We start from the raw sequence: 57,671 nt of genomic DNA, 5'->3' as shown, positions 1-57,671 counted from the left end.
GCCACCGCCTCCATGTCCCCGAGCAGTCGCGCGGCCAGCGCCAGGGCCTCGTCGCGTGTGGTGCGCAACCGGTCCGAGGGATCGAGCACGAGGCGGTGCCTCAGGCCCCGACGAGCGTCGGCACCTCTTCGCCGGCGCGGGGCGGTGCCGGGGGAGTGCCGTCGCCGAAGGGGCGGCCACCGAGCTGCTCGCGCCCGTGGTCGGTGAGCCATCCCGAGGCGTCCGGACCGACCGGGACGATGCCCGTCGGGTTGATGTCGGAATGCACGACGTAGTAGTGCGCCTTGATCTGGTCGAAGTCGATCGTGTCGCCGAACCCAGGGGTCTGGAACAGGTCGCGGGCGTAGGCCCAGAGCACCGGCATCTCGCTGAGCTTGTTCCGGTTGCACTTGAAGTGCCCGTGGTAGACGGCGTCGAACCGGGCGAGCGTGGTGAACAGCCGGATGTCGGCCTCGGTGATGGTGTCGCCCACGAGGTAGCGCTGACCGGCCAGTCGCTCGGACAACCAGTCGAGCCGCTCGAAGAGGGTGCGGTAGGCCCGCTCGTAGCTCTTCTGCGACCCGGCGAAACCGGCGCGGTAGACCCCGTTGTTGACGTCGTGGAAGACCACGGCGTTCACCTCGTCGATCTCGCCGCGGAGGGACTCGGGGTAGAGGTCGGGGGCACCCTCACGGTGGTGGGCGGTCCACTCGGTCGCGAAGTCGAGGGTGATCTGGGGGAAGTCGTTCGTGACGACCTTGCCGCTCGGCACGTCGACGATCGCCGGCACGGTGATGCCGCGCGGGTAGTCGGGCGTGCGGGCGAAGAACGCCTCTTGGAGGCGTTCGATGCCGAGGACGGGGTCGCGACCGTCGGGGTCGAGGTCGAAGGTCCAGCTGCGGGCGTCGTGCGTGGGGCCGGGCAGGCCGAGCGAGATCGCGTCCTCCAGTCCGAGCAGGCGTCGCGAGATGACGCTGCGGTTCGCCCAGGGGCAGGCCCGGGCGGCGACCAGGCGGTAGCGACCGGCCTCGACCGGCCACCCGTCGACGGCATCGCGCGTGATGCGGTCCTCGATGTAGTTGGTGTCGCGGGTGTACTCCTGACCCGGTTCGACGTAGCTGCCCTTGACCTGCTGATCGCTCATGTCGCCACCCTACGCACGGGGTGTCGGCAATTCCTGGCTGCTGCGACGTGCGCGGACGAGCGGCGGCCCTGGCCGCCGTGGTGACGACACGGGTCAGGAGTTGCCGACGGCCAAGGACGAGGAGGCGCGGGCCGCGTTCCAGTCGCGCCACATCGCCTTGAGGTCCCACGCGTTCTCGGCCTCGAGCGAGATGCCGCGCTCGCCGGTGCGACGCGTGCGTCCCTGGATCACCATCAGCTGCGTGCCGAACAGCAGCGAGCCGGCGCGGGCCTGGGCCTCCTCGAAGAACGTGGAGTCGGAGCAGCCGCTGCCGTCGTCGAGGCTGATGAAGACCACGCGTTTGCCGCTGCGCATCGGCGGGGTCTGGGTCGCGATGCGGATGCCCGCCACGAGCACGGTCGTGCCGTTCCAGTGGTCGCGCAGGTCGGCGGCGCGCACCACGCCCAGGTCGTCGAGCATGGGCCGGTAGCTCTCGATCACGTGTTCGCTGACCTCCATCGAGAGGATGTCGAGCTCGTCGGCGACCCGCTGCCGGGCGTCGACGTCGGGCGTGCCGGTCGGCACCGTGTCGGAGTCGTCGATCGAGAAGTCGAGCTGGTTCTCGACGTCGGTGGCCTTCGGGCGCGACGACCGGCCGGTGAGCGCCCGCACCCGCGCCAGGACGTCGCCGCGGGTGCGGCCGGGCCCGGCGACCGAGTCGAGCGCCCCGACCTGCGCCAGGCGCTCGAAGAGCGATCGGGACGGCGTCGCCCGCTGCCAGAAGTCGGTGATCGAGTCGTAGGGACGGTTCACGACCACCCGGGCCAACTCGGCGTCGCTGATGCCGTGCACGTCGGCCAGCGACAGCCGCAGACCGAGGTCGCCCACCCGGGTCGGCGCGATCGGGGTCGCCGGCGGCCGGAGGCGCTCGACCCGGTAGACGTCGGTCGAGGCGTTGACGTCGAGCGGCAGCACGGGGACGCCCATGCGTCGCGCCTCGGTCAGCAGCAACCGCTTCGGGTACATGCCCGGGTCGTGGGTGAGGACGCCCGCCAGGAACTCGGCCGGGTAGTGGGTCTTCAACCACGCGCTCTGGTAGGTCGGCAGGGCGAACGCGGCCCCGTGGGCCTTGCAGAAGCCGAACGACCCGAACCCCTTGAGCGCGGCCCAGATCCGGTCGACCGCGGCGTCGTCGAAGCGTCGCCTCCCGGTCGCGGGGTCGAGGTTGCCGCGGGTGCGCTCGCGGAAGGTGGCCTCGAGCGCGTCGTCGTCGCCCTTGCCCATGTGCCGTCGGATCTCGTCGGCCTCGGCGAGCGACACCTGCATGGTCGCCTCGAGGATGCGCAGCACGTGCTCGTGGTAGATGACCACCCCGTAGCTGTCGTCGAGGAACGACGCGAAGCTCGGGTGCAGGTAGTCGGGCTGTTGGAATCCGTGCTTGGTGTCGAGGAACGGCGCGATCATGTTGCCCTTCATCGGGCCGGGCCGGAACAGCGAGATGTCGGCGATGAGGTCTTCGTAGCGGTCGGGCTGCATCTTGCCGATCAGCTCGCGCTGCCCGGGGCTCTCGATCTGGAACATGCCGAGCGTGTGGGTGGTGCGGATCGCCTCGAAGGTGGGCTCGTCGTCGTGCGGGATCTCGTCGAGCTCGATCCGACCCTGGCGGTTCACGTAGGGCACGTCGACGGGCAGGGCGCCGGCGAGGGCGGCACGGGGGCCGTTGACGCGTTCGATCTCGTCGAGGGCGTAGGCGAGCGAGCTCTGCATGCGGACGCCGAGGACGTCCAGCTTGAGCAGGCCGGCGTCGTTCATGTCGTACTTGTCGAACTGGCTCATCGGCAGGCCGATGCCGCTGGGCTGGACGGGGGTCGTGCTGAGCAGGTCGGAGTCGCCGAGGATGACCCCGCACGGGTGCATCGAGATGTGCCGGGGCAGACGGTCTAGCCGTTCGCTGAGATCGACGAGCAGGTCGATCTGGTCGTTGCTCCGGGCGAGTTCGGCGATCTCGCGCAGCTCGGGTTTCTCGGCCATCGCCGTGCGCAGGTCTCGGGCGTTCGACCGCCAGACGTTCTTGGCCACGAGGTCGATCTGCTCGTCGTCGAGGCCCAGCGCGAGACCGGCGTCGCGCACCGCCCCGCGTCCGCGGTAGGTGGACTGCATCGACATGAGCGTGACCCGGTTGCTGCCGTACCGGTCGAAGATCGCCCGGTAGACCTCGTGCCGCCGCGCCGCCTCGACGTCGATGTCGATGTCGGGCAGGGTCTCGCGCTTGTTGCCGAGGAACCGTTCGAACAGCAGGTCGTGCTCGATCGGGTCGACGTTCGAGATGCGCAGCAGGTAGGTGACGAGGCTGCCCGCCCCCGATCCCCGCGCCGCGTTGCGCACCCGCAGGTCGCGCATCAGTGCCGAGACGTCGGCCACGGTGAGGAAGTACCCGGCGAAGCCGAACCCGGTGATGATGCCGAGTTCGTAGCGCATGCGGTCCTCGACCTTGTCGCGCAGGGCACGGTCGGCGTCGCCGAAGCGTTCGGTGACGCCGGCCTGGGCCTGCCGGAACAGCGCCTGGTCGGGGTCGCCGTCGACGCCGATCGCGCTGAGCTCCGGCACCTTCGGGCGGCCCCAGCCGAGGTCGGCGACGGGGTCGAGTCGGCACCGGTCGGCCAGGCGTTCGGTGGCGGCGAGCATCTCGTCTCCGACGCTGCGGGGCAACGACGAGGCGTCGCTCACCAGACGGGCCAGTCGGCGCATGTCGGCGGGGCGCTTGAGGTAGGCCTGGGCGTTCGGTTGGGGCCGGAACGAGCCGAGGGCGGCCAGGTGCCCCGCCGAGTCGAGCACGTCGGCCGTGACGGCCTCGTCGGGATCGAGGTACCGCACGGCGTTCGTGAGCACGGCCGGCACCCCGACGTGGTCGGCCAACTCGAGCATGCGGGCGGCGTGCCGGATGCTGCGGCTCTCGCCCGGCTCGGTCAGGTGGCAGACCACCTCGACCACCACGCCGCCCGGCAGCGTCGCCGCCCAGTCGGCGAGCGACGCCGCGGCCTCGCTGTGACGCCCCGCCTGGACCAGTCGGCCCACGTCGGAGTCGGGCCCCAGCAGCACGGTCGCCGCCGGCTCGGTCTCGCCCTGGACGAAGCCCCTCACCCGGGACCGGGCGATGGTCGCCACGCTGTTGGCGCTGCCGCTGGCGCGGCGGGTGGCCCGACCGTGGGACGCGCTGATCAGCCGGCACAGCGCCGCCCACCCCGCCTTCGCCGGCCCGCCGCCCCGCGCCCCGTGCGCCAGCACCACGATGCGGTCGACCCCGCCGACGGCCCCGCCTCCGACGGCACCACCGTCCACGAACCCCTCGCGGTCGTCCCGGCAGCCCAGCTCGACCCCGACGATCGGGTCGACGCCCGCCGTCCGGCAGGCCCCGACGTGCCGGATCGCCCCGTACAGCCCGTCCCGGTCGGTGATCGCCGCCGCGTCGGCACCCGCCGCGACGGCGGCGTCGACGAGCGCCTTCGGGTGCGCCGTGCCGTGGTGGGCGCTGAACGCCGACGCGACGCGCAGGTGGGTGAAGCTCATGGTCGGTACCTCGGGCTGCTGAACCCCCGGCCGGGTCGTTCGAACAGGTGTTCGACCAGTGTACGTCGCTCCGATCGGCCGTCGCACCCCGTGGCCCGTCCCTCGGGTCCCACGGCCTGTCATCATCGGGGCATGTCCGATCGACGCCCCACCCCGACCGATCGACGCCCCGCCTCGCCCGATCGACGCCCCACCCCGACCGATCGACGGTCCGCCCTGCGTCGCGACGCCCGCACCGCGACCCACTGGACCCGCGTCCTGCTGGCCCAACCGCGCCTCCTGCTCGCCGTGAAGACGGCGCTCGCCGCGGCCCTCGCCTACTGGATCGCGCCGCAGGTGCCCGGCGTCGCCGCCGACTACCCGTACTACGCGCCGCTCGGCGCCGTGATCGCGATGTACCCGACCATCAAGAGTTCGCTGCGACAAGGGTTCCAGGTGCTGGTCGGCGTGGTCGTCGGCATCGCCCTCGCCACGGCGGTCTTCTCGCTGCAGGACGGTCGGCCCGGCGTGTTGGCGGTGGCGCTCGTCGTCGGGGTCGGCGTGCTCGTGGCGGGCATCCGCTGGCTCGGCGCCGGTCGCGACTGGGTGCTCACGGCCGGGTTGTTCGTGCTGCTGCTCGGCGGCGCGAACGCCGAGGCCTACTCGCTGGGCTACATCGTGCAGATCGGCGTCGGCGTCGTCGTCGGCGTCGTGGTCAACCTGGTGCTCGTGCCGCCGCTCTACGCCTCGCGTGCCGAGGAGCGCCTCCTCCGGGTGAAGGACTCGCTGGCCGACCGGGCCGACGAGGTCGCCGGCGTGTTCGAGACCCCCTGGCCCCTCGAGGACGACGAATGGGAGCGTCGCGTGGGCGTCCTGCCGAGCACCCTCCGCCGCGTCCGCGAGACCGTCGCGTACGCGGACGAGTCCCGTCGCATGAACCCGCGGTGGTTGCTCCGCCGCCGCGACCTCGGCCAGGAGTACGCGGATCTCGCCACGTACGAGCGCGTCTCGTTCCACCTGCAGGACGTCGCCGAGGTCTCGGGCATCCTCGGTCGCCGGATCGGCCGGCAGATCGGCATGCCCGACGACCTCGCGCCCGACGTCGCCCACGCCGTGCACGGCGTCGCCACCGTCATCCGACGCCACGGGGCCGACGACGTCGACGCGTTCACCGACGCCCGGCGACGCGTCGCCGACCTCTGGGACGCCGTCGACCGCCACCGGGACCGCCCGACCACGGACACGAGCGGCGGCGTCTCGATCGCCGTCTCGCTCGGACGCATCATCGCCGCGCTCGACCCCGACGACACCACCGCGCCCCGCCCCGAGGACGACGCCGCCGAGGAGGGGCGCACGGCCGGCGACGACGACACCGGCGGCCGGGTGGGCGGCACCGACAGCACGGGGCCGGTCGACGACGACAGCGCACCCCGCGACACCGCCCCGCACGACACCGTGCAGGACGGCGAGGCCGACGCCGGTCGGTGACCCCGATACGGCGCTCGCCCTCCGGGAGCAGTACGGTTGACCGGGCACCGGCGCCGAGACGCGACCCGTGCCCTCCGCGGCCGGGGCGGTCGACGGGAATGTCCGTCCCCCCTGTGCGTTGACACCCGTGGCCCCGAGAACCCCCGCCGCCTGATCGACCAGCGACGACACGATCGTCGCCCTCCCACGAAAGCTGCACTGTGACAGACACCACCACCCTCATCATCCTCGGAGCCAGCGGAGACCTCACCGAGCGTCTGCTGCTCCCCGGCCTCGCGAGCCTGCTCAAGAGCGACCGCGGCGTCGACGTCCAGCTCATCGGCACCGGCCGCAGCGAGCGCAGCCCCGAAGAGTGGGACGACGTCGTGAAGACCGCCTTCAACGGCGACGCCGGCAGCGACCTCGCCAAGAAGACGCTGGCGTCGAGCCGGTACATCCAGGGCGACCCGACCACGGTCGAGCACCTGAAGGCCCTGTTCGAGGCCAGCGAGGGCACGCCGGTCATGTACTTCGCCCTGCCGCCCGCCATCAGCACCAAGGTGATCCAGGCGCTCGCCGAGATCGACCTGCCCGACGGCCTGCGCCTCGCCCTCGAGAAGCCGTTCGGCTCGGACGAAGAGAGCGCCCGCGAGCTCAACGCCGAACTCCTCAAGATCGTCCCCGAGGAGCGCATCCACCGCACCGACCACTTCCTCGGTCGCGCGACGGTCCTCAACATGATCGGCCTGCGCTTCGCCAACCGCCTCTTCGAGCCGGTCTGGAACAGCGAGAACATCGAGAAGGTCGAGATCTTCTACGACGAGGTCCTCGGCCTCGAGGGTCGCGCCCAGTACTACGACAAGGCCGGCGCGCTGATCGACATGATCCAGAGCCACCTGCTGCAGGTGCTCGCCGTCATCGCGATGGACGCCCCGTCGAGCATCGACTCGGTCGAGCTGCGCAGCGAGATCGCCCGCGTCCTGCGCGCCACCTGGGTCAAGGACGCCGACCCGGTCGCCTCGAGCCGTCGCGCCCAGTACGCGGCCGGCACGATCGACGGCAAGGACGTCCCCGCCTACGCCGACGAGGACGGCGTCGACAACGAGCGCCAGACCGAGACCCTCGCCGAGGTCGAGTTCGAGGTCAAGACCCGTCGCTGGGCCGGCGTCCCGTTCATCCTGCGGTCGGGCAAGGGCATGACCAAGATCCGCAAAGAGGTGCTCATCACCTTCAAGCCGGTCCCCGCGCTTCCCGAGGGCCTCAACGGCTCGTCGACGCCCGACACGCTCCGCATCGAGATCAGCCCCGAGACGATGGAGCTCGGCGTCACCACGAACGGCTCGGGCAACCCCTTCGACCTCGAGAAGTCGACGATGTCGGTCACCCTGGGCAAGCCCGAGCTCACGCCCTACGGCGAGGTGCTCAGCGGCATCTTCCACGACGACCCGACGCTCTCGATCCGCGGCGACGTGGCCGAGCGCTGCTGGGCGATCGTCGCTCCCGTGATCGAGGCCTGGAAGGCCGACCAGGTGCCGCTCGACACCTACGCCGCCGGGTCGACCGGTCCGTCGGACTGGCCCGCCTGATCCTGGTCGCGCACTCCTGACCGGCAGACCTCGACGGCCGCCCCGCTCTCCCGAGCAGGGCGGCCGTCGTCGCGTCCGGCAGCCGAGGAGGCGCGGGTCGGGTCACCCGCGGTCGTGCGCCTTCCCGATCGCGTCGGCCGCGCGCACCAGCGCCAGGTGCGACAGTGCCTGCGGGGTGTTGCCGACGTGGCGCCCCGTCGCGACCTCGATCTCCTCCGAGAGCATCCCGACGTCGTTGCAGTAGCCGACCAGCCGGTCCATCAGGGCGACGGCGTCGTCGACGCGCCCCGAGGCGGCGTACTGCTCGGCCAGCCAGAACGAGCAGGTCAAGAACGGGTTCTCCGCCCCGTCCAGGCCGTCGATGCCGCTCTCGGTGCGGTAACGCATGAGCAGGCCGTCCTGCAGCAGATCGTGCTCGATGGCGGCGACGGTGCCGAGCATCCGGGGGTCGTCGGCGGCGACGAAGCCGACCTGCGGCAGCTGCAGCAGGGACGCGTCGACCTCGGTCGTGCCGTAGTGCTGGGTGAAGGAGGCGCGGTCGGCGTTCCAGCCGCGGGTCTCGATCTCGGTGCGCACCTCGTCACGCAGCCGGCGCCACCGGTCGACGGGGCCGTGGAGGCCGAACTGCTCGATGCCCTTGATGGCCCGGTCCAGAGCGGCCCAGATCATCACCCTCGAGTGGGTGAAGTGCTGCAACTCGCCGCGGATCTCCCAGATGCCGTTGTCGGGCCGGGTCCAGTTGTCCTCGACGTACTGCATGAGGGCACGCTGCAGGGGCCACGAGTACTCGCTCTCCTCGACGCCGAGCAGGCGGGCTTCGTGCAGGGCCACCATCACCTCGCCGAAGATGTCGCCCTGGTACTGCTCGTACGCGGCGTTCCCGATGCGCACCGGTGAGGCCCCGTCGTAGCCGGGCAGATGCCCGAGTTCGCTCTCGTGCAGGTACCGCTCGCCGGCCAGGCCGTACATGATCTGCACGTCGGCGGGGTCCCCGGCGATGGCACGCAGCAGCCAGCCGCGCCACCGGTCGGCCTCCTCGGCGTATCCGTGCAGGATGAGCGCCTGCAGCGTCATCGACGCGTCACGCAGCCACACGTAGCGGTAGTCCCAGTTGCGCGAGCCGCCGAACCGTTCGGGCAGGCTCGTGGTCGCCGCGGCGACGATGCCTCCGGTGTCCTCGTTGGTGAGGGCTCGGAGGATCAGGAGCGACCGGTGCACCTCGGGGGCGTAGGCCTCGGGGGCCGAGCAGCGTGAGGCCCATGCCTGCCACCAGGCGACGGTCTCGTCGATGCCGGCCGGCACGTCGAGGGGCGCCGGCGGTTCGCGATGGGACGGGTACCAGGTGAGGCTGAGGTCGACCGTCTCGCCGGGGGAGACGTCGAACGTCGCCTCGTGCGTGTGGTCGGTGGCCGTCAGCCGCGGGCCGCGGACCACGACGGCGTCGGGCCCGGCCGTGGCGACGAGGGCCGTCTCGTCGCCCTCGGGGATCTGCCGCACCCAGGGGAGGGCCGTCCCGTAGCCGAACCGGATCGCGAGGTCCACGTGCATCGAGACGGTGCCCGAGACCCCGGTCACCCGGCGGACGACGTCGGCCCGCCGGTCGCCGTAGGGCATGAGGTCGGTGACCTCGACCACGCCGGTGGGCGTCGTCCAGCGGGTGACGAGCACGAAGGTGTCGTCGACGTATCGCCGGGTCGAGGTGGCGGCGGCGTCGGAGGGGGCCACGAGCCAGCGTCCGGCGTCGTGGTCGCCGAGCAGGGCACCGAAGGTCGACGCGGAGTCGAAGCGGGGGAGGCAGAGCCAGTCGATGCTGCCGTCGGAGCCGACGAGGCCTCCGGTGTGCAGGTCGCCGATCAGTGCGTAGTTCTCGATGGGCAGGGGCATGTGCTCATCAAACCAGCGCGCCCCGGGGCCGGGATCAGCGTTGCAGCGTCGGATCGGGCCAGAGCGTCTCGACCTTGGGCTTCTGCCGCCGGGTGCGAGCCCAGACGACGAACCCCGCGAGCGTGAAGGCGCCGTAGAAGACGTACATGAACGCCGACGCGTAGTAGCCGGCGCTGAACAACAGGGGAGTGCCGACGAGGTCGACCGCGACCCAGATCAACCAGAACTCGACCCAGCCCTTGGCCATGCCGTAGGTGGCGAGGAGCGACCCGGTGAAGATCCAGGCGTCGGCCCACACGGGTTCGTACGACCCCAGCAGGTGGAACAGGGGGGTCAACGCGGCGGTGCCGCCGACGAGGACGACGACGATCAGCACCCGGTTCTTCCACCCCGCCCAGCGGGGCTCGACGGCCGCGCCGCCGGCGTCGTCGGCGTGCTTCCAGCGGTACCAGCCGTAGATCGACACCACGATGAACATCACCTGGCGTGCGGCCTGCCCGAGCAGGTTCACCGGGTTGGGGGTGTCGAACACCGCGCCGAGGAAGACGGTGAACAGCAGCGCGTTGCCCACGATGCCGATCGGCCAGGCCCAGACCTTGCGCCTCATGCCGCCGAGGGCGCTGAGCAGGCCGAAGACGTTGCCCACCACCTCGCGCCAGAGGATCGTCTGGTCGCCGATGTGCACCTGCGCGTCGAACAACCACAGCAACGGATTCATCGGGAGGCTCTCTTCGGTCGGGGAGGCGGGTGGTGCGGGACCACGGCGTCCCCGGGGCGCAGGGCGCCTGGTGCGTCAACGAGTGTGGCACGGGGGGAATTCCCGACGTCGCACGGCTCACCGGCCACCGTCGTCCGACGGACGCCCGGGGTCAGGCGAACAGCTGCTGCTCGACCCGGTCGTCGAACACCCCGAGCAGCAACCACGAGTCGCCTCGGCCGTCGAGCGCCAGGTCGAAGGTGCCGTCGACCCGGTGGGCACCGTCCGTGAGCGGCACGGCGTCGACCCGCCAGACCGTCATCTCGAGCAGGTGCGCGCTCGCCCCGCGTGGTGCCCGGGTCGCCGATCGCCACCAGTCGGTCCGAGTGACCCAGAGTTCGGGCGAACTGACGACGCCGTACACGACCCCCCGCCACTCGAAGCGCAGGGGCGCCCCGTCGGCGGTCGTCTCGACCGGGACCTTCTCGTCCACCCTCATCTGCCGACCTCTCGTTCGAATGTGTGTTCGAACGGAGTCTACGAACCCCCACCGACATCGGCCACCCCCGGTGCGGGGCCGAGGCCCGGGTGCCGAGGCGCCTGCGTCCTCACCAGCCGGGCAGCGCCTCCTCGACGTGGACGACCGCCTCGCGGGGCAGGCCGGCCTCGTCGGCGAACGACCGCCACCGCCCCACCGCGTCACGCACCTCGTCGACGATGCCCGACGCGTCCCGCACCAGGAAACGGTCCGCCAGGCGCATCACGTCGGCCCGCGAGACGTCACGGAAGACGCCGTCCACCCCCATGAGGTGCTGGTACGTCCACCGCCCGGTCGGGTTGTGCGCGAACGTCACGTCGTACGCGGGCGACAGCCCCCACGACGCCTCGGGCCCCGCCAACAGGAACGACGAGTTCTTCGTGTGGTCGTCGTTGTTGGCCGCCAGCACGTTGAAGACCATCCGGCGGAACGCCTGCGCCATCGCCTCGTCGCCCGACCCCATCCGACGGACGGCGTCGAACAGCTGCCCGTAGTCGTGGGCCTGTCGCTGCCGGAAGTCGAGATGGGCCGCCCCACACAGCGTGAGGACGTGGGCCTTGCCCTCGGCCCGGCGGTCGAACCGACGCGTCATGAAGTGCGACCGCCCGTTCTCGTCGAGCAACCGGCACTCGGCCATGTCGATCCCCGCCGCCCCCGCCATCAGCGAATACGCGTACTCGACCCGGCCGGCGAGACCTCCCGACCCCAGCTCGGAGTCCGGGCCCACCCCGTCCAGCTTGATCAACCAGTGCTCGAACCCGTCCGGCGCCGCCACCTGGCCCGACCGGATCTCGCCCGTGCCACGGTTCCACGCGACCACCGCCTTCGCCCGCGCCCCACCCGCCGACGTCCCCACCTGGATCAACGACCTGATCGCCGACTCCGCCTCGCGGTCGTCGCCGAAGCTGGCGTCCAGCACGCTGCGTGCCCCCTCGACGAGCGCACTCAGTTCGACCGCGCTCGTCGTCCGCTGACGTGGTCCCCGCGCCGGCCGGAACTCCAACGCCCCCATGGCCCGGTCCGCCATGTACGCCAACCGGTCGAGCGGGCTCACCTGCTGCCGTGACACCCCCTGGCGCACCAACCAGGCGTCGATCACCGCATTGCCGAAGTCGTCCGGCATCGCGTCCGCCAGCACGGCGGGCAGGCGATGGAACGTCGCCTCGGGCAACTGCGGGAAGACGTGCCGCCGCGTACGCACCGGCATCGTCAGTGGCGCCAACTCGATGCCGCGCGCCACCCAGTCCGGGTAGTACTCGAAGACGTACGCCCCGATCGCCGGGTCGAGCGCCACGGCCCCCACCCGGAGACCCCATGCCGTCACCTCGACCGCACGGACCGGGACCCAGCTCACGAGTCGCCGCCCGGCGATCGTCCGCCCCGCGGGCGATACACCCGACGTCGCGGCTCGTCGCCCGCCGACCGCAGCACGTCGAGCGGGCTGACGGCGCTCGCCGGGGCGATGCCCCCGAGGACGTCGTCGGCACCGAGGGCCCGCAGGACGCGGACGAGCGTGCGCAACGTGCTGCCGCGGCCGGCCTCGAGGGACTGCACCGTGCTGGGGGACAGGTCGGCCCGTCGGGCGAGTTCGAGCTGGTCGAGTCCCCTGTCGAGCCTCAGGCGACGGACCTGCTCGCCGACCTGGCGTTCACGCTCGTCCGTCGACACGAGCGGGGGCACCGGCACTCGTGCGGCCTGGTCGTCGTCGAACACGATGCTCCAATCTCGGGATGATCCACGATAGCAGCCATGTCGACCTACAAAACAGGATTATCCCACTATCACAGGATCACCACGAGCTACCAGGGTCAGTCGATCACGCCGTTGTCGAGGAGTTGTTCCCACAGGCCGGCGCCGTCGGGTGCCGACACCCAGACGACGTCGCTGCCCTCGGCGTGTTCCGACCGCGACCGTCCACCGGCCAGCACGGCCTCGCTCGGCGACAGCTGACGGATCGCCACGGCGGCCACGTTCTCGGGGTGGTCGTGCAGGAACGTGCCGTACAGCTCTTCGTCGTGCTGCCCGTCGTCGCCGACGAGCAGCCACTTGAGCTCGGGGAACTCGTCGGCGAGGCGGCGCAGTGACTCCTGTTTGTGCAGGCGACCGCTGCGGAAGATCCGGTCGTGGGTGGGGCCCCAGTCGGTCAACAGGAGTGCGCCGCTCGGGTACAGGTTGCGGGACAGGAAGCGGGACAGCGTCGGCGCCACGTTCCAGGCGCCCGTCGAGAGGTAGATGACGGGGCACCCGGGGTTCGCCGCGTTCAGGCGCTCGTAGAGCACGGCCATGCCGGGCACCGGGCGCCGGGCGTGCTCGTTGAGCACGAAGGTGTTCCAGGCCGCGAGCAGCGGCCGGGGCAGCGAGGTGACCATCACGGTGTCGTCGATGTCCGAGACGATGCCGAACCGCGCCTCCGGATCGATGACGAAGATCGGCGCCTCGACCGGCACGGACCCCTCGGTACTGAGGGTCGCGACGTGCCAGCCGGGTTCGAGGTCGACGGCGATGCGGGCGTCGAGCACGCCACCGCGGTCGGCCTGGACGCGTTGGACGCGACCGCCGAGCGAGACCTCGACCAGGGCCTTCTCGACGGGCACGCTGGTGAAGCTGCGCCACCCCCGGACGTTGAGGCGGTCCACGCCCGACAGCGTGCCCGTCCGGGTGAGCAGGACGCGGGACAGCACCCGCGCCCATCCGGGAGCGCCGTAGCCGGTGTACGGCACGACGGTGGGCAGGAGGCCGCGGCGTCGGGCTCGCTTCTCGCGGAAGCGGTGGACCGAGTTCTCGATGCGGGCCGCTCGGTGGAGGAAGGGCTCGACGGCGGCGGGCGGTGCCTTGCGGGTGTCGGGCATCCGGTCAGTCTCGCACGATGGGTCGTCGGACGGACGGACGGACCGCCGGCGGACCGGATCAGCCGACGGGGGCCAGCAGACCGGGGTGGTCGACCGACGACGAGCCGACCTCGGGGCCGACCTCGTGGTGCAGCAGGCGCGCGGCGATCTCGTCGCTGAGGCCGGCGATGCCCTGCACCAGGTCGTCGTCGCCCTCGGTCTCGGGGTCGAGCCAGTCGTCCATGACGTCGGTGCCGACGAGCACCGGCATGCGGTCGTGCACCTCGGACACCGGACCCGAGGAGGCGCGGGTCAACACGGTCGTCGACAACAGCCACCGAGACGGGGCGCCCACCTCGGCCGACGGGTCTCGCCACCACTCGTAGAGCGCGCCGAACAGCACCACCTCGTCGTCGGGCAGCCGCACGAGGACGGGGCGCTTCGAGCCGTCGGGCAGGGTCTGCCACTCGTACCACCCGGTGGCCGGGACCAGGCCGCGGCGCGAGACCACGGCGTCGCGGAACGACGGCTTCTCGGCGACCGACTCGGACCGCGCGTTGAACAGCGGGGGACCGGAGTCGGGCCCTGCCGAGCCACCGGGCACGAGACCCCACCGCGCCGCGGCGAGCCGTCGGACCGGCGGGCCGCCGGCGTCCTCGCCCCGAGGAGCCGCGTCGACGAGCAGACTCACCGGCCGGGTCGGAGCGATATTCCAGGAAGGCTCTGGGAGAGTGTCTCCTGATACATCGACGTCGAACAGGGCCACCAGGTCGCTCGAGGCGCGTGCCATCACGAATCGTCCGCACATGCGATCCATTCTGGTGGCAGCCGCCGACATCCGGTGACCGCCACCACGGTCCCCCTTCCGACGTCATCGCACCGTGCCCGACCCCGTCGAGGCATCGCCACGAAACGGAGAAACGTTGCTCGTCACCGACGTCAATGACGCACTGCCCGGGGGTTCACCGCTGCTGAGGAACGAGCCGGTCCAGGCTCGCAGTTCCGCGCGGCTCACCGGGCTGCTCGACGCGGCCGCGGCCATCATCGACGAGATCGGCTACGAGCGTCTGACGACGGCCATGGTCGCCGAGCGGGCGGGCGCCTCGATCGGCACGGTCTACCGCTACTTCCCCGACCGCATCGCCGTCGTCGACGCGCTCGCCCTGCGTTCCGTCCAGCGTCTGACCGTCCGGGTCGACGAGGCCGTGTCCGACGACGCCGTCACCGACTGGCGTCGTGCCGTCGACCTGTTCGTCGACGCCAAGGCCGAGATGTACCGCAGCGAGCCCGGTTTCCGGGCCATCCGCTTCGGCGACGCACCCGACGTGCGCACGCCCGAGACGCGCCAGTACACGAGCCCCCTGGCCGAGCAGCTGCTCGCCGTGCTCGTCGACCACTGCTCGGTGCCGCGCACCGACGAGCTCGAGCTGGGCCTCCAGGTGGCGGTCGAGATCGCCAACGCCCTGTTGGCGCGCGCCTTCATCGACGACGCCGAGGGCGACGGCCGCTTCGTCGACCAGTGCCGCACGGTCCTGACGGGCTACCTCGAGCCCCTCGTCGGCGCGCACTGACCTCGTCGGCCGTGTGACGGCCGGCGTCGGGGGCCCCGGCGGGGTCGGTGACGCTTCGTCGGGATCTGTGGTTGGGTGAACGCCCTGGCAAGTGTCGATTCGTGCTGCCCACGAGGAATGAGCCACCCATGATCGAGTTCCGTTCCGTGACGAAGCAGTACCCCGACGGCACCCTGGCGGTGGACGACTTCAGCCTGGTGATCCCGTCCCGGAAGACCACGGTCTTCGTCGGGTCGAGCGGCTGCGGCAAGACGACGATCCTGCGGATGATCAACCGCATGGTCGACCCGACCTCCGGTGTCATCGAGATCGACGGCAAGTCGATCGGCGACCTCGAGCCCGTCGGGCTCCGCCGCAGCATCGGCTACGTCATGCAGAACTCCGGCCTCCTTCCGCATCGCAAGGTCGTCGACAACATCGCGACCGTCCCCGTCCTCAAGGGCACGTCGAAGAAGGTCGCCCGCGACCGCGCCCTCGAGCTCATGGACACCGTCGGTCTCGACCGTGACCTGGCCCAGCGTTACCCGAGCCAGCTGTCCGGAGGGCAGCAACAGCGCGTCGGCGTGGCCCGTGGCCTCGCCGTCGACCCGAACATCCTGCTCATGGACGAGCCCTTCGGTGCCGTCGATCCGCTCGTCCGGTCCGACCTGCAGCAAGAGCTCATCCGGTTGCAGCGCGAACTCGACAAGACCGTCGTCTTCGTCACGCACGACATCGACGAGGCCTTCTACCTCGGCGACCAGGTCGTGATCCTCGAGAAGGGCGGCCAGATCGCCCAGCAGGGCAGCCCCGCCGAGATCCTCTCGGCACCCGCCACCGACTTCGTCGCCGAGTTCATCGGAGCCAACCGGGGCAAGCGTGCCCTCCACGTCGAGCAGACGCCGACCGGGCAGGTGGTGGTGGACGGCGACGGGCGCACCGCCGGGGTGCTGACCGAGTCGGTCCGAGGTGGGCAGGCGTCGTGAACTGGATCTGGTCCAACAGCGACTACATCCTCGACAAGACGATCGTGCACCTCGGCCTGAGCGTGCCGCCGGTCATCCTGGCGTTCGTCATCTCGCTGCCCATCGGCTGGTTCGCGAACCGCTACCGGGTGTCGAGGGGAATCCTCACGGTCGCCGGTCTGTTCTACGCGATTCCGTCCTTGCCCCTCCTCATCGCCCTGCCGGTGGTCTTCGGCACCTCGCTGCGGAGTCCCGTCAACATCGTCATCGGCCTCACCCTCTACGGCATCGCCCTCATGGTCCGATCGGTGGCCGACGCCCTCGCCGCCGTCGAGGCCGACGTCACGCAGTCGGCGACGGCCGTGGGCTACTCGTCCTGGCAACGGTTCTGGAGGGTCGAGTTCCCCCTGGCGGGTCCGGTCATGCTCGCCGGTCTGCGGGTCGTCGTGGTGAGCACGGTCAGCCTCGCCACGGTCGGAGGGGTGCTCGGCGTCAACGGTCTGGGACTCCTCTTCATCGACGGCTTCCAGCGCGACATCACCGCCGAGATCGTGGCGGGGATCGTGCTCACCATCGTCATGGCCCTCGTGCTGGACTTCCTGCTCGTGCTCCTCGGGCGGGTCCTCATGCCCTGGAGCCGCAAGGACGCCAAGATCAAGCCCGTCGCTCCCCTCCAGGACCGCCAGAAGGTCGTGCTGCCGTGAACTTCTTCGTCGAGGCGTTCGCCTGGCTCGCGGACCCGATCCACTGGACGGGTGCCGACGGCATCCCCACGAGGCTGGGCCAGCACCTCTGGTACAGCGCCCTCTCGGTGGTGATCGCCTCGGTGATCGCCGTTCCCGTCGGGTACCTCATCGGACACACCGGCCGTGGTCGCTCGATCGCCGTCTCGATCTCGGGCGGCGCGCGTGCCCTGCCCTCCTTCGGCGTCATCACCCTGATCGCCCTGTCCGTCGGCATCGGCCTCACCGCGCCGATCATCTCGTTCGTCATCCTGGCGATCCCGTCGGTGCTCGCCGGTGCCTACTCGGGGTTCGAGGCCGTCGACCGCAAGACCGTCGACGCCGCACGGGCCGTCGGCATGACCGAGTGGCAGATCATGACGAAGGTCGAGATGCCCCTCGGCCTGCCCCTGTTGATCGGCGGCATCCGGTCCGCCGTCCTCCAGGTCGTCGCGACGGCGACCCTCGCCACCTTCGTCGGCGCGGGCGGTCTCGGCAGCTACATCATCACGGGCCTCCGGGCGAACGACTACCCGAAGATGCTGGCGGGCTCCATCCTCGTCATCGCCCTCGCGGTCGTCCTCGAGATCCTCTTCTCGATCGTCCAGCGTCTCGTCGTCCCCGCCGGGGTCACGGCCGGGCGCCCCACCGACATCCGCTCCAGGGCCGTCCGGCCCGGGGCGGTCACGGCAACACCCCTCACGAAAGGCACACAGTGATCACAGCGAACAAGAAAGGCCGGCTCACCGTTCTCGGCGCAGTCGCGATCGGGGCCATGGTGGCCCTGGCAGGGTGCGCGTCGAGCGACCCGCTGAGCTCCGGCGACTCGTCGGCGTCGAGCGACGGCGACACGCTCGTCATCGGCTCGCAGCAGTACTACTCGAACGAGATCATCGCCGAGTTGTACGCCCAGGCCCTCGAGGCCAAGGGCTACACGGTCGACCGTCAGTACCAGATCGGTCAGCGCGAGGTCTACCTGCCCGAGCTCGAGTCCGGCAAGATCGACGTCTTCCCCGAGTACACCGGCAACCTGTTGCAGTACTACGACAAGGACGAGACCGCCAAGTCGCCCGAAGAGGTCGAGACGGCCCTCGCCGCCGCGTTGCCCTCCGGTCTGACCGCGTTGAAGGCCGCCGCGGCGTCCGACCAGGACAGCTACAACGTGACGAAGGAGTTCTCCGAGGAGAACGACATCACGAGCCTGGCCGACCTCAAGGACTACTCCGGCACGCTGACGTTGGGTGCTCCGCCCGAGAACGCCGAACGTCCCTACGGCCCTCCCGGGTTGAAGAGCATCTACGGTGTCGACGTCACCTCGACGCCGATCGACGACGGCGGTGGCCCGTTGACGGTCAAGGCCCTGACCGACGGCAGCGTCCAGCTGGCCGACATCTACACGGCCAGCCCGTTGATCGCCGAGAACGACCTCGTCACCCTGGAAGACCCCGAGAACATGATCCTGCCGCAGAACGTGGTGCCGATCGTGTCCGACAAGGTCGACTCCGACGCCCAGGACGTCATCGACAGCGTCGACGAGGTCCTGAGCGCCTCCGACCTGCAGAAGCTCAACTCGAAGAGCCAGACCGACAAGGAGTCCTCGGCCACCATCGCCAAGGACTACCTGACCGAGAAGGGCCTGCTCGACATCTAGGCCCCCTCGTCGAGAGCCCCGTTCCGTTCGCGGAACGGGGCTCTCCGTCGTCCGGGCCCCGCCCGGAGGGCGACCCCGAGGAGGCGCGGGTCAGGACGTCCCGTCGCCCGCGTCCCCGTCGGGGCGTGTCATGTGGCGCTCCTCGCGGCGGTGCAGGACCTTCTTCACGACGACGACCAGCAGGACGAACGCGACGATGATGCCGACGAAGACGTACCCGGCCTGGTGCAGTCGGTCCGCCAGCTCGCGGTAGCTGCCCGCGGCCGCCGCGCCGACGGAGACGTAGGCGAGGGCCCAGAGGAGGCAGGCGGGGGCCGTCCAGGTGAGGAACGTCCGGTAGCGCATGGGGCTCGTGCCCACCGTCAACGGGATGAGCGAGTGCAGAACCGGCAGGAACCTCGAGACGAAGACGGCGATGCCGCCCCGTCGCGCGAGGTAGTTCTCGGCCCGGACCCAGTTCGCCTCGCCGAGGCGTCGTCCGAGCGCGCTCGCGCGGATCCTCGGTCCGAAGAACCGGCCGAGGGCGAACCCGATGCTCTCGCCCACCAGGGCGCCGAGGACGAGGGCGACCACGAGCGCACCGAACTCGAAGGGTGACGCCACCGCCGTGGCCGACACGATCGCCACCGTGTCGCCCGGCACGATCAGGCCGAGCAGCACCGACGTCTCGAGCACCATGGCGACGCCGGCCAGCACCGTCCTCAGCACGGGATCGACGGACTGCACCAGGTCGAGCAGGGTCGTCAGCACGTCGTTCACCCGCCCGAGCCTATTCACAGCGAGTGCACGGCGCCCGGGTGCCCTAAACGACAGGTGTCGGTCATCTCCGGATCTAGGCTCGACACGTCCCGACGGTGCGACGCACGACCACCACCACCATCCGAGGGAGAAGGCACATCCCGATGAACGAGCTGCTCGACCCGCTGCTGTTGTCCCGCTGGCAGTTCGGGCTCACCACGATCTACCACTTCCTGTTCGTGCCCCTCACGATCGGCATGGCCTTCACGGTGGCGGTCTTCCAGACGGCCTGGGTGCGCACCGGCCGCGTCCACTACCTGCAGCTGACCCAGTTCTTCGGCAAGATCTTCCTGATCAACTTCGCCATGGGCGTCGTGACCGGCATCGTCCAGGAGTTCCAGTTCGGCATGAACTGGTCCGACTACTCGCGGTTCGTCGGCGACGTGTTCGGCGCCCCGCTCGCGCTCGAGGGCCTGCTCGCGTTCTTCCTCGAAGCGACCTTCATCGGCATCTGGATCTTCGGCTGGGACAAGGTGCCGCCGAAGCTCCACCTGCTGAGCATCTGGGGTGCGACCATCGGCAGCATCCTCTCGGCGTACTTCATCATCGCCGCGAACGCCTTCATGCAGAACCCGGTCGGCTACGACATCAACGAGGAGAAGGGGCGGGCCGAGCTCACGAGCATCGGGGAGGTGCTGACCAACAAGGTCGCCCTCGCCGCGTTCCCGCACACGATCTTCGCCTGCTTCATGGTCTCGGCCGCGGTCATCGTCGCCGTCGCCGCCTGGCACCTCTCGCGCAACCAGCACCTCGAGACGATGCGACCGGCCCTGCGGTTCGGTCTCTGGACGATGGTGGCCGCCGGCGCGCTCACCTTCATCACGGGCGACCAGCTGGGTCTCGCCATGGTCGAGACCCAGCCGATGAAGATGGCGGCCGCGGAGGCCCTGTACAAGACCAGCACGGGCGCCGACGCCTCGTTCTCGATCTTCACCCTGGGCACGCCCGACGGGGTGCACGAGCTCTTCAGCATCCGGGTGCCGTACCTGCTGTCGTTCCTGTCGACGCACACCTTCGACGGCACGGTGGAGGGCATCAACGACCTCCAGGCGCAGTACGTGCAGCTCTACGGTCCGGGGGACTACACCCCGATCATCTGGGTCACCTACTGGTCCTTCCGCTGGATGATGGGCCTCGGCATGGTCAGCGTCCTCGTCTCGCTCGTCGGCCTCTGGATCACCCGCAAGGGGCGACTGCCGCAGAACAGGTGGGTCTGGCGGGCCGCGGTCTTCAGCTACCCGATGCCCCTCCTCGCCATGATCGTCGGCTGGGTCTTCACCGAGATGGGTCGACAGCCCTGGCTCGTCTTCGGGCTGCTGAAGACCGAGGACGGCGTCTCGCCGGGCGTCACCGGCCTGACGGTGCTCATCTCGCTCGTCGCCTTCACGCTGATCTACGGCACGCTCGCGGTCGTCGAGTTCAAGCTCATCGTCAGGGCCGCCCAGAAGGGGCCGGCCGACGCCCCCGAGCCCGACCCCGTGTCGGGCGAGATCCGCCACGAGGCGACGGTCTACTGATGCCCACCACCCCCACCGAACCGATGCGAGAAAGGCTCTGACCATGGACCTCCCCACCCTCTGGTTCGTGATCCTCGGGTTCTTCTTCGTCGGCTACTTCGTGCTCGACGGCTTCGACTTCGGGGTCGGCATGTCCCTGCCCTTCCTCGGTCGCGACGACACCGACCGGCGCGTGCTGATCAACACCATCGGTCCGGTCTGGGACCTCAACGAGACGTGGGTCATCGTCGCCGGCGCGTTCCTGTTCGCGGCCTTCCCCGAGTGGTACGCCACGCTGTTCAGCGGCTTCTACCTCCTGATGCTGCTCATCCTGCTGGCCCTGATCGCGCGGGGCGTCTCGTTCGAGTACCGCCACCAGCGTCCCGAGTCCTCGTGGAAGCGCCGCTTCGACCTCATGATCGTCGTCGGCTCGGCCGTGCCGGCGTTCGTCTGGGGGCTGGTGTTCGCCAACGTCGTGCAGGGCGTGCCGCTCGACGAGGGGCACAACTACACCGGGACGTTGGTCGACCTGTTGAACCCCTACGCCCTGCTGGGCGGTCTCACGACCCTGCTGCTCTTCTTCACGCACGGCGTCGTGTTCGTCACGCTCAAGACCGAGGGGGCGATCCGTGACCGGGCCCGGCGCCTGGCCACCCGCGCGGGGCTCGTGACGATCGTCGTCGCGGCGTCCTTCCTGGTCCTGACCTCGCTGATGCACGGGACCCTCGCCTCGGTGGTCCTCTCGGCCGGGGCCGCCGTCAGCCTGATCGCCTCGTTCGTCGCGAACCTGCGCGGTCGCGAGGGCCGGTCCTTCGGCCTCATGGCCCTCACGATCGCCCTGGCGGTGTCGAGCCTGTTCGCCGCGCTCTTCCCCTGGGTGATGCCGGCGAGCAACGATCCGGCGAACGGTCTCACGATCGCCAACGCGTCGAGCTCGACCTACACCCTGACGATCATGAGCTGGGTGGCCCTCGTCTTCGTCCCGCTCATCCTCGGCTACCAGGGCTTCACCTACTGGATCTTCCGCAAGCGGATCACCCGGGCTACCATCCCGGCCGCGCACTGAGGCGACGTCCGTGAAGCCGCTCGACCCGCGCCTCCTGCGCTACGCCTCCGCCGCCCGGGTGTTCCTGGGGCTCGGTGCCGTGCTCGGCCTCGCGCAGACCCTCGCGATCGTCGCCGTGGCCTGGTTCACCACGACGGCCGTGGTCCAGGTCGTCGACGGGCGCGTCTCCGGTCTCTCGACCACCCTGTTGGGGCTCGGGGTCTCGGTGGCGGCACGATCGCTCGTCGCCTGGGCCCTCGAGGTGACGGCCGCGCGGGCCGCGGCGCAGGTCAAGAGCCAGCTGCGGGCCCGGGTCGTCCGCGCGGTCGCCGACCGGGGGCGCGCCTGGGTCGACCGCCACTCCTCGGCGCGCGTCGCGACGCTCGTCGGCCCCGGGCTCGACGCCCTCGACGAGTACTTCGCGCGCTACCTGCCGCAGCTGGTGCTGACGGCCCTGGCGACGCCGCTGCTCATCGTCGTCATGGCGCTCCACGACTGGTTGTCGGCCCTGATCGTCGTGCTGACCCTGCCGTTGATCCCCGTCTTCATGGTCCTGATCGGGTGGACCACTCGGGCCGCCCAGACCCGGCAGTGGGACCGCCTGACGCACCTCGCCTCGTCGTTCGCCGACGCCGTGGGCGGGGCGTCGACGCTCAAGGCCTTCGGTCGCGAGCGGCGCCAGGTCGAGCGGATCGGTCGCATCACCGACGACTACCGGGTCGAGACGGTCACGGTGCTGCGCGTGTCGTTCCTCAGCGGCTTCGTGCTCGAGCTCGCGGCGTCGCTGTCCGTCGCACTCGTCGCCGTGTCCATCGGCATCCGGCTCGTCGAGGGGTCGCTGGGGCTGACCGCCGGGCTGTTCGTGCTGTTGCTCACCCCCGAGGCCTACCTGCCCCTCCGCCAGGTCGGAGCCAACTACCACGCCGCGGCCGACGGGGTCGCGGCGGCGGACGACGTCTTCGAGCTGCTGGATGACGAGGACGGCGACGTCACGCCCCGGTCGTCCCGGGCGACGACCGACGCCGATCCGGCCGCGGCCCTCCCCGAGGCCGACGCGCTCGTCGTCGACCGGGTGTCGGTCGGCCGAGGAGGCGCGGTGCGGCTGGCCGAGACCTCCTTCGTCGCCGAGACGGGTCGCGTCACCGCGGTCGTCGGACCGAGCGGTGCCGGGAAGTCCACCCTGCTCGACGCCGTGCTGGGGCTCGAGCCGTGCGAGGGACGCGCCGTCTGGCGCTCGTCGGGCCGCGCGCCCGCCCGCCACGAGATCGCCTGGTCGGGCCAGTCCGCCCAGTTGTCGTCCGGCACCGTCGCCGACAACGTCGGCCTCGGCGACGAGGACGGGCCCGACACCGAGGCCGTCGTCCGCGCCCTCGACCTGGCCGGCGCGGCCGGCCTCGACCCGGCGCTCGTGCTCGGGGCCGGCGGCGAGGGGCTGTCCGGCGGCCAGGCGCAGCGGGTGTCGGTGGCCCGGGCGCTGTACCGGCTCGACCGCGTCGGGGCGCGCCTCCTGCTGGTCGACGAGCCCTCGTCCGCCCTCGACCGGGTCACCGAGGCCCGGGTCGTCGAGGGCCTCCGTCGCATCGCGGCCACGGGCGTCGCCGTGGTCGTCGTCACGCACCGCCGCGCCGTCAGCGACGCGGCCGACGTCGTCGTCCCGATCGGAGGCCCCTCGTGACCCGCTCGTTGCTCCGCACGGCTCAGCCCGCCGGGCGCCGCGCCGCCCCCGGCCTGGTCTTCGGGTCGCTGAGCGCCCTCTCGGCGGTGGCCTTGCTCGCGGCGTCGGCGTACCTGATCACGCGGGCCGCCGAGCAGCCGCCGATCCTCTACCTCTCGCTCGCCGTCGTGGGCGTCCGCGCGTTCGCCCTGACCCGCGCGGTCTTCCGCTACCTCGAACGGCTGTCGAGCCACGACGCGGCCTTCCGTCAGCTGGCCGTGGTCCGCACCGAGCTCTACCGCCGACTGATCCGCGTGGCCCCGGCGGGTCTCGGCCGCACCGATCGCGGCGACCTGCTGGCGCGCGTCGTCGGCGACGTCGACGCCCTGCAGGACCTTCCCCTCCGGGTCGTGCAGCCGCTCGTGGTGTCGGGCCTGACCTCGGTCGTCGCGGTGGTCGGCGTCGCCCTGGTGTCGCCGATGGCGGCGGTCGTCCTGGCAGGCGCACTCGTCGTCGCGTTCGTCGTCGGCTGCGTCGCCGCGGACCGGCTCGCCCGCCGCAGTGAACGCACCCTCGCCGACCGGCGGGGGGCGCTCTCGGCCGCCGTCGTCGACCTCGTGCAGAACCTCGACGTGCTCGTCGCGTTCGAGGCGGTGGACCGCCAGCTCGCCCGGGTCGCTCGACTCGACGACGACCTGCGCCGCGCCTCTTCGCGTCGGGCCCTGACCGGGGGCGTGGTCGCCGCCGTCCTCTCGGCGCTGTCGGGTGCCGCCGTGCTCGCGACGATCCCCGTCGTGGCTCCCGACGTCGCCTCGGGCGGGCTGACCGGTCCGGCCTTCGCGCTGGTCGCCCTCGTGCCCCTCGCCGTCTTCGAGGTCGTCGGTGCCGTCCCGACGGCCGTGCTGGCCTGGCGTCGCGTGCGGGCGAGCGGTGACCGCGTCGACTCGGCGGTGCCGGTCGACGTGCCGGCCGGCGTCGTCGACGACGACCACGTGTCCGGTGGGGCGGACGTCACCGCCTCCGACCCTCTCCGAGCCCACGGGCCCGCCGTGCCGGCCTCCGTGCCCGCGCTTCGCCTGCGAGGGGTCTCGGCGACCTGGCCGGGGGCGGCGGGCCCCGCGCTCCGCGGCGTCGACCTCGACGTGGCCGTCGGCGACCGCCTCGTGGTCGAGGGGCCGAGCGGCGCCGGCAAGACCACGCTGGCGTGGGTGCTGGCCCGCTTCGTCGAACACACGGGTCGATACGAGGTCGGGGGAGTCGACACGGCGATCCTCGCCCCGGCCGCCGTCCGGGCCACGGTCGGCCTGATCGAGCAGACGCCCTACCTCTTCGACGAGTCCCTGCGGCAGAACCTGCTCTTCGCCCGCGACACGGCCACCGACGACGACCTGCTCGCGGTCCTGGACCGTGTCGGGCTGGGCCGTTGGGCCGCCGAGCGCGGCGGGCTCGACGCACCGGTGGGCGAGCGCGGCGTCCTCGTCTCGGGCGGTCAGGCCCAGCGCATCTCGCTCGCGCGTGCCCTCCTGCGGGGGTTCCCGGTGCTCGTGCTCGACGAGCCGACGGCCGGACTCGACCCCGAGACCGCCCGGCGGCTCGTGCACGACGTCCTGACCACCGCCCGTGACGACGGCTCGACGGTCGTCGTGATCTCGCACGTCGAGGTGCCGGCCGAGCTGGTGACGCGGCGCGTGCGCCTCGAGGCGGGCCGCCTCGACGAGGTCGAGGTGGGCTCCGAGGTCGGGTCCGAGGTCACGCCCGACGACGGGGCCGGCGCCTGACGCGTCGAGGCACCGATCGCGGCCCGGTGGGGGTCAGCCGTCGACCGGTCGTCGCAGGCGGTCGAGTCGGCCGCGCCAGAGCGCCAGGCGCCCCGGCTCCTCGGCGGGTGCCGGGCCGTCGATCCAGCCGGTGACGATGCGGATGCCGTGCAGTGCGCCGAGGCTCCAGACCTCGAACCCGTCGAGCTCGTCCGGCCGGGTGCGGTCGTGCAGCACGTCGACGCCGAGGACGGCGGCCAGCGTCGTCAGGCTGCGGACCGTGACGCCCGGGAGGCGCGCCAGGTCGTCCGACGGGAGGCAGAGGGCGTCCCCGCGCCACCAGACGATCGAGCTCCAGGCGCCTTCGACGACGTGCCCCTCGGGCGAGAGCAGCACGGCCTCGCCGGCCCCTCGGGACCGCGCCTCGGAGACGAGCGAGCCGAGGGCGGCGAGGTCGGGCCCCTTGACCGTCGGTCGCGTGCGGGGGTCCCGGTCGGCCGTGGCGAGGACGACCGAGCGGTGACGCAGGGGAGCGGGACGGAGGCGCAGCCGCAGCCGTGCCCGGTCGCCGTCCTCGGCTCCGTCGCCCGCGACGAGCTCGACGCGGGGGAACCAGGCTCCCGCCCGGGGGAGGACCGCGAGGGCCGCCGTCCAGAACGCCGACACCTCGTCCGCGTCGGGCGCCCCGGGCACCTCGGCGATCGACCCGGCGAATCGGTCGCGGTGCACGTCGAGGGCGAGCACCGAGCCGTCGTCGACCAGCCACGAGTCCGCCACGAGGAGGTGCGGGTCGGCGTCCGCCGCCCCCCCGCCCCCGGGCGTCGCCAGCTCGTCGCCTTGCCAGACGTGCAGCACGTCACCACCCGGCCGGTCGCCACTCATCGGGTCGGGTCTCCGCTCATAGGATCAAGGGTATGCGTCCCGCGGTCGTCCGTTCCTCCCTGCCGTGGCGCGACCCCGAGGCCGTCGTCCGGCACCTGGCCGCGACCGGCGACGTGGTCTGGCGCGACGCCGGGGTGGGCGCCGTGCGGGGCCGCTCGGTCGTCGGGTGGGGTCGGGCCGCGACGGGCGACGTCCGCGACGGCGGCGCCGACCGGCTATGGCAGGCGGTGCGTGACGACCTGGTCGACGTCGAGCCCGACAGCCATCCGCTCGGCTGGGCCGGCTGGCTCGGCTACGGCTTCGGCTGCCGGCTGCTCGACCGCGACGCCACCGAGGGGCACCGGCGGGCAGCCACCGCCTCCACCGTCGCCGCCGACGGGGACCCCGCCGACCTCGCCCTGCTCGACGTCGACCGTGCCCTGGTCTTCGACCACGCCGCACGCTCGGTCGAGGCCGTCGCGCGGGCCGGCGACCCGTGGGCGTCCTCCCTGGTCGAGACCTGGGCCGACGTGCCGCCCGAGCCTCCGGTGCCCGGGCCGACCCGCGCCTCCTCGGGGCGCGCCGCCCCGCCCACCGTCCGCTGGCGGCACCGCCCCGACGAGTACCTCGACCTGATCGAGGGGTGTCGGCGGGCCATCGCGGCCGGCGAGGCGTACCAGCTCTGCCTGACCACGGCCGTCGACGTCGTGGGGCCGGTGGACGCGCTCGAGGCCTTCGCGCGCCTCCGTCGGTCCTCGCCGGCGCCGCACGCGTCGTTCGTGCGCATCGGCGACGTGGCCGTCGTCGGGGCGTCGCCCGAGTCGTTCGTCGAGGTGACGGCCGACGGCCGGGTGTCGTCGGCGCCGATCAAGGGCACGCGACGCCGCGGGTCGGGCGCCGACGACACGGTGCTCGCGCGCGAACTCGTCGAGAGCGAGAAGGAGCGCGCCGAGAACGTCATGATCGTCGACCTGGTCCGCAACGACCTCGCCCGGGTGGCCCTGCTCGGCACGGTCGAGGTGTCCGAGCTGCTCGCCGTGCACTCGTACGAGCACGTCCACCAGCTCGTCAGCACGGTGCGGGCCCGTCTCGGGGCGGGGTGCACCGCGGCCGACGTCGTCGAGGCGGCCTTCCCCGCCGGGTCGATGACCGGTGCCCCGAAGCGACGGGCCGTCGAACTGCTCTCCGACCTCGAAGGAGCGCCCCGGGGGGTCTACTCGGGCGCGACCGGCTGGCTCGGGCGCGACGGCTCGGCGAGCCTGGCGATGACCATCCGCTCGATCGTCGTGCACGGGGCCCGGGCGGCGGGTGCGGGACGGCCCGTGCGACCGGCGGGTGCTCGCGTCGGGGTGGGCGGCGGCATCACCATCTCGTCGGTGCCGGTCGACGAACGCGACGAGGTCGAGCTGAAGGCGGCGGCCCTGCTCGCCGTGCTCGGCGTCCGTACCGCCGACGGGGCCCCGGTCCGCATGTCGTGACGGCGCGTGCCGTTCGGTAGCCTTGGCGAGGATCGCCGAGCCCGGCGCACGTCGCCGTGCCCTCGCACGGACGGTCCGCCCCCACCGCACCGACTGCCAGCAGTGAATGAGAGCCCCGTGGCACACGAGCACGACACGACCGCGACCGACGCCTCCTCGGCCATCCCGCCCCACGACGGCGTGCCCGAACGCGAGTACGACGTCGCCCGCCTGCAAGAGAAGTGGCAGGCCCGGTGGGACGCCGAGCAGCCGTTCGTCGTCGACCCCGACGACAAGCGGCCGCGCAAGTACATCCTCGACATGTTCCCCTACCCCTCGGGCGACCTGCACATGGGCCACGCCGAGCAGTACGCCCTCGGCGACATGGTGACGCGCTACTGGCGCCAGCAGGGCTTCAACGTGCTGCACCCGATCGGCTGGGACAGCTTCGGGCTCCCCGCCGAGAACGCGGCCATCAAGCGCGGCGTCGACCCCCGCGAGTGGACCTACGCGAACATCGCGCAGCAGAAGCAGAGCATGAAGCTCTACGCCCCGTCGTTCGACTGGAGCCGGGTGCTGCACACGAGCGATCCCGAGTACTACAAGTGGAACCAGTGGCTGTTCCTCGAGATGTACAAGAAGGGCCTGGCCTACCGCAAGGACAGCTGGGTCAACTGGGACCCGGTGGACCAGACCGTGCTCGCCAACGAGCAGGTGCTGCCCGACGGCACCAGCGACCGGTCGGGTGCCGTCGTGGTCAAGAAGAAGCTAACGCAGTGGTACTTCAAGATCACCGACTACGCCGACCGTCTGCTCGACGACCTCAACCAGCTCGAGGGCCGGTGGCCGACCAAGGTGCTCAACATGCAGCGCAACTGGATCGGCCGCTCGATCGGTGCCGACGTCCACTTCGCCATCGAGGGCCGTGACGAGAAGGTCACGGTCTTCACCACGCGTCCCGACACCCTCTACGGTGCGACGTTCATGGTCGTCGCGCCCGACTCCGACCTCGCCGCCGAACTCGTCGCCGACGCGACGGACGACGTCAAGGCGACCTTCGCCGAGTACCTCGTCGAGGTGCAGAAGGCGACCGAGATCGAGCGCCAGTCGAGCGAGCGCCCCAAGACGGGCGTGCCGCTCGGCCGGGTCGCGGTCAACCCGCTCACGGGCGACCCGATGCCGGTCTGGGCCGCCGACTACGTGCTGGCCGACTACGGCCACGGCGCGGTCATGGCCGTGCCCGCGCACGACCAGCGCGACCTCGACTTCGCCCGCAAGTACGACCTCCCGGTGCGCGTCGTGGTCGACACGAACGCGCCCGTCACGGGCGTGATCCCCAAGCTCGAGCTCGACGAGGACGGCCAGGCGATCCTGCCGGACGACCTGCCCGACCTGAACCCCCGCGAGACGGGCGTGGCCCTGACCGGCGACGGCCGACTGATGAACTCGGGCGCCCTGACCGGCCTCAGCAAGTCGAACGCGATCAAGCGCGTCGTCGAACTGCTCGAGGCGTCCGGCGACGGCGGGGCGGCCAAGACGTACCGTCTGCGCGACTGGCTGATCTCGCGCCAGCGCTTCTGGGGCACGCCCATCCCGATCGTGCACGGCGCCGACGGCGTCGAGGTGCCGGTGCCCTACGACGAGCTGCCGGTCCGACTGCCGTCGACCGAGGGCCTCGACCTCAAGCCGAAGGGCAGCTCGCCGCTCGGCGCGGCCGAGGACTGGGTGAACGTGCCCGACCCGCGTGACGGGTCGCCCGCGCGTCGGGACGCCGACACGATGGACACCTTCGTCGACAGCTCGTGGTACTTCCTGCGGTTCCTCGATCCCACCGACGCCGACCGGGCCTTCGACCCGGCCCAGGCCAGCAGGTGGGCGCCGGTCGACCAGTACGTCGGGGGCGTCGAGCACGCCATCCTGCACCTGCTCTACGCGCGCTTCATCACCAAGGTGCTCTTCGACCTCGGCCACGTCGACTTCACCGAGCCCTTCAGCGCGCTGCTGAACCAGGGCATGGTGCTGCAGGACGGCGCCAAGATGAGCAAGAGCAAGGGCAACGTCGTCAGCCTCTCCGACGAGATCGAGAAGCACGGCGTCGACGCCATCCGCCTGACGATGGCCTTCGCCGGCCCGCCCGAGGACGACATCGACTGGGCCGACGTCTCGCCCGCCGGTTCGGCCAAGTTCCTGGCCCGGGCGTTCCGTCTCGCGAGCGACGTCGACAGCTCGCGCGACGTGGTGTGGGCCGACGGCGACCAGGCCCTGCGCCGGGTCACCCACCGGTTCCTCGCCGAGGCCCCGGGGCTGAGCGAGGCGTTCAAGTACAACGTCGTCGTCGCTCGCCTGATGGAGCTCACCAACGCCGTCCGCAAGGCGATCGACTCGGGTCCCGGCGCGTCCGACCCGGCGGTGCGCGAGGCGACCGAGACCGTCGCGCTGGGGCTGTCGCTGTTCGCTCCCTACACGGCTTCCGAGATGTGGGAGAAGCTCGGCTACGACGGCGGTGCCCTCGCCACGTACGGCTGGCGGAAGGCCGACCCGACGCTGCTCGTCGAGACGAGCGTCACCGCGGTGGTCCAGGTCAACGGCAAGGTGCGCGACCGGCTCGAGGTGTCGCCCAAGATCGCCTCCGACGAGCTCGAGGCGCTGGCCCGCGACTCGGCGGCCGTGCAGCGCGCGATCGGCGACAAGCAGATCGTCAACGTCATCGTGCGGGCGCCGCGCCTGGTGAACATCGCGGTGAAGTAGGTCACTCGGGGCGTCTCGTCCCCACCCGTCGACGGCCGCCCTGGCTCCCCAGGGCGGCCGTCGTCGTCCGCGCGGGCGGACGCCCGCTCGTACCGTGACGGGTCATGACCGTCAGCTTCCGCACCGCCGTCGACCCGTCCGAGCCGGGTGGTCCGCGGTGGCGCGTGGGGGTCGGGGCGGTCGTCGTCCTGCTCTTCGTGGTGCTGGCGGTGAGCGTCGCCGTGTCGGCCTTCGCCACCCGAGGAGGCGCGGCGGACGAGCTCGTGACCGTCGAGCCGGGCACCGGGGCCGAGGCCGGGGCAGGGGCCGGCACCGCATCTCCCGCGGGTGCCTCGGTCGTCTTCGTGCACGTGCACGGCCGGGTGGCGGCGCCCGGCCTGTACGAACTGCCGCACGGCGCCCGCGTCGTCGACGTGGTCGCGGCGGCCGGCGGGTTCACGGACGAGGCCGACCAGGCGGCGGTCAACCTCGCGCGGGTGCTGGTCGACGGCGAGCAGCTGCGGGTGCCGGCCGTCGGTGAGACCGCGGACGACGGGGTGGCGGGTGGTGGTAACGCGGCGGCGGGTGGGTCGGCCGCGGGGGGAACGGCGACCGGTGGCGGGACGGGGGCCGGTGGGGGGACGGTCGACCTCAACCTCGCGGACGACGCCGCGTTGCAGACGCTGCCCGGGGTGGGGCCGGCGACCGCGGCGGCGATCCTGTCCTGGCGTGACGAGAACGGCCGCTTCCGCAGCGTCGACGACCTGCTGGGGGTGCCGGGCATCGGTCCGAAGACGCTCGAGGCACTGCGCGAGCGGGTGCGGGTGTGACGCCCGGTCGCGTCCTCGACCTGCGGCTCGGGGTGCCGGTGGCCGTGGCGTGGGTCGGGCTCGCCGTGGGTTCGACCCGGCCGGGGCTGTCGCCCGTCGTGGCCGCCGTCGCCCTCGTCGTCTGCGTCGTCGCGGTCGGGCTCGTGCTCGTGGCGCGGGTGGGCGCCCTCGCCGCCGGGCAGGTCCTGCTGGTGGTGGCCCTGAGTGCCGGGGCGTGTGCCGGGCTCACGGGCCAGGCGGCGGTGCGCGACGACCGCCGTCACCCGTCGGGGCTCACGACGTCGGTGGGGCACGCGGTCACCGTCGAGGGGCGCCTGCTCGACCGGGTCGAGGCGCGGTCCGACGTCCTGACGATGTCGGTCGACCGACTCGACGTCGGCGCGGGGACCGTGGCCCTCGGGGACCGCGTCCCGGTGCGGGTGTTCGGGGCGCGCCTCGACGGTCGCCGGTCGGCCGAGATCGGGGCCCGGGTGTCGGCCCGGCTCGTCCTGGGCCCGGTGAGGTACGGCGAGTCGGTCGCGTTCGAGGGGCGGGCGGTCGAGCCGCTCGGCGTCCGCGCCGAGCCCGGGCGGACGTCGGCCTGGTCGAACGGGCTCCGCTCGGCCTTCCGTGCCGTGGCCGCAGACCTGCCGGGTGACGGCGGGGCCCTGCTGCCCGGGCTCGCGATCGGCGACATGTCGGGGGTGCCCGACGACCTCGACGACGACATGACGCAGGCGTCGCTCAGCCACCTGACGGCCGTGTCGGGCTCGAACTGCGCCGTGCTGGTCGCACTCGTGGTGCTCGTCGGGTCGGTGCTGAGGGTCCCGCGGTTGCTGCGACTCGCGATGGCCGTCGTCGTGTTGGTGGCGTTCGTCGTGCTCGTCACGCCCGAGCCGAGCATCGTCCGGGCCACCGTCATGGCGGTGCTCGTCCTCGTGCACCTCGCCGTGGCACGGCCGATCGCCGGTGTGCCCGTGATCGCGCTGGCGGTCGCCGGGCTGCTGTTCGCGGACCCGTGGTTGGCCCGCGACCTCGCCTTCGTCCTGTCGGTCCTCGCGACGTCGGGGCTCGTCGTGCTCGGAGGGCCGCTGACCGCCCTGCTGGCGCGCCTCGTGCCCGAACCCGTGGCGGCGGCCCTCGCCGTCCCCACGGCCGCGCAGCTCGCCTGCCAGCCCGTGCTGCTCGCCCTCGAACCGAGCATCGCCCTGCACGGCGTCGCCGCGAACGTGCTGGCCGGCCCGGCGGCTCCGGTGGCGACCGTGGGTGGGCTCGTCGTCTGCGTGCTCGCGCCCTGGGCGTCCGCGACCGCCGCGGCCGTCGCGTGGGCCTCGTGGCTGCCGTCGTCCTGGGTCGCGGCCGTCGCCCGGTCGGCGTCGACCTGGCCGGGCACGCGACTCGGGTGGGACGCCTCGGCGCTCGGCGTCGCCTCCCTGGTCGGCGTGACGGCCCTCGTCGTGGTCGCCGTGGTGGCCCGGGCCCGCGGCCGCCTGCGGGCCGTCGCGACGACGCTGCTGGTGGGCGTGCTGGTGGCCACCGTCGGGGTGGTGGGCGGGCGCACCGTGGTGACCCGCGCCTCCGTTCCCGACGACTGGGTCGTCGCCCAGTGCGACGTGGGGCAGGGCGACGCCGTGCTCGTCCGCAGCGCGCGGGCCGTCGCCTTGATCGACGTGGGTGACGACGAGGCCGCCGTCGACCGCTGCCTCTCGACGTTCGGCGTGCGCCACGTCGACCTGCTCGTGCTCACCCACTTCGACCGTGACCACGTCGGGGCGATCGGCTCGGTCGTCGGCCGGGTCGGCACGGCCCTCGTCGGGCCCGTGGGGCGCTCGGACGACGCCGAGGTCGTGACCGCCCTGCGCGGCGGTGGCGCCGAGGTCCAGGAGGCGCGGGTCGGCACCCGGGGACGCCTCGGCGACCACACGTGGCGGCTCCTCTGGCCGCCCACCGCGACCCCGGCGGGCAACGACGCCAGCCTCGTGGTGCGCCTCGACCCTGGCGGGTCCTGCCGGGTCGGCTGCCTCTCCCTGCTGGCCCTCGGCGATCTCGGTGAGACCGCCCAACGCCGTCTGGCCTCGTCACCCGACGGCGACGAGGGGCTCGGGCGGGTCGACGTCCTGAAGGTCTCGCACCACGGGTCGGCGGACCAGCACGCCGAGTTGTACGAGCGGGTGTCGGCCCGCGTCGGCCTGGTGGGCGTGGGGGCCGACAACTCCTACGGGCACCCGACCGACGTCGCGCTCGACCTGGTCCGGGACGGCGGGGGAGTCGTGGTCCGCAGCGACGAGGCGGGTCAGGCCGCCGTCACGCCCGTCGGCCGTGACGGCGGCGACGTCGGCCTGCGGATCTGGCGGGAGCACGCGGGGTCCGCGGGTCGAGATCGCGCGTCCGACACGTCGGTGGCGTCCTCTAGCATCGGAGGAGGCGCGGCGGGCCCCGCGTCCGTGGGACGACGTCCGAGAGGCAGCATGGCAGCGCGAGCGAGTGGCAAGACGGCGAAGAAGGCCTCGGTCGCGATCGACCAGGTCGGGTGGGACAAGATCCGCCCCGCGGCCGTGGTGCTCGTGAGCGGGCCGGAGCAGTTCCTCGCCGACCGTGCCTCGCGCCAGCTGCGCGACCAGCTCGTCGCCGAAGACCCCAGCCTCGAGGTGCACGATCTCGAGGCCGACCATTACCAGCCCGGCGAGCTCGTGACGCTGGCGAGCCCGTCGCTCTTCGCCGAGCCACGTCTCATCCGCGTCTCGAACGTCGAGAAGTGCACCGACGCCTTCCTCACCGAGACGCTGCGCTACCTCGACACGCCCGCCGACGACACGACCCTCGTGTTGCGCCACGGAGGCGGGGTCCGCGGCAAGAAGCTGCTCGACGCCGTCCGGGGCGGCACCGGCGGCGGGCTCGAGGTCGTCTGCGCCGAGCTCAAGAAAGACACCGAGAAGCTCGAGTTCGCGGCCGCCGAGTTCGCCGCCGAACGGCGTCGCATCTCGCAGGGGGCCCTCCGGGCGCTCGTGACGGCCTTCAACGACGACCTGGCCGAGCTCGCCAGCGCGTGCCAGCAGCTGATCAGCGACGCCGCGGCCGAGATCACCGAGGCCACGGTCGAGAAGTACTACTCGGGTCGGGTCGAGACCAACGCCTTCAAGGTGGCCGACGCGGCCATCGCAGGTCAGCAGGGCGAGGCTCTGGTCCTGCTCCGCCACGCGTTGTCGACCGGGGCCGATCCCGTGCCCGTGGTGGCGGCGTTCGCGATGAAGATCCGCACCATGGCCAAGGTGCAGGGCTCCTACGGCGGCTCGGGTCAACTCGCCTCGCGCTTCGGACTCGCCCCGTGGCAGGTCGAACGGGCACAACGAGACCTCCGGGGCTGGACCGAGGACGGGCTGGGCCGGTGCATCGAGCTGCTCGCCGAGACCGACGCGGCCGTCAAGGGCGCCGAGCGCGATCCAGTGTACGCGCTCGAGCGGATGGTGACCATGATCTCGACGCGCGGTTCGCTGCTGTCGTGAGTCGCGCCTCCTGACCGTCCGGTCGCCTGTCCTGCGGGCGAACGGGGACGACGAAGGCCCCGTCTCGATCGAGACGGGGCCTTCGTCGTCGAGCCCGGGGGCTCGGGGGAGGGGAGCCTAGAGGGCGCCGACCTGCTTCGCGATGGACGACTTGCGGTTCGCGGCCTGGTTCTGGTGGATGACGCCCTTGCTGGCGGCCTTGTCGAGCTTCTTCGACGCGAGGAGCAGAGCCGAGGTGGCCTTGTCCTTATCGCCGGCGGCGATGGCCTCGCGGGTGGCGCGGACGGCGGTCTTGAGCTCGCTCTTGACGGCGCGGTTGCGGTCCTGGGCCTTCTTGTTGGTGCCGATGCGCTTGATCTGCGACTTGATGTTTGCCACGTGAACTACTTTCTGGATTCTGAGTATCGGACGATGTGCGCCAGCCGAGCGTCCGACCGACGTGAATCGGTCGACCCGGTGCTGCCGCCGGTGATGGCCACCGGAGCGGCTCTCGGCTGCGATCGCGTTCCGCCACTGCAGACGTAACGCGCAAGCCAACAGGCAACGTTACCAGCAGCGAGCCCGACTCTCAACGAACGTCGACCGGTCGGCGTGCCGTGTCGTGCGGGGTACCGTGCCATCATGCCTCAGCTCGCACCCCACATGACCACCGTGCCCGCTTCCGGAATCCGTCGGGTCTACGAGCTCGCGGCGCAGCTCGACGGCGTCGACATGCTCGTGGTGGGCGAACCCGACGTGCCCGTCGCCCGCCACATCGCCGACGCCGCACGCCGCGCCTGGGCCGACGACCGCACCGACTACACGCCTAACGGCGGCATCCCGGCCCTGCGCGAGGCGCTCGTGGACAAACTCGCCCGGGAGAACGACGTGCACGTGGACCTCGAGCAGGTCTGGGTCACCGTCGGGGGGACGCAGGCCCTGCACCAGACGATGGGACTGCTGCTCGCGGCCGGCGACGAGGTGCTGGTGCCGGACCCCGGCTACACGACGTTCACGATGAACGCCCACATGCTCGACGCCGTGCCCGTGCCCTACACGTTGGCCCCCGAGCTCGGCTTCCACCCCGACCTCGACGAACTCGAGAACCTCGTCGGCGACCGCACCCGCGCCCTCATCGTCAACAGCCCGTCGAACCCGCTCGGCGTCGTCTATCCGGAGGAGACGCTGCGGCGCCTGCTGGACTTCGCCCGCCGGCACGACCTCTGGGTCATCAGCGACGAGGTCTACGAGTACTTCACCTACGGGCCGAAGCACGTCAGCCTGGCGTCGCTCGACGGCGACGACCGGGTGTTCAGCGTCTTCTCGATGAGCAAGACCTATGCCATGACGGGCGTGCGGGTCGGCTACCTCGTGACGCCCAAGGGCCTCGCGGAGACGATGCGCACGGTCCAGGAGGCGGCCATCAGCTGCGTCGCCGAGCCCGACCAGTGCGCCGCCCTCGCCGCCGTCGTGGGGGACCACCAGCCCGTGGCCGACGCCCGCGAGCACTATCGGAGCAACCTGGACCTCGCCACGACGCTGCTCGACGAGCGCGGCATCCGGTACCTCGAGCCCACCGGCGCCTTCTACCTCTGGATCGACGTCAGCCACGCGTCGCAGGGCGACGTGGCGGCGTGGGCCGAGAGGTTCCTGCTGTCGGAGCGCGTCGCGGTCGCGCCGGGCAGTGCGTTCGGCCGGAGCGGCGAGGGGTGGATCCGCGTCTGCCTCGCGTCGTCACCCGAGGTGATCACCCGGGGGCTCGGCAAACTGCCGGCGCCGGGCGACCCCCGCTGAGATCCGGGGGTCAGCCCCCTGGGGTCGCCGCGAGGGGCTTCCTAGGCTCGGAACATGACGAATCAACCCGTGCACACGACCTTCTCCGCCTCCACCACCGGCGTCCGTTCGCCCCTCGCCGTCTGGAGCCTCGTCCTCGGCCTCGCCTCGATCGGCTTCGGCTTCACCTTCGTCGTCCCGATCGCCGGCCTCGTCCTCGGCATCCTGTCCCGCCGCCGTGAGCCCGAGGGTCGCACCATGGCGCTCGTCGGCATCGTCTCGTCCGCCGTCATGCTCGTGGGCACGCTGATCGCCCTGGCGATCGGCCTCGCCGTCGTCGGGGGTGCGGGCGTCCTCGCGCTCCTTCCCGGCACCGCCGCCTGACCCTCGGCCCGGCAGTCCCGCCCGGCGGGCCCGCCCGGCGGTCCCGCCCGGCGGGCCCGTCCCGCGTTCCGGCTCGCGCCTCCCGCGCCCGCGCTCATCTCGCGGTCCGGCTCGCGCCTCCCGCGCCCGCGCTCGTCCCGCGCTCATCCCGCGGCCCGGCTCGCGTCGCCCGCGTCGGCAACTCCTGCCTGCCGTCGCACGCCCGACGCGACGCCGGGGAGACCGACCGCCCGAGCGGCACCGGCCAGGAGTTGCCCGCACCGCCCCTCTGGCTCGCATCCCCCTCTGACCCACCCGCCGACCGGCCCACCCGCTCGCCCGCCCCGCGGCGTCCCGCGCGCACGGCATCCGGTGCGGCCACGGTGTCGGCAACTCCTGCCCGCCGTCACGGCGCGAGCCGTCCACCGGGGGAGGCGCGGTGCCGGTCGCGGCACCGGGCAGGAGTTGCCGATGTACGGCCCCGCGCGGGCCGACGCCCGATCCGTCGCCCGGGCGTGGGAGAATCGTGCGGTACCCCCGCCCACCACCCCCAGAGGATCGTGTGAGTCCCCAAGCAACCCGCGCACTCGAGCCGGCGTCGACCGAGCCCGAGTCCCTCCGCAACTTCTGCATCATCGCGCACATCGACCACGGCAAGTCGACCCTCGCCGACCGCATGCTCGGCATCACCGGTGTGGTCGAGTCGCGTGCGATGCGTGCCCAGTACCTCGACCGCATGGACATCGAGCGCGAGCGCGGGATCACGATCAAGAGCCAGGCGGTGCGCATGCCGTGGGAGCGCAACGGCGAGACCTTCGCGCTCAACATGATCGACACCCCCGGCCACGTGGACTTCAGCTACGAGGTCTCCCGCTCGCTGGCCGCGTGCGAGGGGGCGATCCTGCTGGTCGACGCGGCGCAGGGCATCGAGGCGCAGACCCTGGCGAACCTCTACCTGGCGCTCGAGAACGACCTCGAGATCATCCCGGTGCTCAACAAGATCGACCTCCCGGCGGCCGACCCCGACAAGTACGCCGCCGAGCTGGCGGGCCTGATCGGCGGCGACCCCGCCGACGTGCTGCGGGTCAGCGGCAAGACCGGAATGGGCGTCGAAGAGCTCCTCGACCGCGTCGTCGACCGCATCCCCTCGCCCGTCGGCGTCAAGGACGCACCGCCCCGCGCGATGATCTTCGACTCGGTCTACGACAGCTACCGCGGCGTCGTGACGTACATCCGCATGATCGACGGCACCCTGCACCCTCGCGAGAAGGTGCAGATGATGTCGACGAAGTCGACCCACGACATCCTCGAGATCGGCGTCTCGTCACCCGAGCCCGTCCCGAGCCAGGGGCTGTCGGTCGGCGAGGTCGGCTACCTCATCACCGGCGTGAAGGACGTCCGCCTCTCGAAGGTGGGCGACACCGTCACGACGTCGGCCAAGCCCGCGACCGAGGCCCTGAGCGGGTACACCGAACCGCTGCCGATGGTGTTCTCGGGGCTCTACCCGATCGACGGCAGCGATTACCCCCTCCTGCGCGAGGCCCTCGACAAGCTCAAGCTGTCCGACGCCGCGCTGGTGTACGAGCCCGAGACCTCGGTGGCCCTCGGCTTCGGCTTCCGCTGTGGGTTCCTCGGCCTGCTCCACCTCGAGATCGTCACCGAACGGCTCGACCGCGAGTTCGGCCTCGACCTCATCACGACGGCCCCGAGCGTCATCTACGAGGTCACCACCGAAGACAAGAAGACCGTCACGGTCACCAACCCGAGCGAGTTCCCGGGCGGCAAGATCGCGAGCGTCAGCGAGCCCATGGTCAAGGCGGGCATCCTCGCGCCCAAGGACTACGTCGGCGTGATCATGGAGCTCTGCCAGCAGCGCCGCGGCACCCTGCTGGGCATGGAGTACCTCGGCGAGGACCGGGTCGAGATCCGTTACGCGATGCCCCTCGGCGAGATCGTGTTCGACTTCTTCGACAGCCTCAAGTCGAAGACGGCGGGCTACGCCAGCCTCGACTACGAGCCCATCGGCGATCAAGAGGCCGACCTGGTCAAGGTCGACATCCTGTTGCAGGGTGAGCAGGTCGACGCCTTCAGCGCGATCGTGCACCGCGACAAGGCCTACGCCTACGGGGTGCTCATGACGGGCAGGCTGCGCGAACTCATCCCGAGGCAGCAGTTCGAGGTCCCCATCCAGGCCGCCATCGGTGCCCGGATCATCGCCCGCGAGAGCATCCGGGCCATGCGCAAGGACGTCCTGGCGAAGTGCTACGGCGGCGACATCTCGCGCAAGCGCAAACTCCTCGAGAAGCAGAAAGAGGGCAAGAAGCGCATGAAGACCATCGGTCGGGTCGACGTGCCCCAAGAGGCCTTCATCGCCGCCCTCAGCGGCGACGTCGAGAAGAAAGACAAGAAGTAGGGTCCATGCGTCGAGCCACCCACACCGAGACCCGCACGACCTACGGCGAGGTCGGGGCGACGCAGGCCCCCGACCTCATGCAGTACCCGCCGAAGGGGTTCAAGCCGGCCGAGTACCGGGCTCGCGTCGGCCACGGCGACGCCCGCTTCGCCGCGGCCTGGATCGCCACCATGACCTGGCAGATCCAGGAGCGCAGCGGCATCCGCGTCCGGGTCGACAGCGTGCCGCCGGCCGACGAGAGCGAGTACACGCCCGTCCAGTTTGACGAGCACGGGCAACCGGTCGACGCCGCCGAGTGGGCGACCGCGCGTGACGAGTCGCGCTACTCGCCCGACGGCACGCCCTTCCTCACGGCGGGCACGACGGCCACGCTGAGCATCGAGGCCTACGGGCGCACGGTCGAGGCCCCGGTGCGCGTCGTCTACGTGATCGACGAACCGAAGCGCAAGGGTTTCGCGTACGGAACCCTCGACGGCCATCCCGAGAGCGGCGAGGAGTCCTGGATCGTCGACCAGACAGACGACGGTTCGGTGTGGCTCTCCATCCGGTCGTTCTCGAAGCCGTCGAGCGCGAAGTGGCGCCTCGTGGCACCGTTCCTGCGACGCACGCAGGCGCAGTACACGAAGCGGTACCTGAGGGCACTGAGCCTCAACGAAAAGGGCGAGCAGACCGACGAGGTCGTCGTCGTCGAAGACACCGAGGCCGGCGTCGGCGACCCCCGCGGTGACGAGCGCCCCCCGACCGGCCCGCGCGGCGACGCCGCGGGAACCGGCGCCTGACGGTGCCCGGAGCCCTTCCCCTCGGCGATCCCGCCCCCGTCGACGGACGCCTGCCCGAGACCGTCGCCGTCGGCGCGGACGACCGCAACTTCGGGGTCTACCTGCACGTCCCGTTCTGCCGCGTGCGCTGCGGGTACTGCGACTTCAACACCTACACGGGCGACGAGCTGCGTGGCACTCGTCGCGACGACTACGCCGGGCAGGCCGTCACCGAGATCGAGCTCGGGGGCCGGGTGCTGCGCGAGGCGGGGCTCCCGCCGCGCCGCGCCTCCTCGGTGTTCTTCGGCGGGGGCACCCCGACGATGCTGCCCTCGGGCGACCTCACGTCGATGCTCCACGCGATGGTCGACACCTGGGGTCTCGAGCCCGGCGCCGAGGTGACGACCGAGGCGAACCCCGACTCGGTCGACGCCGCGTACCTGCAGCAGCTCGCCGACGTCGGCTTCACGCGCGTCAGCTTCGGCATGCAGTCGGCCGTCCCGAGCGTGCTCGCCACCCTCGAGCGCACGCACGACCCCGAGCGCATCCCGTTCGTGGTGCGCTGGGCCCGTGACGCCGGGCTCGACGTCAGCCTCGACCTCATCTACGGCACACCCGGCGAGACCCTCGACGACTGGAGGCGTTCGCTCGACGTCGCCCTCGAGCAGGAGCCAGACCACCTCTCCGCGTACTCGCTGATCGTCGAGGACGGCACGAAGCTCGCCCGCCAGATCAAGCGGGGCGAGGTCCCGATGCCCGACGACGACACCGCGGCCGACATGTACGAGATCGCGGACGACCGGCTCGCCGGCGCGGGCTACGACTGGTACGAGGTCAGCAACTGGTCGCGTGGCGTCGAGCACCGTTCCCGCCACAACCTGGCGTACTGGCAGGGCCACGACTGGTGGGGCGTCGGCCCGGGCGCGCACAGTCACGTCGGTGGCGTCCGCTGGTGGAACGTCAAGCACCCCGCCGCCTATCAGCAGCGCATGGCCGCGGGTGAGTCGCCGGCCGCCGGGCGCGAGACCCTCGACGACGAGACCCGTCGGGTCGAGCGCGTCCTGCTCGGGGTGCGCATCCGCGAGGGGCTGCCCACCTCCGAGCTCGACGACGACGGACGCCGGGCCGTCGGTGGCCTCATCGCCGACGGCTGGGTCGAGGGGCGTCCGGCCCTGCGGGGTCGTGTCGTGCTCACGCGCGAGGGGCGGCTCATGGCCGACGCCGTCGTGCGGCGTCTGCTGCCCGACTGAGCGTCCCGATCGTCCTGATCGCCGCGGCGACCCGCGGTGGCGACCAGGAGGCGCGGGCCCGGAACGCAGGAGGCGCGGGCCCGGAACGCAGGAGGCGCGGCTCCCGGGGGGAGTCGCGCCTCGCGTCGTGCCCGTCCGGGCCGGTCGACCGTCTACTTGACGAACTCGATGGTCAGCGGGTACTTGTACCACTCGCCCTTGTTGGCCGCGACGGCGGCGATGATCGAGAAGATGATCACGAGGATGCCGGCGACGAGGGCGAGCACCCCTCCGATGACGATGATCGACAGGATCGCCGAGATCACGTAGACGATGGCCATCGTGATCTGGAAGTTCAGCGCGGTCCTGGTGTGCTCCCGGATGAACGGGCCGCGGTCCTTCAACACGAGGTAGCCGACGAGGGCGGGGACGAACGCGAAGAGGATCCCGCCGAGGTGGATGAGCGTCGACCAGAGCTTCTCGTCCTCGGGGCGCATCGGCTGGACGGGCTGCGGCTGGTAGCCGGGCTGCTGGCCGAAGCCGGGGCCGGACTGCTGGCCCTGGCCGGGCTGACCCTGGCCGGGCAGACCCTGCCCGTACGGCTGGCCGGGCTGACCGTTCTGGCCGGGCTGGCCGTTCTGCGGGCCGTTCGGCTGGGCGGGAGGGTTCTCGGTCATGGCTGCACCTGTTCGTGAGTGTCCTGCGGATGTCCCCGCCACCCTAGGGCAGCCGGGTGCGGCCCGAGTAGGCCTCGCGACGGAGGTGTCGTACGATTGGCAGTCCGGCACGTCGAGTGCCAGGCCCGGTCGCCCGGCGTGCGGACGACCCGGGGGACGTCGAGCGAAGAGAGGTGCGTCATGGTCTCCGAACGCGGTCTCGAAGTGCTTCGCGTCATCGTGCACGACTACGTCGCGTCCCGTGAGCCGGTCGGGTCGAAGTCCATCGTCGAGCGACACCAGTTCGGCGTCTCGGCGGCGACCATCCGCAACGACATGGCGCTGCTCGAAGAAGAAGAGCTCATCGCGGCACCGCACACCTCGTCGGGACGCGTGCCGACCGACAAGGGCTACCGGCTCTTCGTCAACCAGCTCGCCGACCTGCGCCCGCTCAGCGCGGCCCAGCGTCAGGCCATCGAGACGTTCCTGGGCGACTCCACCGACCTCGACGAGGTGCTCGGTCGGACGGTCCGGCTCCTGTCGCAACTCACCAACCAGGTGGCCCTGGTGCAGTACCCCACCTTCTCCCGGGCCCGCGTGCGTCACGTCGAGCTGGTCAGCCTGGGCGACGGTCGCGTCATGACGGTGCTGATCACCGACAGCGGCCAGGTCGAGCAGCGGGTCGTCGACATCCGCACCGCCGTCGACGAGTCCTTCCTGTCCGAGTTGCGGGCCGCCATCAACGCCGCGGTCGGCGGTCGGCCCCTGGGTGAGGCCTCCACCGCCCTCACCGACCTGCCGGCGCGGTTCCGTCCCGACCTCGCGGCGGTCGTCGGCGTGGTCGTCGCGAGTCTCACCGAGCAGATCGCCGCCGGACGTCAGGACCGCCTCGTCATGGCCGGTGCGGCGAACCTGGTGCGCACGGGCGACGACTTCAGCGGCGACCTCTTCCCCGTGCTCGAGGCGATCGAAGAGCAGGTGGCCCTCTTGCGGCTCTTCGGCGAGATGCAACTCGACGCCGTCGACGTGGCCGCGAGCATCGGCCGCGAGAACGCGTCGTTCGGGTTGTCCCAGGCGTCCGTGCTGGCCAGCGGGTACTCGACGCAGGGCAGCGAGATCGCGAGGCTCGGCGTGCTCGGGCCCATGCGCATGGACTACTCGACCAACATGGCGGCGGTCCGTGCCGTCGCGCGGTACCTGTCGTCGCTGCTCACCGAGCGGTAGCCGACCACCACGGCCCCGGCCGTCCCACGACCCCCAATCCCCGTCCCGGTCCGCCGGGCCCGGCCCCGCCGGGAAGACCACCACACCACACCAGAGGCAGACGAGAACCAGTGGCAGATCATTACGACGTCCTCGGAGTCGACCGTCAGGCGACCCCGGAAGAGATCAAGAAGGCGTACCGCAAGCTCGCCCGCGAGCTTCACCCCGACGTCAATCCCAGCCCCGACGCGTCCGAACGGTTCAAGGACGTCACGCACGCCTACGACGTGCTCAGCGACCCGCAGCAGCGCGAACGCTACGACCTCGGCCCCCAGCCCGGCTTGGGTGGCGGCGGCGGAGGCGGGGCCGCCGGCTTCGGCGACATCTTCGACGCGTTCTTCGGCGGCGGTGGCCAGGGCCAGCGTCAGGGTCCGCGGTCCCGGCGGGAACGCGGGCAGGACGCGCTCCTGCGCCTCGAGGTCGACCTCGAGGACATCGTCTTCGGCACGCAGCGCGACATCGAGGTCGACACGGCCGTCCTCTGCGACACGTGCAGCGGCTCGTGCTGCGCACCCGGCACCTCGCCCCAGACCTGCGACATCTGCGGTGGCTCCGGCCAGATCCAGCGCACCGTGCGCTCGCTGCTCGGCAACGTCATGACGTCGAGCCCGTGCGGGACCTGCCGTGGCTACGGCACCGTCATCCCCAACCCCTGCCCGACCTGCCAGGGCCAGGGGCGCGTCCGGGCGCGACGTTCGATCCCCATCGACATCCCCGCGGGCGTCGACACCGGGCTCCGGCTCCAGCTGCCCGGTCAGGGCGAGGTCGGCCAGGCCGGTGGCCCGAACGGCGACCTGTACCTCGAGGTCAAGGTGCGTCACCACGACACCTACAGCCGCAACGGCGACGACCTGCTGGCCACGCTCGAGGTGCAGATGGCCGACGCCATCCTCGGCACGTCGACGACGCTCACCGGGCTCGACGGCGAGATCGAGGTCGAGATCAAGCCCGGCACCCAGAGTGCCGACATCCTCACCGTGAAGGACCGCGGCATCACCAGACTGCGCGGGACGGGTCGTGGCGACCTCAAGATCGGCGTCCAGGTGGTCACCCCGACCAAGCTCAGCCACAAGGAGCGCGAGCTGATCGAGAAGTTCGCCTCGGGTCGCCGCTCCCCGGCGCCCGAGCTGTCGCACTTCCAGCAGGGTCTCTTCGGCAAGTTGCGCGACCGCTTCCTGAACTTCTGATCGTGGCGCACTTCTACCTGGTCGACGACCTGGCCGCCGCCGAGGTCGGCTCGAGCGTCGAGCTGACCGGTTCCGAGGCCCGACACGCGGTCACGGTCAGCCGGGTGCGGGTGGGCGAGCCGCTGACCCTCGGCAACGGACGGGGGCTGGTGGTCCAGGGCGAGGTGTCCGAGGCGGCCCCCGAGCGGCTGGTGCTGCTCGCGACCCGGGTCGTCCGGCACGAACCGCCGACGACGCGGCTGGTCCTCGCCCAGGCGCTGGCCAAGGGCGACCGCGACGAACTCGCCGTGCAGGCCGCGACCGAGCTCGGCGTCGACGAGATCGTCCCGTGGGCCGCGGCGCGCAGCATCTCCCGCTGGGAGGGCCCCAAGGTCGCCAAGGGCCTCACCCGCTGGTCGTCGATCGTGCGCGAGGCGACCAAGCAGTCGATCCGTCCCTGGTCGCCCGAGGTCTCGGGGCTCGCGACGACGCGGCAGCTGGCCGAGCGCGCCTCCCGCGATCTCGTCCTCGTGCTCGAGCCGTCGGCCGAGCAGGCGCTCACGGCGGTCGACCTGACCGCAGGAGGCGCGGTGCCCGACCGCGTCGTCGTGGTCGTCGGTCCCGAGGGCGGGGTGTCGCCCGCCGAGCTGCACCAGCTCGCCGAGGCGGGTGCCCGCGCCGTGCGCCTCGGGGACGCCGTCCTGCGGACCTCCACGGCCGGGCCCGCCGCGCTGTCCGTGCTGAGCGCGCGACTCGGTCGCTGGTGACCTCGACGCCCCCCGGGGCCGTGTCGGCGGTCGTCGCTACGATGGGCAGCATGTCCGAGACCTCCGACGAGCCCACCGTCTTCAGCCGCATCGTCGCGCGCGAGATCCCCGCCGACATCGTCTTCGAGAGCGACGCGGTCATCGCCTTCCGCGACATCGCGCCCCGGGCACCCGTCCACCTGCTCGTGGTGCCCAAGACCCAGGCGTACCGCGACGTCGTCGAACTCGCCGCGGGCGACCCGGCGTTGCTCGCCGAACTGGTGGCGACCGCCTCCCGGCTCGCGGCCGACCCGGCAGCGTTCGGGGAACACTCCGGGTCCGAGTTCCGTTTAATCTTCAACACCGGCGCATCCGCCGGGCAGACCGTGTTCCACGTGCACGCCCATGTGCTCGGTGGACCCCTGGAGGAAGGCACCCTTGCCCACTAGCGACACGAACGCCACCGGCCCCTCGACACCGACGACGGGTGACGACGTCCGTCGTGTCGACGTGACCGTCGACGGCGTCGCCATGGTCCAGCTCCTGGGCCCGCAAGACCGCCTGCTGCGTGCGGTCGAGAAGCAGTACCCCGACGTGCGCGTGCTCGTCCGCGGCAACGAGGTCACCCTCGAGGGGCCCTCGTCGGCCGTCGGCAGGGCCGAGGGCCTCGTCGACGAGCTCGTCTCGATGGTCCGCGGCGGTCAGGACCTCGGCCCGGCCGAGGTCGCGACGTCGGCCCGTCTGCTCGACTCGGGGCAGGGCAGCCCGTCCGAGGTCTTCGGGCAGCCGATCGTCACCAGCCGCGGCAAGGGGGTCCGGGCGAAGACTCGGGGCCAGAAGGACTACGTCGACGCGATCGACCAGCACACCATCACCTTCGGCATCGGCCCGGCCGGCACCGGCAAGACCTACTTGGCGATGGCCAAGGCCGTCCAGGCGTTGCAGCGCCGCGAGGTCCAGCGCATCATCCTGACGCGCCCCGCGGTCGAGGCCGGCGAGCGGTTGGGCTTCCTGCCCGGCACGCTGACCGACAAGATCGATCCGTACCTCCGGCCGCTCTACGACGCTCTGAACGAGATGATGGACCCCGAGATCGTGCCCAAGCTGCTCGCGGCCGGCACCGTCGAGGTCGCCCCTCTCGCGTACATGCGCGGTCGCACCCTCAACGACGCGTTCGTCGTGCTCGACGAGGCGCAGAACACCACGCCCGAGCAGATGAAGATGTTCCTCACCCGTCTCGGATTCGGCTCGCGCATGGTCGTGACGGGCGACGTCACCCAGGTCGACCTGCCCACCGGTGCCAGCGGCCTCCAGCTCGTCACGACGGTGCTCGACGACATCGACGACATCCACTTCGCCCGTCTCACCAGCGACGACGTGGTGCGGCACACGCTCGTGGGCCGCATCGTCGACGCGTACACGACCTACGACGCCGAGCGTCAGGCCCAGCAGCACCGCCGTCTCGAGGCGGCGGACCAGCAGGCCGACGCTCGCGACCGCCTGCCGAAGAAGGGAACCCGGTGAGCATCGAGGTCGCCAACGAATCCGCCGTCGAGGTCGACGAGGCCACGATCCAACGTCTGGCCACCTTCGCGCTCGACCAGATGCACGTGCACCCCGAGGCCGAACTCGCGATCGTGTTCGTCGACGAGGCGGCGATGGAGCAGCTCCACGTCCAGTGGATGGACGAACCCGGTCCGACCGACGTGCTGAGCTTCCCGATGGACGAACTGCGCCCCGGCACCGAAGACGAACCCACGCCGGCCGGCCTGCTCGGCGACATCGTCGTGTGTCCGCAGGTGGCCGTGGCCCAGGCCGCCACGGCCGGGCACAGCCCGCTCGACGAGATGCTGCTCCTCACCTGTCACGGCATCCTGCACCTCCTCGGTTTCGACCACGCCGAACCCGACGACGAGCGTGAGATGTTCGGTCTGCAGCGCGAGATCCTCGCGGCCTTCGCCGCGTCCGACACGAGTCGGTGACGCCGTGATGGTCACGGTCTTCGTCGTCGTGGCGGTCTTCCTGGTGGTCTTCGGCGGCCTCCTGGCCGCCGCCGACTCCGCACTCGGCGTCCTCAGCCGCCAGGACCTCCTCGACGAGGCGGACGACGATCCGCGTCACGCGACGGCGTTGACCGCCATCGCCGCCGACGTCGGGGCGCACGTCAACGCCGTCAACTTCGTGCGCATCCTCGCCGAGACGTCGGCGGCCGTCCTCGTGTCGCTGTCGTTCGCCTTCTCGGTCGAGCCGTGGTGGCTGGCCCTGCTGCTCTCGGCTCTCATCATGACGGTCGTGTCGTTCGTCCTCGTGGGCTCCAGCCCGCGCAGCGTCGGCCGGGCCCACGCCCGCGGCCTCGTGCGTCTGACCTCGGGTCTCGTGCGGTTCGTCCGGGTCGTGCTCGGGCCCCTGGCCGACGCCCTGGTGGCGGTCGGCAACCGGGTGACCCCCGGACGTCCGCGCAGCGCGTCGTTCTCCTCCGAAGAGCAGTTGCTCAGCATGGTCGACGAAGCCACCGAGCTCGACGTCCTCGAGGAGGACGACCGCGAGCTCATCCACTCGATCTTCGAGTTCAGCGACACGGTGGTCCGTGAGGTGATGGTGCCCCGCACCGACATGGTCACCCTCGACGCCACCGCGTCGGTCGGTTCGGCGATGAGCCTCTTCCTCGGTCGGGGCGTGTCGCGGGTCCCGGTCGTCGGTCGCGACTCCGACGACGTCGTCGGGATCGTCTACCTGCGCGACCTCGCCCGGCGGTTGCACGAGCACAGCGGCGACGACTCGGCCCCGGTGACGACGCTCGCCCGCCCGGCCGTCTTCGTGCCCGAGTCCAAGAAGGCCGACGACGCCCTCCGGCAGATGCAGCTCGACAAGAACCATCTCGCGATGGTCGTGGACGAGTACGGCGGCATCGCCGGCCTCGTCACGCTCGAGGACCTCATCGAAGAACTCGTCGGCGACATCAGCGACGAGTACGACCGCGAGGTCGCCCCGCAACGCGAGGTCTCCGCGGGGGTCTTCCGGGTGAGTGCCCGTCTCCCCGTCGACGAGCTCGGCGATCTCTTCGGCCTCGAACTCGACGACGACGACGTGGACTCGGTGGGAGGGCTGCTCACCAAGGTCCTGGGACGCCTGCCCGAGCAGGGCTCGGTCGTCCGCGTGTCGGGCCTCGTCCTCACGGCCGACCGCACCGAGGGGCGTCGGCACGACCTGCAGACCGTGCTCGTCGAGCGCGATCCCGACCTCGCGGACGCCCAGGCCGCGTTCGCCGACGCCGCTCGCGACGACTGAGCGTCCGGTCGTCGCGACCCTCCACCTCCCACCCGTTCCCGCACGTTCACGAAAGGCCCCCATGTCGACCACCGGAGACGACCTCACCCCCTCGGCCGCGCCTCCTCGGGGGTCGACCTACCGCGCGGGGTTCGTCTCGTTCGTCGGGCGGCCCAACGTCGGCAAGTCGACGCTGACCAACGCCCTCGTGGGGCAGAAGGTGGCCATCACCTCGTCGAAGCCGCAGACGACTCGACGAGCGATCCGCGGCATCGTGCACCAGGCGACCGGCCAGCTCGTCCTGGTCGACACCCCGGGCATGCACCGTCCGCGCACGCTGCTCGGCGAGAGGCTCAACGACATCGTCCAGACCACCCTCGGCGACGTCGACGTGATCGGGTTCTGCGTGCCGGCCGACGAGAAGCTCGGGCCGGGGGACCGGTTCATCAACGAGCAGCTCGACCAGTACCCGCGGGCCAAGAAGGTCGCGATCGTCACCAAGACCGACGCCACGTCGCGGCCGGCCGTCGCCGAGCAGTTGCTCGCGGTCAGCCGTCTGCGCGACTGGGAGGCCATCATCCCGCTGTCCGCGGTCAGCGACGTGCAGCTCGACGTCCTCACGGCCGAGCTGATCAAGCTCATGCCGCTGTCACAGCCCCTCTACCCGTCCGATGCGGTCACCGAAGAAGGCCTGACCGACCGGGTGGCCGAGTACGTCCGCGAGGCCGCGCTCGAGGGCGTGCAGGACGAGCTGCCGCACTCGCTCGCGGTGACCATCGACGACATGGTCGAGCGTGACGACAAGGACCTCCTCGAGATCTACGCCAACCTCTTCGTCGAGCGCGACAGCCAGAAGGCCATCGTCATCGGCAAGGGCGGTCAGCGCCTGCGCGAGGTGGGCGAGCGTGCCCGCGCGCAGATCGAGCCGCTCGTCGGCAAGCAGGTGTTCCTCTCGATCCGGGTGAAGGTCGCCAAGGACTGGCAGCGCGACCCGAAGCAGCTCGGTCGACTGGGGTTCTGACGCCCCCTCCCGGTCGTCCGGCCGTCCCGGGCTAAAGGGTCGTCCTCGTCCCTGCGGATGATCGTGGTGGTCCCGAGGTCGTTCGCGCACGGCGGCCGCCCCGGACGGGCCGCCGTAGGTCGTACGGTGGTCGGGTGATCTTCCGACGCCTCGCGCCCTACCAGGTCGCCGTCGACCTGTCGGCGGCGTTCCTGCTCGGCGTGGTCGGCCTGGTGTTGTCCGACGGGGTCGTGACGACCCCGTTCGTCGTGCTGGGCATGACGGTCACGTTCGCCCTGCGCCGCCTGTCGCCGGGGCTCGCCCTGACCCTCGCCTGGCTGGTCGCCGCGTCCCAGATGATCACGGGCAGCACGCCCGGTGTCACGAACCTCGCGATCTGCGCGGTGCTGTACGCCACGGCGGCGTACGGGACGAACCGGGTGAAGTGGGCGGGCCTGGTCTCCGTGGGCGTGGGTGCCCTCCTGGGCACCTTTTACCTCTCGTTCGTGCAGCAGAGCCTGTTTGGCGTCGACTACGACATCTATGCGGTGACCGACGTCGTCCGCATCCTCCTGCAGCTGGGGATCAGCCTCCTCGGATTCCTCGCCCTGCTCGGTCTGCCCTGGGCCGGGGGACTGCTGGCCCGGGCGCGATGGTCCGAGCGGCTCAGCCGTGAGGCGCGGCTCATCGCCGAGCGCGAGACCGCCCGGGCCGAGAACGACGCCGCGCGGGCCGAACGCGAGGCCGCCCGGGCCGAGCGGGACATCGCCGTCGAGCAGGAACGCAACCGGATCGCCCGGGACATGCACGACGTCGTCGCCCACTCGCTGGCCGTCGTCATCGCCCAGGCCGACGGGGCCCGGTACGCCGCCCGGGTCGACCCGACCTCGGTCGACGGGGCGCTCACGACGATCGCCACGACGGCGCGGGAGGCCCTCGGCGACGTCCGGGTGCTGCTGGGTCAACTGCGGCACAGCCAGGGCGAGGCGCCCCAGCCCGCCCTCGGCGACCTCGACCGTCTGCTCGACCAGATGCGCGGGTCGGGTCTCACGGTCGACCTGCTCGTGACCGGCGAACCGCAGGTCCTCGGGACCAACCGGCAGCTCGCCGTGTTCCGCATCGTGCAGGAGAGCCTGACCAACGTCCTGCGTCACGGTGCCGTCGACCAGCCCGTCGGCCTCCACTTCGACTGGCGCTACGAGGCGTTGCACCTCGTGATCTCCAACGTCGTGCGGCCGCCGACGCGTCCGCTCGACACGTCCGGCGACGAGCGGCGGGGCGGCCACGGGCTCGACGGCATGCGGGAGCGCGCCACCCTGGCGGGCGGCTCGCTCACCACCCAGAACGCCGACGGACGCTTCGTCGTCCACGCCATCGTGCCGACCCTGGCACTGACCCAAGAGGTACGCATCCGATGATCGACATGCCCGGCCGTTCGACGGCACCCATCCGCGTCGCCCTGGTCGACGACCAGGCCCTGTTCCGTGCAGGCATCAAGATGCTGGTCGGCTCGCAGCCCGACCTCGAGTTCGTCGGCGAGGCCAGCAACGGCGAGGAGGGCGTGGCGATGGTCGGGCGCACCGCTCCCGACGTCGTCCTCATGGACATCCGCATGCCGGTGATGGACGGCATCGCGGCCACCACCGCCGTCCTGGCGCAGGCCGAGACGGCCTCCCGTCGCCCGCCGCGCATCATCGTGCTGACGACCTTCGACCTCGACGAGGCCGCCACCCGCGCCATCCGGGGAGGCGCGAGCGGCTTCGTCCTCAAGGACGCCGACCCCGAGTTCCTGCTCGCCGCGATCCGCACCGTGCACGCGGGCAACGCCGTGATCGCGGCGTCGGCCACGCGTGAACTCTTCGAGCACTTCGACGGCCGGGCCTCACGCGCCCGGGCCGTGCCCGCGTCGTTCGGCACCCTGACCACCCGGGAACGTGACATCTTCGACCTCGCGGCGCGGGGCCTCAGCAACGCCGAGATCGCGTCGCGGGAGTTCCTCAGCGAGGCGACGGTCAAGACCCACATCAGTCGGGTCCTGTCGAAGTTGTCCCTGCGCGACCGGGTGCAACTGGTGGTCTACGCGTACGAACACGGGCTCGCCGAGTAGTTCGGCTGGAGCGGGCTGCCACGGCCGTCGCCGACGGGGCGCCCCGGTGCGACGTGTCGGTGCCGTGTGGTGGCTGATCACACCTGATGAGGCTGCTGAGACCGGGCGGCACGGCTCGTGTCGAGAGACTCCGAGGCGGCAGAGTGTCACCTGGGTGGCCATCACCCCGATCCTCCGCCGAAAGAAGCTCTCGCATGGACTGGTTGCTGTCGGTTCCGCTCTTGTCCACGACGATGCTGCTGACGGTGGACGTCGTCGCCGCCCTCGTCGCCGTCGGGCTCCTCGTCCGCCCGCGGACCCGACGCACGTGGTGGCGGTGGATCGCCCTCGCGGTCCTGCTCGGGGCCGGCCTCGGCGCCCTCGCGACCTGGTGGCTCGGCGACGTACGCGACGTGCTGGGCCTGTCACCCACCTGGGTGGATCGCCTCTGGGTCGCCGCCGTGGTCGCCGGCGTCGCTGTCGTCGTCGTCAACCTGTTCCGCACCCGGTGGTGGCGGAAGATCGTGGCCGTCCTGTCCGTCCTGGTCTTCGCCCTGTCCGGGGGCCTCGCCCTGAACCGGGACGGCAGCGTCTACCAGAACCTGTCCCAGGCGCTCGGTCGGGACGAGGTGCCCGCCCTCCCGGCGACCGCCGCCGCGCCTCCGTCCGCCTCGCCCGGCTCGACGGAGTTCGACCCGACCCTCTGGTCGACCTGGAAGGCCCCCGCCGACCTCCCGGCCGTGGGACGGTACGGCAGCGTGGCCATCCCCGGCGCCGTCTCGCACTTCCCCGCCCGTGACGCCGTCGTCTACCTGCCCCCGGCGGCCCTCGTGGCCGACGCCCCCGCCCTTCCCGTGATGATCATGCTCTCGGGACAACCGGCCGAACCGAGTTCGGTGATCACGGCCGGCCACCTCGTCGAGACCCTGGACGCCTTCGCGGCGAAGAACCACGGGCTCGCGCCGATCGTCGTCGTGCCCGACCAGCTGAGCGCCGACGCCCACAACCCGATGTGCGTCGACGGCGCCCTGGGCAACAGCGCCACCTACATCACCACCGATGTGGTCGACTACATGACGAGTCACTTCCACGTCGCCACCGGGCCACGGGCATGGGCGATCGGTGGGTTCTCGCAGGGGGGCACCTGCTCGATCCAGTTCGCGTCGGCGCGGCCCGACCTGTTCTCGACCTTCATCGACGTGTCGGGTGAGCTCGGCCCCTCGATCGGCGACGAGAAGACCACGATCGACCAGGGCTTCGCCGGGAACCGAGCGGCCTACGAGGCGGCCCGACCGCAGGCGATCATGGCCGCGCACGGGCCCTACGCGGACACCGCGGCGTTCTTCGCCGTCGGTGCCACGGACGGTCGGTACGGCCAGATCATGACCGCGAACTCGGCGGCCGCGGCGAAGGCCGGCATGACGGTGACGCGCTACGTGTCCCCGGGCAGCGGGCACGACTGGACGACCGCGACGAACGGCTTCGCCCACGGCATCGGACAGTTCTACCCGCGCCTCGGCCTGAGTGCGACGGTGCAGACACCGTGAGCGGCGAGCTGGCCGGAGCCGACGCCGGTGCCGGGGCCGACGCCGGCGCCGGCGCACCGACGGTGCCGACGGCCTCCACGACGGCACCCCCCGGGCCGGCACCCCACGAGCCCGACCCCCACGAGCCGGGGCGTGCGCGCCGGTTCGTGGACGGCGTCGCGACCCGCGTGGTGGCGTTCGTCGGCGGCCGTCCCGTCAGTCTCACCCTCGCGCTGCTGCTCGTCGTGCTCGCGCTCGCCTCGGGCAGCGTGACGCATGCGCCGAGCGAGCGGCTGCGCGACCTCGTCGGAGCAGGGCTCGACCCCTTCGAGGACCGCACCTCATGGCTGCTCGTCGTCGGCTCGGTGTTCTTCGCCGGCAGTCCCGCGCAGCTCGTCCTGGCCGTGGTCGGCGTGCTCGTCCTCGTGGGCACCGCCGAGCGTCGCATGGGCTGGTCCCGCACGGTGGCCGCCTACCTGGTGACGGCCGTCGTCGCGACTGGGGTCGGCGTGGCGGTGCAGGCCCTGGGGCAGGCGGTCGGCGAGACCTGGGCCCTCGAGGTGGCGGCCGAGTCCACCCTCCACCCGCTCACCCCCGCCCTCGGCACGATCATGACCGGCAGCGCGTTCTCCGGACCCCTCTGGCGACGGCGCATCCGGCTGGTCGGATTCTCGTGCGTGTTCGCCTTCGTGCTCTACGACGGGCACCCGGCCGGTCTCTACGCGCTGATCGGCGCCCTCGTCGGGCTCGCGTTCGGGGTGGTGCTGACCGGTCGCCCCGCCGAACGAGGCTGGTCGCGCAGTTCGCACCACGAGGTACGCCGCCTCGCGTCGACCATCGTCGCGGTGACCGCGCTGGGTCCCGTCCTGACCCTCCTCACCCGCAGCCCGATCGGGGCCCTCTCGCCCCTCGGCATGCTGTTCCGCGACGTCCTCCCCGGGCGATCGCTCTCGGCCGCGTGCGCGGCCGCGGGACAGGGCGCACCGGACCGGCACGCGCCTCCGATCGGAGCTTGCGCGCGCGCCGCGGCCCTCGCCGGCATCGACACCGTCCCGACGGTCCTGCTGAGCCTGCTGCCGCTGGCCGTGCTGCTGCTCTGCGCCTGGTACCTGCGGCGGGGTCGTCGCCTCGCCCTCGACGTGGCCGTCGCGGTCAACGGGCTCCTCGCCCTCTTCGCCGGTCTGTACTACGTGGTGCTGCCCGTCACGACCGATCCGGTGGTCGACCAGCCCCGACACGTGGTCGAGAGGGTGGTGCTCGCCGGGCTGGCGGTCGCCGTGCCGGCCGCGGTGGCCCTCGGACTGTTCCTCCTGCGCCGTCATTTCGGCGTCGGTGCCGAGGGGACGCGACGACCGCGGTTCGCGCTCGTCGTCGTGCTGTCGGGTCTGGTGCTGGCGGTGACGTTCGCCGTCGTCGGGTGGCTGGGGCGCGCCTCCTTCGTCCCGACGATCGAACCGTGGACGTTGCTGCTGGACGTGCCCGAACGCTTCGTGCCGGTCGGGTTCGTCGGGCTCACCCGCATCGGACCGGTGCCGGACGGCGGGCTCGTCCGGGCCGCCTTCGAGTGGGTGGGGCCGGTCTGGTGGCTCGTCGTCCTGGTCGGGCTCGGGGTGGGCGCGACCCGGCCGGGGGACGTCCGTCCCGACGCGGCGCGCACCCAGGTGCGCGACATCGTCCATCGGGGGACCCCCGGCACGCTGTCGCACATGGCCCTCTGGGAGGGCAACCGGTACTGGTTCACGGAGGACGGCCTCGCCGCGGTCGCCTATCGCGTCGTCGCGGGCATCGCGATCACCACGGGCGAGCCGCTCTGTGCGGCCGACCGGCTCGGCGAGGTGACCCGCGAGTTCGCCCGGTGGTGCGACGACCAGGGCCTCACCCCGGTCTTCTACAGCGTGCGCGGCGTGCTCTCGCCTCTCTACGACGAGATGGGGTGGGCGACGCTGCCCGTCGGTGAGGAGACGGTGCTGCACCCGGCCACCTTCGCGATGACGGGCAAGAAGTGGCAGGACGTCCGGTCGAGCATCAACCGCGCGACCAAGAACGGGGTCCGGGCCGAGTGGACCCGCTACGCGGAGCTCCGGCCCGCGGTCGCCCGTCAGATCGGTGAGATCAGCGAGCAGTGGGTCGCCGAGAAGGACCTGCCCGAGATGGGCTTCACCCTCGGCGGCGTCGACGAGTTGCGCGACCCCGACGTGGCGCTGATGCTCGCCCTCGACGAGGACGACTCGGTCCAGGCCGTGACGAGCTGGTTGCCCTCGTGGCGCGACGGGGTCGTCGTCGGCTGGACGCTCGACTTCATGCGGCGTCGGCCGGACAGCATGAACGGCGTCATGGAGTTCGTCATCGCCTCGTCGGCCCTGGCGATGAAGGAGCAGGGCGTCGAGTTCCTGAGCCTGTCGGCGGCGCCGCTGGCGAGCGGTGCGCCGTCCGACGGGCCGTCGACGCAGACGGAGCGCGTGCTCGCCTTCCTCGGGCGCGTGCTGGAGCCGGCCTACGGGTTCCGCACCCTCCTGGCGTTCAAGAAGAAGTTCCAGCCCGACTTCGTCCCGCTCGTCATGGCGTTCCCCGATCCGGTGCAGCTCCCGGCCATCGGCACGGCGCTAGGCCGCGCCTACCTGCCCGACCTCTCGGTCGGGGCCGTCGTGCGGCTCGTCCGCACGGTGGTCTGATCGGGCGGGGGAGCCGAGGAGGCGCGGTGCCGGCCCGCGACGACCCGCGCCTCCTCGGTCGGTGCTAGCCTCGTCACGTGTTCACCGGCCTGCTCCTCCTTAGCTGCCGCGGCGAGTCCTGACCCAGGCCCCCCTCGTCGCGGAGTTCGTCGTCGGCCGACACCCCCGCGAAGAGCAGCCCCTCGAGGGCGAGAGAGACCACAGGACATGAAGAACGCACAGCAGCCTTCGGCCATGCCGATCCACAAGTACCGGCCCTTCCACGAGCAGATCGCCGTCGACCTGCCCGACCGCACCTGGCCGTCCAAGCGCATCACCGAGGCACCCCGCTGGTGCGCCGTCGACCTGCGCGACGGCAACCAGGCGCTGATCGACCCGATGAGCCCGGAGCGCAAGCGCATCATGTTCGACCTGCTGGTCGGCATGGGCTACAAAGAGATCGAGGTCGGCTTCCCGAGCGCCTCGCAGACCGACTTCGACTTCGTCCGCAGCCTCATCGACGAGGGGGCCATCCCCGACGACGTGACGATCCAGGTGCTGACCCAGGCGCGCGAGCACCTGATCGCCCGCACCTACGAGTCGATCGCCGGCGCCAAGCAGGCCATCGTCCACCTGTACAACTCGACGAGCGTGCTGCAGCGGGACGTCGTGTTCCGCACCGACCGGCAGGGCATCGTCGACATCGCGCTCGAGGGCGTCCGCCTGTGCCTCGAGGCCGAGAAGACCATCCCCGAGACGGCCGTGTTCTACGAGTACTCGCCCGAGAGCTACACCGGCACCGAGCTCGACTTCGCGCTCGACATCTGCAACCAGGTGATCGAGGCCTTCGACGCGACGCCCTCGCGACCGGTGATCGTCAACCTGCCGGCGACCGTCGAGATGGCGACCCCCAACGTCTACGCCGACTCGATCGAGTGGATGCACCGTCACCTGGCCCGCCGCGACAGCGTCATCCTGTCGCTGCACCCGCACAACGACCGGGGCACCGGCATCGCGGCCGCCGAGCTGGGCTACCTGGCCGGTGCCGACCGCATCGAGGGCTGCCTCTTCGGCAACGGCGAGCGCACGGGCAACGTCGACCTCGTCGCGCTGGGCATCAACCTGTTCACCCAGGGCATCGACCCGCAGATCGACTTCAGCGACCTCGACATGGTCAAGCGCACCGCCGAGCACTGCAACCAGCTTCCCGTGCACGAGCGCAGCCCCTGGGCCGGCGACCTCGTCTACACGGCGTTCTCCGGTTCGCACCAGGACGCCATCAAGAAGGGCTTCGAGGCCATGGCCGCGACCGCGGCCTCGCGCGGGGTCGACGTCGACGCGCTCGAGTGGGCGGTGCCGTACCTGCCGGTCGACCCCAAAGACCTGGGCCGCAGCTACGAGGCGGTCATCCGCGTCAACTCGCAGTCGGGCAAGGGCGGCGTGGCCTACCTGCTGAAAGCCGACCATGCCATCGACCTGCCGCGCAAGCTGCAGATCGAGTTCAGCGGCGTCGTGCAGTCGCGTACCGACCAGGAGGGGGGCGAGATGACGAGCGCCCACATCTGGTCGATCTTCCAGGACGAGTACCTCCCCGCCGACGCGGCCGACGACAAGTGGGGTCGCTTCGAGTTGACCCGGACGAGCACCGCGAGCGACATGTCGGGCGAGACCGTCCTCGACGTCGACCTGCGGGTCGGCGAGACGGTCGAGTCGACGTCGGCCCGGGGCACGGGGCCCATCGCGGCCTTCATCGCCGTCCTCGCCGAGCAGGGCGTCCAGGTCAAGCTGTACGACTACGTCGAGCACACCCTCAGCGCCTCGGGCGACGCCCAGGCTGCGGCCTACGTCGAGCTCGACGTCGACGGCACGCGGCTCTGGGGAGTCGGCATCGACGCCGACATCTCGACGGCGTCGCTCAAGGCCATCGTCTCGGCGGTGAACCGCGCCATCCGCACGACGACCGACGTGCGCGAGCTCGCGTCGGTCTGAGCGGCCGCCCCGACCCGACCCGCCCCCGGTGCCCTCGCGGTGCCGGGGGCGTCGTCGTGCCGGCTGTCTCGCGCCTGCGGGTGTCGGCAACTCCTGCCTCGTGTAGGGCGCAGGCGCCGATGTGCGGCGTGTCGGGGTGCGCTGGCGCAGGGGGCAGGAGTTC

The 57,671-nt window shown here is 71.6% G+C and carries 47 protein-coding genes and 1 pseudogene (1 of these 48 cut by a window edge); 34 read left to right on the top strand and 14 right to left on the bottom strand.

Annotation, left to right across the window (positions count from 1 at the left end; genetic code table 11):
* The 3 genes from ASL10_RS15970 to ASL10_RS06875 all read right to left on the bottom strand — a co-directional run.
* Window positions 1–89, bottom strand: the 5' end (the start) of a protein-coding gene (locus tag ASL10_RS15970; protein WP_235452497.1) for a TraR/DksA C4-type zinc finger protein. The gene continues 247 nt to the left of window position 1, outside the view; 89 of the gene's 336 nt are visible here — the first part of the coding sequence; the start codon lies at window positions 87–89; its stop codon lies beyond the left edge, outside the window.
* Between the two features lie 11 nt (window positions 90–100).
* Window positions 101–1,123 (bottom strand): glutathione S-transferase family protein, encoded by a 1,023-nt coding sequence (locus ASL10_RS06880; protein WP_056045759.1) that lies wholly within the window; start codon window positions 1,121–1,123, stop codon window positions 101–103.
* A gap of 93 nt (window positions 1,124–1,216) precedes the next feature.
* Window positions 1,217–4,669 carry a DNA polymerase III subunit alpha gene (locus tag ASL10_RS06875; RefSeq protein ID WP_056045756.1) on the bottom strand — a complete coding sequence of 1,151 codons (3,453 nt, stop codon included), beginning with the start codon at window positions 4,667–4,669 and terminating at the stop codon, window positions 1,217–1,219.
* Between the two features lie 132 nt (window positions 4,670–4,801).
* Between ASL10_RS06875 and ASL10_RS06870 the strand changes: the two genes are divergently transcribed.
* On the top strand, window positions 4,802–6,136 hold the full coding sequence (locus tag ASL10_RS06870) for an aromatic acid exporter family protein (RefSeq protein ID WP_056045752.1): 1,335 nt from the start codon (window positions 4,802–4,804) through the stop codon (window positions 6,134–6,136).
* A gap of 200 nt (window positions 6,137–6,336) precedes the next feature.
* Window positions 6,337–7,701, top strand: coding sequence for a glucose-6-phosphate dehydrogenase (locus ASL10_RS06865; RefSeq protein ID WP_056045748.1), 1,365 nt, complete (start codon window positions 6,337–6,339; stop codon window positions 7,699–7,701).
* Between the two features lie 102 nt (window positions 7,702–7,803).
* On the opposite strand, the gene ASL10_RS06860 is transcribed toward ASL10_RS06865, so the two are convergent.
* The 7 genes from ASL10_RS06860 to ASL10_RS06830 all read right to left on the bottom strand — a co-directional run bounded on the left by ASL10_RS06860 (window position 7,804) and on the right by ASL10_RS06830 (window position 14,456).
* The gene (locus tag ASL10_RS06860; RefSeq protein WP_255350794.1) at window positions 7,804–9,639 is read right to left on the bottom strand and encodes a glycoside hydrolase family 15 protein; all 1,836 of its coding nucleotides are present in this window, start codon (window positions 9,637–9,639) and stop codon (window positions 7,804–7,806) included.
* Window positions 9,620–10,303: a nicotinamide riboside transporter PnuC gene (pnuC, locus tag ASL10_RS06855; protein WP_056045741.1), complete on the bottom strand. Its 684-nt coding sequence runs from the start codon at window positions 10,301–10,303 to the stop codon at window positions 9,620–9,622. The genes ASL10_RS06860 and pnuC overlap by 20 nt, the downstream gene beginning before the upstream one ends.
* Window positions 10,304–10,454: 151 nt before the next feature.
* On the bottom strand, window positions 10,455–10,781 hold the full coding sequence (locus ASL10_RS06850) for a DUF6504 family protein (RefSeq protein WP_055972315.1): 327 nt from the start codon (window positions 10,779–10,781) through the stop codon (window positions 10,455–10,457).
* Window positions 10,782–10,890: 109 nt separating this feature from the next.
* Window positions 10,891–12,174: a type II toxin-antitoxin system HipA family toxin gene (locus tag ASL10_RS06845; protein ID WP_056045738.1), complete on the bottom strand. Its 1,284-nt coding sequence runs from the start codon at window positions 12,172–12,174 to the stop codon at window positions 10,891–10,893.
* On the bottom strand, window positions 12,171–12,533 hold the full coding sequence (locus ASL10_RS06840) for a helix-turn-helix domain-containing protein (RefSeq protein WP_056045735.1): 363 nt from the start codon (window positions 12,531–12,533) through the stop codon (window positions 12,171–12,173). The genes ASL10_RS06845 and ASL10_RS06840 overlap by 4 nt, the downstream gene beginning before the upstream one ends.
* A 95-nt stretch (window positions 12,534–12,628) precedes the next feature.
* Window positions 12,629–13,669, bottom strand: a complete 1,041-nt coding sequence (locus ASL10_RS06835; protein WP_056045734.1) for an App1 family protein — start codon at window positions 13,667–13,669, stop codon at window positions 12,629–12,631.
* Window positions 13,670–13,727: 58 nt separating this feature from the next.
* The gene (locus ASL10_RS06830) at window positions 13,728–14,456 is read right to left on the bottom strand and encodes an SOS response-associated peptidase (protein ID WP_159824822.1); all 729 of its coding nucleotides are present in this window, start codon (window positions 14,454–14,456) and stop codon (window positions 13,728–13,730) included.
* A gap of 115 nt (window positions 14,457–14,571) precedes the next feature.
* Between ASL10_RS06830 and ASL10_RS06825 the strand changes: the two genes are divergently transcribed.
* The 5 genes from ASL10_RS06825 to ASL10_RS06805 all read left to right on the top strand — a co-directional run bounded on the left by ASL10_RS06825 (window position 14,572) and on the right by ASL10_RS06805 (window position 18,536).
* Entirely contained in the window at window positions 14,572–15,219 is a 648-nt protein-coding gene (locus ASL10_RS06825) for a TetR/AcrR family transcriptional regulator (RefSeq protein ID WP_056045731.1), read from the top strand.
* A gap of 128 nt (window positions 15,220–15,347) precedes the next feature.
* The gene (locus ASL10_RS06820) at window positions 15,348–16,184 is read left to right on the top strand and encodes an ABC transporter ATP-binding protein (RefSeq protein WP_056045726.1); all 837 of its coding nucleotides are present in this window, start codon (window positions 15,348–15,350) and stop codon (window positions 16,182–16,184) included.
* Window positions 16,181–16,867 carry an ABC transporter permease gene (locus ASL10_RS06815; RefSeq protein ID WP_056045723.1) on the top strand — a complete coding sequence of 229 codons (687 nt, stop codon included), beginning with the start codon at window positions 16,181–16,183 and terminating at the stop codon, window positions 16,865–16,867. The genes ASL10_RS06820 and ASL10_RS06815 overlap by 4 nt, the downstream gene beginning before the upstream one ends.
* Window positions 16,864–17,604: an ABC transporter permease gene (locus ASL10_RS06810; protein WP_056045720.1), complete on the top strand. Its 741-nt coding sequence runs from the start codon at window positions 16,864–16,866 to the stop codon at window positions 17,602–17,604. The genes ASL10_RS06815 and ASL10_RS06810 overlap by 4 nt, the downstream gene beginning before the upstream one ends.
* Entirely contained in the window at window positions 17,601–18,536 is a 936-nt protein-coding gene (locus ASL10_RS06805; RefSeq protein WP_235452495.1) for an ABC transporter substrate-binding protein, read from the top strand. The genes ASL10_RS06810 and ASL10_RS06805 overlap by 4 nt, the downstream gene beginning before the upstream one ends.
* A gap of 90 nt (window positions 18,537–18,626) precedes the next feature.
* Here the strand turns inward: ASL10_RS06805 and ASL10_RS06800 are convergent, their stop codons facing one another.
* Window positions 18,627–19,295, bottom strand: a complete 669-nt coding sequence (locus ASL10_RS06800) for a DedA family protein (protein ID WP_056045718.1) — start codon at window positions 19,293–19,295, stop codon at window positions 18,627–18,629.
* Between the two features lie 143 nt (window positions 19,296–19,438).
* Here ASL10_RS06800 and ASL10_RS06795 point away from each other — a divergent pair, with 143 nt between their 5' ends.
* The 4 genes from ASL10_RS06795 to cydC are packed head-to-tail and all read left to right on the top strand — an operon-like array spanning window position 19,439 to window position 25,307.
* Window positions 19,439–20,851, top strand: a complete 1,413-nt coding sequence (locus ASL10_RS06795; RefSeq protein WP_056045715.1) for a cytochrome ubiquinol oxidase subunit I — start codon at window positions 19,439–19,441, stop codon at window positions 20,849–20,851.
* Between the two features lie 43 nt (window positions 20,852–20,894).
* Window positions 20,895–21,896 carry a cytochrome d ubiquinol oxidase subunit II gene (cydB, locus tag ASL10_RS06790; RefSeq protein WP_056045711.1) on the top strand — a complete coding sequence of 334 codons (1,002 nt, stop codon included), beginning with the start codon at window positions 20,895–20,897 and terminating at the stop codon, window positions 21,894–21,896.
* 10 nt (window positions 21,897–21,906) lie between these two features.
* Window positions 21,907–23,550, top strand: a complete 1,644-nt coding sequence (gene cydD / locus ASL10_RS06785; protein WP_056045708.1) for a thiol reductant ABC exporter subunit CydD — start codon at window positions 21,907–21,909, stop codon at window positions 23,548–23,550.
* Complete coding sequence (gene cydC / locus ASL10_RS06780; RefSeq protein ID WP_082460250.1) at window positions 23,547–25,307, top strand: thiol reductant ABC exporter subunit CydC; 1,761 nt, start codon at window positions 23,547–23,549, stop codon at window positions 25,305–25,307. Before cydD ends, cydC begins: the two co-directional genes overlap by 4 nt.
* 33 nt (window positions 25,308–25,340) lie before the next feature.
* Here the strand turns inward: cydC and ASL10_RS06775 are convergent, their stop codons facing one another.
* Complete coding sequence (locus tag ASL10_RS06775; protein ID WP_056045706.1) at window positions 25,341–26,168, bottom strand: aminotransferase class IV; 828 nt, start codon at window positions 26,166–26,168, stop codon at window positions 25,341–25,343.
* A 32-nt stretch (window positions 26,169–26,200) separates the two neighbouring features.
* Here ASL10_RS06775 and ASL10_RS06770 point away from each other — a divergent pair, with 32 nt between their 5' ends.
* The 5 genes and pseudogenes from ASL10_RS06770 (at window position 26,201) to holA (ending at window position 34,643) form a co-directional block, all read left to right on the top strand.
* On the top strand, window positions 26,201–27,625 hold the full coding sequence (locus ASL10_RS06770) for an anthranilate synthase component I family protein (RefSeq protein ID WP_056045701.1): 1,425 nt from the start codon (window positions 26,201–26,203) through the stop codon (window positions 27,623–27,625).
* 180 nt (window positions 27,626–27,805) lie between these two features.
* Entirely contained in the window at window positions 27,806–30,352 is a 2,547-nt protein-coding gene (leuS, locus tag ASL10_RS06765) for a leucine--tRNA ligase (RefSeq protein ID WP_369794399.1), read from the top strand.
* Between the two features lie 104 nt (window positions 30,353–30,456).
* On the top strand, window positions 30,457–31,161 hold the full coding sequence (locus ASL10_RS06760; RefSeq protein ID WP_056045698.1) for a ComEA family DNA-binding protein: 705 nt from the start codon (window positions 30,457–30,459) through the stop codon (window positions 31,159–31,161).
* A gap of 353 nt (window positions 31,162–31,514) precedes the next feature.
* Window positions 31,515–32,957, top strand: a pseudogene (locus ASL10_RS16675) (ComEC/Rec2 family competence protein); the annotation flags it as partial.
* Between the two features lie 651 nt (window positions 32,958–33,608).
* Window positions 33,609–34,643, top strand: coding sequence for a DNA polymerase III subunit delta (holA, locus tag ASL10_RS16515; RefSeq protein ID WP_056047549.1), 1,035 nt, complete (start codon window positions 33,609–33,611; stop codon window positions 34,641–34,643).
* Window positions 34,644–34,760: 117 nt separating this feature from the next.
* On the opposite strand, the gene rpsT is transcribed toward holA, so the two are convergent.
* A complete protein-coding gene (gene rpsT, locus ASL10_RS06750) occupies window positions 34,761–35,021 on the bottom strand; it encodes a 30S ribosomal protein S20 (RefSeq protein ID WP_043596189.1) in 261 nt (86 codons plus the stop codon).
* Window positions 35,022–35,264: 243 nt separating this feature from the next.
* Here rpsT and ASL10_RS06745 point away from each other — a divergent pair, with 243 nt between their 5' ends.
* The 5 genes from ASL10_RS06745 to hemW all read left to right on the top strand — a co-directional run bounded on the left by ASL10_RS06745 (window position 35,265) and on the right by hemW (window position 41,179).
* Window positions 35,265–36,416, top strand: a complete 1,152-nt coding sequence (locus tag ASL10_RS06745) for a pyridoxal phosphate-dependent aminotransferase (protein WP_056045696.1) — start codon at window positions 35,265–35,267, stop codon at window positions 36,414–36,416.
* 54 nt (window positions 36,417–36,470) lie between these two features.
* Entirely contained in the window at window positions 36,471–36,779 is a 309-nt protein-coding gene (locus tag ASL10_RS06740) for a DUF4190 domain-containing protein (RefSeq protein WP_056045693.1), read from the top strand.
* Between the two features lie 541 nt (window positions 36,780–37,320).
* On the top strand, window positions 37,321–39,171 hold the full coding sequence (lepA, locus tag ASL10_RS06735; RefSeq protein ID WP_056045691.1) for a translation elongation factor 4: 1,851 nt from the start codon (window positions 37,321–37,323) through the stop codon (window positions 39,169–39,171).
* Between the two features lie 5 nt (window positions 39,172–39,176).
* The gene (locus ASL10_RS06730; RefSeq protein ID WP_082460247.1) at window positions 39,177–39,950 is read left to right on the top strand and encodes a DUF1990 family protein; all 774 of its coding nucleotides are present in this window, start codon (window positions 39,177–39,179) and stop codon (window positions 39,948–39,950) included.
* A gap of 2 nt (window positions 39,951–39,952) precedes the next feature.
* The gene (gene hemW, locus ASL10_RS06725) at window positions 39,953–41,179 is read left to right on the top strand and encodes a radical SAM family heme chaperone HemW (RefSeq protein WP_056045689.1); all 1,227 of its coding nucleotides are present in this window, start codon (window positions 39,953–39,955) and stop codon (window positions 41,177–41,179) included.
* A gap of 152 nt (window positions 41,180–41,331) precedes the next feature.
* Here hemW and ASL10_RS16510 read toward each other — a convergent pair whose 3' ends face one another.
* Window positions 41,332–41,835, bottom strand: coding sequence for a DUF4870 domain-containing protein (locus ASL10_RS16510; RefSeq protein WP_233568332.1), 504 nt, complete (start codon window positions 41,833–41,835; stop codon window positions 41,332–41,334).
* A gap of 180 nt (window positions 41,836–42,015) precedes the next feature.
* On the opposite strand from ASL10_RS16510, the gene hrcA reads away from it, so the two are divergent.
* The 13 genes from hrcA to leuA all read left to right on the top strand — a co-directional run bounded on the left by hrcA (window position 42,016) and on the right by leuA (window position 57,508).
* Window positions 42,016–43,038 carry a heat-inducible transcriptional repressor HrcA gene (gene hrcA / locus ASL10_RS06715; RefSeq protein ID WP_056045687.1) on the top strand — a complete coding sequence of 341 codons (1,023 nt, stop codon included), beginning with the start codon at window positions 42,016–42,018 and terminating at the stop codon, window positions 43,036–43,038.
* A 110-nt stretch (window positions 43,039–43,148) separates the two neighbouring features.
* Window positions 43,149–44,264 carry a molecular chaperone DnaJ gene (dnaJ, locus tag ASL10_RS06710; protein ID WP_056045682.1) on the top strand — a complete coding sequence of 372 codons (1,116 nt, stop codon included), beginning with the start codon at window positions 43,149–43,151 and terminating at the stop codon, window positions 44,262–44,264.
* A gap of 2 nt (window positions 44,265–44,266) precedes the next feature.
* Window positions 44,267–45,010 carry a 16S rRNA (uracil(1498)-N(3))-methyltransferase gene (locus tag ASL10_RS06705; protein ID WP_056045678.1) on the top strand — a complete coding sequence of 248 codons (744 nt, stop codon included), beginning with the start codon at window positions 44,267–44,269 and terminating at the stop codon, window positions 45,008–45,010.
* Window positions 45,011–45,060: 50 nt separating this feature from the next.
* The gene (locus ASL10_RS06700) at window positions 45,061–45,438 is read left to right on the top strand and encodes a histidine triad nucleotide-binding protein (RefSeq protein ID WP_056047543.1); all 378 of its coding nucleotides are present in this window, start codon (window positions 45,061–45,063) and stop codon (window positions 45,436–45,438) included.
* An 82-nt stretch (window positions 45,439–45,520) separates the two neighbouring features.
* A complete protein-coding gene (locus ASL10_RS06695; RefSeq protein WP_235452721.1) occupies window positions 45,521–46,513 on the top strand; it encodes a PhoH family protein in 993 nt (330 codons plus the stop codon).
* Window positions 46,510–46,971: an rRNA maturation RNase YbeY gene (gene ybeY, locus ASL10_RS06690; protein ID WP_056045671.1), complete on the top strand. Its 462-nt coding sequence runs from the start codon at window positions 46,510–46,512 to the stop codon at window positions 46,969–46,971. The genes ASL10_RS06695 and ybeY overlap by 4 nt, the downstream gene beginning before the upstream one ends.
* Window positions 46,972–46,978: 7 nt before the next feature.
* Window positions 46,979–48,277, top strand: a complete 1,299-nt coding sequence (locus tag ASL10_RS06685; RefSeq protein WP_052505052.1) for a hemolysin family protein — start codon at window positions 46,979–46,981, stop codon at window positions 48,275–48,277.
* 61 nt (window positions 48,278–48,338) lie between these two features.
* A complete protein-coding gene (gene era, locus ASL10_RS06680; protein ID WP_056045670.1) occupies window positions 48,339–49,277 on the top strand; it encodes a GTPase Era in 939 nt (312 codons plus the stop codon).
* 134 nt (window positions 49,278–49,411) lie between these two features.
* Window positions 49,412–50,674 carry a sensor histidine kinase gene (locus tag ASL10_RS06675; protein WP_056045666.1) on the top strand — a complete coding sequence of 421 codons (1,263 nt, stop codon included), beginning with the start codon at window positions 49,412–49,414 and terminating at the stop codon, window positions 50,672–50,674.
* Complete coding sequence (locus tag ASL10_RS06670) at window positions 50,671–51,363, top strand: response regulator (RefSeq protein WP_369794374.1); 693 nt, start codon at window positions 50,671–50,673, stop codon at window positions 51,361–51,363. The genes ASL10_RS06675 and ASL10_RS06670 overlap by 4 nt, the downstream gene beginning before the upstream one ends.
* 194 nt (window positions 51,364–51,557) lie before the next feature.
* Window positions 51,558–52,889 (top strand): esterase family protein, encoded by a 1,332-nt coding sequence (locus ASL10_RS06665; RefSeq protein WP_056045662.1) that lies wholly within the window; start codon window positions 51,558–51,560, stop codon window positions 52,887–52,889.
* The gene (locus ASL10_RS06660) at window positions 52,886–55,540 is read left to right on the top strand and encodes a bifunctional lysylphosphatidylglycerol flippase/synthetase MprF (RefSeq protein ID WP_056045659.1); all 2,655 of its coding nucleotides are present in this window, start codon (window positions 52,886–52,888) and stop codon (window positions 55,538–55,540) included. Before ASL10_RS06665 ends, ASL10_RS06660 begins: the two co-directional genes overlap by 4 nt.
* Window positions 55,541–55,747: 207 nt before the next feature.
* Window positions 55,748–57,508, top strand: a complete 1,761-nt coding sequence (leuA, locus tag ASL10_RS06655) for a 2-isopropylmalate synthase (protein ID WP_056045657.1) — start codon at window positions 55,748–55,750, stop codon at window positions 57,506–57,508.
* Window positions 57,509–57,671: the final 163 nt, after the last annotated feature.

It is taken from the genome of Frigoribacterium sp. Leaf8 (assembly GCF_001421165.1).
Classification (GTDB): Bacteria; Actinomycetota; Actinomycetes; order Actinomycetales; family Microbacteriaceae; genus Frigoribacterium.
The sequence above is the reverse complement of the archived record's forward strand: the minus strand, read 5'-3'. Positions and strand labels throughout refer to the sequence as shown.

What these genes read in the sequence shown, in the direction of transcription:
- ASL10_RS06770 (WP_056045701.1), top strand. Translation starts at nt 26,201, where the DNA reads ATGCGTCCCGCGGTCGTCCGTTCCTCCCTGCCGTGGCGCGACCCCGAG.
- ASL10_RS06875 (WP_056045756.1), bottom strand. Translation starts at nt 4,669, where the DNA reads ATGAGCTTCACCCACCTGCGCGTCGCGTCGGCGTTCAGCGCCCACCAC.
- ASL10_RS06775 (WP_056045706.1), bottom strand. Translation starts at nt 26,168, where the DNA reads ATGAGTGGCGACCGGCCGGGTGGTGACGTGCTGCACGTCTGGCAAGGC.
- leuA (WP_056045657.1), top strand. Translation starts at nt 55,748, where the DNA reads ATGAAGAACGCACAGCAGCCTTCGGCCATGCCGATCCACAAGTACCGG.
- cydB (WP_056045711.1), top strand. Translation starts at nt 20,895, where the DNA reads ATGGACCTCCCCACCCTCTGGTTCGTGATCCTCGGGTTCTTCTTCGTC.
- hrcA (WP_056045687.1), top strand. Translation starts at nt 42,016, where the DNA reads ATGGTCTCCGAACGCGGTCTCGAAGTGCTTCGCGTCATCGTGCACGAC.
- ASL10_RS06700 (WP_056047543.1), top strand. Translation starts at nt 45,061, where the DNA reads ATGTCCGAGACCTCCGACGAGCCCACCGTCTTCAGCCGCATCGTCGCG.
- ASL10_RS06835 (WP_056045734.1), bottom strand. Translation starts at nt 13,669, where the DNA reads ATGCCCGACACCCGCAAGGCACCGCCCGCCGCCGTCGAGCCCTTCCTC.
- ASL10_RS16510 (WP_233568332.1), bottom strand. Translation starts at nt 41,835, where the DNA reads ATGACCGAGAACCCTCCCGCCCAGCCGAACGGCCCGCAGAACGGCCAG.
- ASL10_RS06870 (WP_056045752.1), top strand. Translation starts at nt 4,802, where the DNA reads ATGTCCGATCGACGCCCCACCCCGACCGATCGACGCCCCGCCTCGCCC.
- ASL10_RS06740 (WP_056045693.1), top strand. Translation starts at nt 36,471, where the DNA reads ATGACGAATCAACCCGTGCACACGACCTTCTCCGCCTCCACCACCGGC.
- ASL10_RS06830 (WP_159824822.1), bottom strand. Translation starts at nt 14,456, where the DNA reads ATGTGCGGACGATTCGTGATGGCACGCGCCTCGAGCGACCTGGTGGCC.
- ASL10_RS06665 (WP_056045662.1), top strand. Translation starts at nt 51,558, where the DNA reads ATGGACTGGTTGCTGTCGGTTCCGCTCTTGTCCACGACGATGCTGCTG.
- ASL10_RS06820 (WP_056045726.1), top strand. Translation starts at nt 15,348, where the DNA reads ATGATCGAGTTCCGTTCCGTGACGAAGCAGTACCCCGACGGCACCCTG.
- pnuC (WP_056045741.1), bottom strand. Translation starts at nt 10,303, where the DNA reads ATGAATCCGTTGCTGTGGTTGTTCGACGCGCAGGTGCACATCGGCGAC.
- ASL10_RS06685 (WP_052505052.1), top strand. Translation starts at nt 46,979, where the DNA reads ATGGTCACGGTCTTCGTCGTCGTGGCGGTCTTCCTGGTGGTCTTCGGC.
- era (WP_056045670.1), top strand. Translation starts at nt 48,339, where the DNA reads ATGTCGACCACCGGAGACGACCTCACCCCCTCGGCCGCGCCTCCTCGG.
- holA (WP_056047549.1), top strand. Translation starts at nt 33,609, where the DNA reads ATGGCAGCGCGAGCGAGTGGCAAGACGGCGAAGAAGGCCTCGGTCGCG.
- ASL10_RS06670 (WP_369794374.1), top strand. Translation starts at nt 50,671, where the DNA reads ATGATCGACATGCCCGGCCGTTCGACGGCACCCATCCGCGTCGCCCTG.
- ASL10_RS06880 (WP_056045759.1), bottom strand. Translation starts at nt 1,123, where the DNA reads ATGAGCGATCAGCAGGTCAAGGGCAGCTACGTCGAACCGGGTCAGGAG.
- ASL10_RS06850 (WP_055972315.1), bottom strand. Translation starts at nt 10,781, where the DNA reads ATGAGGGTGGACGAGAAGGTCCCGGTCGAGACGACCGCCGACGGGGCG.
- ASL10_RS06760 (WP_056045698.1), top strand. Translation starts at nt 30,457, where the DNA reads ATGACCGTCAGCTTCCGCACCGCCGTCGACCCGTCCGAGCCGGGTGGT.
- ASL10_RS06745 (WP_056045696.1), top strand. Translation starts at nt 35,265, where the DNA reads ATGCCTCAGCTCGCACCCCACATGACCACCGTGCCCGCTTCCGGAATC.
- ASL10_RS06795 (WP_056045715.1), top strand. Translation starts at nt 19,439, where the DNA reads ATGAACGAGCTGCTCGACCCGCTGCTGTTGTCCCGCTGGCAGTTCGGG.
- ASL10_RS06730 (WP_082460247.1), top strand. Translation starts at nt 39,177, where the DNA reads ATGCGTCGAGCCACCCACACCGAGACCCGCACGACCTACGGCGAGGTC.
- ASL10_RS06695 (WP_235452721.1), top strand. Translation starts at nt 45,521, where the DNA reads ATGGTCCAGCTCCTGGGCCCGCAAGACCGCCTGCTGCGTGCGGTCGAG.